Origin of the sequence: Mycolicibacterium agri (genome assembly GCF_002553505.1) — a bacterium.
GTDB lineage: Bacteria > Actinomycetota > Actinomycetes > Mycobacteriales > Mycobacteriaceae > Mycobacterium > Mycobacterium agri.
This window is the reverse complement of sequence record NZ_PDCP01000037.1, coordinates 1-57,671: the sequence shown is the minus strand read 5'-3', so window position 1 is coordinate 57,671 and position 57,671 is coordinate 1. Positions and strand designations below refer to the sequence as shown.

The 57,671-nt window shown below is 67.2% G+C and carries 51 protein-coding genes (1 of these 51 running past the window's edge); 17 read left to right on the top strand and 34 right to left on the bottom strand.

What is annotated here, in order from left to right; all coding sequences use genetic code 11:
* From CQY20_RS19910 to CQY20_RS19900, 3 genes are all read right to left on the bottom strand, one after another.
* Positions 1-840: the beginning of a winged helix-turn-helix domain-containing protein gene (locus tag CQY20_RS19910; protein WP_234816326.1), read on the bottom strand. It extends 1,308 nt beyond the left edge of the window; only the first 840 of its 2,148 coding nucleotides appear in the window; its start codon is at positions 838-840; its stop codon lies off the left edge, out of view.
* A gap of 762 nt (positions 841-1,602) precedes the next feature.
* Complete coding sequence (locus CQY20_RS19905) at positions 1,603-4,413, bottom strand: helix-turn-helix transcriptional regulator (protein WP_165789278.1); 2,811 nt, start codon at positions 4,411-4,413, stop codon at positions 1,603-1,605.
* Between the two features lie 18 nt (positions 4,414-4,431).
* Positions 4,432-7,269 (bottom strand): helix-turn-helix transcriptional regulator, encoded by a 2,838-nt coding sequence (locus tag CQY20_RS19900; protein ID WP_097941804.1) that lies wholly within the window; start codon positions 7,267-7,269, stop codon positions 4,432-4,434.
* A 450-nt stretch (positions 7,270-7,719) separates the two neighbouring features.
* Between CQY20_RS19900 and CQY20_RS19895 the strand changes: the two genes are divergently transcribed.
* From CQY20_RS19895 to CQY20_RS19885, 3 genes are all read left to right on the top strand, one after another.
* Positions 7,720-9,378 (top strand): sigma-54-dependent Fis family transcriptional regulator, encoded by a 1,659-nt coding sequence (locus tag CQY20_RS19895; protein WP_234816325.1) that lies wholly within the window; start codon positions 7,720-7,722, stop codon positions 9,376-9,378.
* Between the two features lie 131 nt (positions 9,379-9,509).
* A complete protein-coding gene (locus CQY20_RS19890) occupies positions 9,510-9,803 on the top strand; it encodes a DUF8691 family protein (protein WP_234816324.1) in 294 nt (97 codons plus the stop codon).
* Positions 9,804-9,924: 121 nt separating this feature from the next.
* On the top strand, positions 9,925-11,328 hold the full coding sequence (locus CQY20_RS19885; protein ID WP_097941818.1) for an NAD(P)/FAD-dependent oxidoreductase: 1,404 nt from the start codon (positions 9,925-9,927) through the stop codon (positions 11,326-11,328).
* Between the two features lie 23 nt (positions 11,329-11,351).
* On the opposite strand, the gene CQY20_RS19880 is transcribed toward CQY20_RS19885, so the two are convergent.
* Positions 11,352-11,954, bottom strand: a complete 603-nt coding sequence (locus CQY20_RS19880; protein ID WP_097941803.1) for a GNAT family N-acetyltransferase — start codon at positions 11,952-11,954, stop codon at positions 11,352-11,354.
* A gap of 233 nt (positions 11,955-12,187) precedes the next feature.
* On the opposite strand from CQY20_RS19880, the gene zwf reads away from it, so the two are divergent.
* The 3 genes from zwf to CQY20_RS19865 are packed head-to-tail and all read left to right on the top strand — an operon-like array spanning position 12,188 to position 16,468.
* The gene (gene zwf / locus CQY20_RS19875; protein WP_097941817.1) at positions 12,188-13,582 is read left to right on the top strand and encodes a glucose-6-phosphate dehydrogenase; all 1,395 of its coding nucleotides are present in this window, start codon (positions 12,188-12,190) and stop codon (positions 13,580-13,582) included.
* Positions 13,583-13,587: 5 nt separating this feature from the next.
* On the top strand, positions 13,588-15,606 hold the full coding sequence (locus CQY20_RS19870) for a glycoside hydrolase family 15 protein (RefSeq protein WP_097941802.1): 2,019 nt from the start codon (positions 13,588-13,590) through the stop codon (positions 15,604-15,606).
* Positions 15,607-15,640: 34 nt separating this feature from the next.
* A complete protein-coding gene (locus CQY20_RS19865; protein ID WP_097941801.1) occupies positions 15,641-16,468 on the top strand; it encodes a Cof-type HAD-IIB family hydrolase in 828 nt (275 codons plus the stop codon).
* Positions 16,469-16,477: 9 nt separating this feature from the next.
* Here CQY20_RS19865 and lpdA read toward each other — a convergent pair whose 3' ends face one another.
* The 7 genes from lpdA to CQY20_RS19825 form a co-directional block, all read right to left on the bottom strand.
* Positions 16,478-17,899 (bottom strand): dihydrolipoyl dehydrogenase, encoded by a 1,422-nt coding sequence (gene lpdA, locus CQY20_RS19860; RefSeq protein WP_097941800.1) that lies wholly within the window; start codon positions 17,897-17,899, stop codon positions 16,478-16,480.
* Positions 17,896-18,396, bottom strand: coding sequence for a YkgB family protein (locus CQY20_RS19855; RefSeq protein WP_097941816.1), 501 nt, complete (start codon positions 18,394-18,396; stop codon positions 17,896-17,898). Before CQY20_RS19855 ends, lpdA begins: the two co-directional genes overlap by 4 nt.
* Before the next feature lie 138 nt (positions 18,397-18,534).
* Positions 18,535-19,044 carry a hypothetical protein gene (locus tag CQY20_RS34890; RefSeq protein WP_163701527.1) on the bottom strand — a complete coding sequence of 170 codons (510 nt, stop codon included), beginning with the start codon at positions 19,042-19,044 and terminating at the stop codon, positions 18,535-18,537.
* A gap of 347 nt (positions 19,045-19,391) precedes the next feature.
* Positions 19,392-19,721 (bottom strand): YnfA family protein, encoded by a 330-nt coding sequence (locus CQY20_RS19840; protein ID WP_097941797.1) that lies wholly within the window; start codon positions 19,719-19,721, stop codon positions 19,392-19,394.
* Positions 19,718-21,703: a DUF7064 domain-containing protein gene (locus CQY20_RS19835; protein WP_097941796.1), complete on the bottom strand. Its 1,986-nt coding sequence runs from the start codon at positions 21,701-21,703 to the stop codon at positions 19,718-19,720. Before CQY20_RS19835 ends, CQY20_RS19840 begins: the two co-directional genes overlap by 4 nt.
* Entirely contained in the window at positions 21,690-23,642 is a 1,953-nt protein-coding gene (locus CQY20_RS19830; RefSeq protein ID WP_097941795.1) for a primary-amine oxidase, read from the bottom strand. The genes CQY20_RS19835 and CQY20_RS19830 overlap by 14 nt, the downstream gene beginning before the upstream one ends.
* A 44-nt stretch (positions 23,643-23,686) precedes the next feature.
* Positions 23,687-25,195 carry a carboxylesterase/lipase family protein gene (locus CQY20_RS19825; protein WP_097941794.1) on the bottom strand — a complete coding sequence of 503 codons (1,509 nt, stop codon included), beginning with the start codon at positions 25,193-25,195 and terminating at the stop codon, positions 23,687-23,689.
* 76 nt (positions 25,196-25,271) lie between these two features.
* Here CQY20_RS19825 and CQY20_RS19820 point away from each other — a divergent pair, with 76 nt between their 5' ends.
* Positions 25,272-25,964, top strand: coding sequence for a hypothetical protein (locus tag CQY20_RS19820; protein ID WP_097941815.1), 693 nt, complete (start codon positions 25,272-25,274; stop codon positions 25,962-25,964).
* Between the two features lie 5 nt (positions 25,965-25,969).
* On the opposite strand, the gene CQY20_RS19815 is transcribed toward CQY20_RS19820, so the two are convergent.
* The 7 genes from CQY20_RS19815 to CQY20_RS19785 all read right to left on the bottom strand — a co-directional run bounded on the left by CQY20_RS19815 (position 25,970) and on the right by CQY20_RS19785 (position 32,183).
* On the bottom strand, positions 25,970-27,079 hold the full coding sequence (locus CQY20_RS19815; RefSeq protein ID WP_097941793.1) for an LLM class flavin-dependent oxidoreductase: 1,110 nt from the start codon (positions 27,077-27,079) through the stop codon (positions 25,970-25,972).
* Positions 27,080-27,086: 7 nt separating this feature from the next.
* Positions 27,087-28,118 carry an ABC transporter substrate-binding protein gene (locus CQY20_RS19810; protein ID WP_097941792.1) on the bottom strand — a complete coding sequence of 344 codons (1,032 nt, stop codon included), beginning with the start codon at positions 28,116-28,118 and terminating at the stop codon, positions 27,087-27,089.
* A 41-nt stretch (positions 28,119-28,159) separates the two neighbouring features.
* The gene (locus CQY20_RS19805; protein WP_097941791.1) at positions 28,160-28,888 is read right to left on the bottom strand and encodes an ABC transporter ATP-binding protein; all 729 of its coding nucleotides are present in this window, start codon (positions 28,886-28,888) and stop codon (positions 28,160-28,162) included.
* Positions 28,885-29,682: an ABC transporter permease gene (locus CQY20_RS19800; RefSeq protein WP_097941790.1), complete on the bottom strand. Its 798-nt coding sequence runs from the start codon at positions 29,680-29,682 to the stop codon at positions 28,885-28,887. The genes CQY20_RS19805 and CQY20_RS19800 overlap by 4 nt, the downstream gene beginning before the upstream one ends.
* 140 nt (positions 29,683-29,822) lie before the next feature.
* Entirely contained in the window at positions 29,823-30,563 is a 741-nt protein-coding gene (locus CQY20_RS19795; protein ID WP_097941814.1) for a hypothetical protein, read from the bottom strand.
* 80 nt (positions 30,564-30,643) lie between these two features.
* Positions 30,644-31,840: an alpha/beta hydrolase gene (locus CQY20_RS19790; RefSeq protein ID WP_097941789.1), complete on the bottom strand. Its 1,197-nt coding sequence runs from the start codon at positions 31,838-31,840 to the stop codon at positions 30,644-30,646.
* A gap of 13 nt (positions 31,841-31,853) precedes the next feature.
* The gene (locus tag CQY20_RS19785; RefSeq protein ID WP_097941813.1) at positions 31,854-32,183 is read right to left on the bottom strand and encodes a hypothetical protein; all 330 of its coding nucleotides are present in this window, start codon (positions 32,181-32,183) and stop codon (positions 31,854-31,856) included.
* 133 nt (positions 32,184-32,316) lie between these two features.
* Here CQY20_RS19785 and CQY20_RS19780 point away from each other — a divergent pair, with 133 nt between their 5' ends.
* A complete protein-coding gene (locus CQY20_RS19780) occupies positions 32,317-32,661 on the top strand; it encodes an RNA polymerase-binding protein RbpA (protein WP_097941788.1) in 345 nt (114 codons plus the stop codon).
* A gap of 42 nt (positions 32,662-32,703) precedes the next feature.
* Here the strand turns inward: CQY20_RS19780 and CQY20_RS19775 are convergent, their stop codons facing one another.
* Genes CQY20_RS19775 through cobN form a run of 7 tightly spaced genes read right to left on the bottom strand, consistent with a single transcriptional unit; the run spans position 32,704 to position 41,735 of the window.
* Positions 32,704-33,471 carry a polyprenol monophosphomannose synthase gene (locus tag CQY20_RS19775; protein WP_097941787.1) on the bottom strand — a complete coding sequence of 256 codons (768 nt, stop codon included), beginning with the start codon at positions 33,469-33,471 and terminating at the stop codon, positions 32,704-32,706.
* Positions 33,468-35,264 carry an apolipoprotein N-acyltransferase gene (gene lnt, locus CQY20_RS19770; RefSeq protein WP_097941786.1) on the bottom strand — a complete coding sequence of 599 codons (1,797 nt, stop codon included), beginning with the start codon at positions 35,262-35,264 and terminating at the stop codon, positions 33,468-33,470. The genes CQY20_RS19775 and lnt overlap by 4 nt, the downstream gene beginning before the upstream one ends.
* On the bottom strand, positions 35,257-36,849 hold the full coding sequence (locus tag CQY20_RS19765) for an amidohydrolase (protein ID WP_097941785.1): 1,593 nt from the start codon (positions 36,847-36,849) through the stop codon (positions 35,257-35,259). The genes lnt and CQY20_RS19765 overlap by 8 nt, the downstream gene beginning before the upstream one ends.
* Before the next feature lies 1 nt (position 36,850).
* Positions 36,851-37,324: an FxsA family protein gene (locus CQY20_RS19760; RefSeq protein ID WP_174814780.1), complete on the bottom strand. Its 474-nt coding sequence runs from the start codon at positions 37,322-37,324 to the stop codon at positions 36,851-36,853.
* Between the two features lie 42 nt (positions 37,325-37,366).
* On the bottom strand, positions 37,367-37,753 hold the full coding sequence (locus CQY20_RS19755) for a PPOX class F420-dependent oxidoreductase (protein WP_097941784.1): 387 nt from the start codon (positions 37,751-37,753) through the stop codon (positions 37,367-37,369).
* A gap of 6 nt (positions 37,754-37,759) precedes the next feature.
* The gene (locus CQY20_RS19750; RefSeq protein WP_097941783.1) at positions 37,760-38,143 is read right to left on the bottom strand and encodes a PPOX class F420-dependent oxidoreductase; all 384 of its coding nucleotides are present in this window, start codon (positions 38,141-38,143) and stop codon (positions 37,760-37,762) included.
* 19 nt (positions 38,144-38,162) lie between these two features.
* Complete coding sequence (gene cobN / locus CQY20_RS19745; RefSeq protein WP_097941782.1) at positions 38,163-41,735, bottom strand: cobaltochelatase subunit CobN; 3,573 nt, start codon at positions 41,733-41,735, stop codon at positions 38,163-38,165.
* 69 nt (positions 41,736-41,804) lie between these two features.
* On the opposite strand from cobN, the gene CQY20_RS19740 reads away from it, so the two are divergent.
* Positions 41,805-42,230, top strand: a complete 426-nt coding sequence (locus CQY20_RS19740) for a hypothetical protein (protein WP_133119090.1) — start codon at positions 41,805-41,807, stop codon at positions 42,228-42,230.
* A gap of 328 nt (positions 42,231-42,558) precedes the next feature.
* Positions 42,559-43,467 carry a TauD/TfdA dioxygenase family protein gene (locus tag CQY20_RS19735; protein ID WP_272938822.1) on the top strand — a complete coding sequence of 303 codons (909 nt, stop codon included), beginning with the start codon at positions 42,559-42,561 and terminating at the stop codon, positions 43,465-43,467.
* 8 nt (positions 43,468-43,475) lie between these two features.
* On the opposite strand, the gene CQY20_RS19730 is transcribed toward CQY20_RS19735, so the two are convergent.
* Positions 43,476-43,799 carry a hypothetical protein gene (locus CQY20_RS19730; RefSeq protein WP_097941779.1) on the bottom strand — a complete coding sequence of 108 codons (324 nt, stop codon included), beginning with the start codon at positions 43,797-43,799 and terminating at the stop codon, positions 43,476-43,478.
* A gap of 152 nt (positions 43,800-43,951) precedes the next feature.
* Here CQY20_RS19730 and cobG point away from each other — a divergent pair, with 152 nt between their 5' ends.
* The 4 genes from cobG to CQY20_RS19710 are packed head-to-tail and all read left to right on the top strand — an operon-like array spanning position 43,952 to position 48,255.
* Positions 43,952-45,076 carry a precorrin-3B synthase gene (gene cobG, locus CQY20_RS19725; RefSeq protein WP_097941778.1) on the top strand — a complete coding sequence of 375 codons (1,125 nt, stop codon included), beginning with the start codon at positions 43,952-43,954 and terminating at the stop codon, positions 45,074-45,076.
* A gap of 9 nt (positions 45,077-45,085) precedes the next feature.
* Positions 45,086-45,712, top strand: coding sequence for a precorrin-8X methylmutase (locus tag CQY20_RS19720; RefSeq protein ID WP_097941777.1), 627 nt, complete (start codon positions 45,086-45,088; stop codon positions 45,710-45,712).
* Complete coding sequence (locus CQY20_RS19715) at positions 45,709-47,175, top strand: precorrin-2 C(20)-methyltransferase (protein ID WP_097941776.1); 1,467 nt, start codon at positions 45,709-45,711, stop codon at positions 47,173-47,175. The genes CQY20_RS19720 and CQY20_RS19715 overlap by 4 nt, the downstream gene beginning before the upstream one ends.
* Before the next feature lie 15 nt (positions 47,176-47,190).
* On the top strand, positions 47,191-48,255 hold the full coding sequence (locus tag CQY20_RS19710; RefSeq protein ID WP_097941775.1) for a phosphotransferase family protein: 1,065 nt from the start codon (positions 47,191-47,193) through the stop codon (positions 48,253-48,255).
* On the opposite strand, the gene CQY20_RS19705 is transcribed toward CQY20_RS19710, so the two are convergent.
* The 4 genes from CQY20_RS19705 to CQY20_RS19690 are packed head-to-tail and all read right to left on the bottom strand — an operon-like array spanning position 48,233 to position 51,672.
* The gene (locus CQY20_RS19705; protein WP_097941774.1) at positions 48,233-48,967 is read right to left on the bottom strand and encodes a cobalt-precorrin-6A reductase; all 735 of its coding nucleotides are present in this window, start codon (positions 48,965-48,967) and stop codon (positions 48,233-48,235) included. The two genes, CQY20_RS19710 and CQY20_RS19705, sit on opposite strands and share 23 nt — an antisense overlap.
* Positions 48,964-49,719: a precorrin-4 C(11)-methyltransferase gene (gene cobM / locus CQY20_RS19700; RefSeq protein WP_097941773.1), complete on the bottom strand. Its 756-nt coding sequence runs from the start codon at positions 49,717-49,719 to the stop codon at positions 48,964-48,966. Before cobM ends, CQY20_RS19705 begins: the two co-directional genes overlap by 4 nt.
* The gene (cbiE, locus tag CQY20_RS19695; RefSeq protein WP_174814781.1) at positions 49,716-50,894 is read right to left on the bottom strand and encodes a precorrin-6y C5,15-methyltransferase (decarboxylating) subunit CbiE; all 1,179 of its coding nucleotides are present in this window, start codon (positions 50,892-50,894) and stop codon (positions 49,716-49,718) included. The genes cobM and cbiE overlap by 4 nt, the downstream gene beginning before the upstream one ends.
* Before the next feature lie 28 nt (positions 50,895-50,922).
* Positions 50,923-51,672, bottom strand: a complete 750-nt coding sequence (locus tag CQY20_RS19690) for a decaprenylphospho-beta-D-erythro-pentofuranosid-2-ulose 2-reductase (protein WP_097941772.1) — start codon at positions 51,670-51,672, stop codon at positions 50,923-50,925.
* Positions 51,673-51,707: 35 nt separating this feature from the next.
* Between CQY20_RS19690 and CQY20_RS19685 the strand changes: the two genes are divergently transcribed.
* On the top strand, positions 51,708-52,118 hold the full coding sequence (locus CQY20_RS19685) for a F420-dependent biliverdin reductase (RefSeq protein ID WP_097941771.1): 411 nt from the start codon (positions 51,708-51,710) through the stop codon (positions 52,116-52,118).
* A gap of 336 nt (positions 52,119-52,454) precedes the next feature.
* Here the strand turns inward: CQY20_RS19685 and CQY20_RS19680 are convergent, their stop codons facing one another.
* The 3 genes from CQY20_RS19680 to CQY20_RS19670 are packed head-to-tail and all read right to left on the bottom strand — an operon-like array spanning position 52,455 to position 54,887.
* Positions 52,455-53,336, bottom strand: a complete 882-nt coding sequence (locus tag CQY20_RS19680; protein ID WP_097941770.1) for a DUF732 domain-containing protein — start codon at positions 53,334-53,336, stop codon at positions 52,455-52,457.
* A gap of 14 nt (positions 53,337-53,350) precedes the next feature.
* Positions 53,351-54,487 (bottom strand): M24 family metallopeptidase, encoded by a 1,137-nt coding sequence (locus CQY20_RS19675; protein ID WP_097941769.1) that lies wholly within the window; start codon positions 54,485-54,487, stop codon positions 53,351-53,353.
* Between the two features lie 10 nt (positions 54,488-54,497).
* Positions 54,498-54,887, bottom strand: a complete 390-nt coding sequence (locus CQY20_RS19670) for a VOC family protein (protein ID WP_097941768.1) — start codon at positions 54,885-54,887, stop codon at positions 54,498-54,500.
* Positions 54,888-54,916: 29 nt separating this feature from the next.
* On the opposite strand from CQY20_RS19670, the gene CQY20_RS19665 reads away from it, so the two are divergent.
* Both CQY20_RS19665 and CQY20_RS19660 read left to right on the top strand, forming a co-directional pair.
* Entirely contained in the window at positions 54,917-55,876 is a 960-nt protein-coding gene (locus tag CQY20_RS19665; RefSeq protein WP_097941810.1) for a 5'-3' exonuclease, read from the top strand.
* A 70-nt stretch (positions 55,877-55,946) separates the two neighbouring features.
* A complete protein-coding gene (locus tag CQY20_RS19660; RefSeq protein ID WP_133119089.1) occupies positions 55,947-56,846 on the top strand; it encodes a hypothetical protein in 900 nt (299 codons plus the stop codon).
* Between the two features lie 5 nt (positions 56,847-56,851).
* Here the strand turns inward: CQY20_RS19660 and CQY20_RS19655 are convergent, their stop codons facing one another.
* Positions 56,852-57,589 carry a DUF4333 domain-containing protein gene (locus CQY20_RS19655; protein ID WP_097941766.1) on the bottom strand — a complete coding sequence of 246 codons (738 nt, stop codon included), beginning with the start codon at positions 57,587-57,589 and terminating at the stop codon, positions 56,852-56,854.
* Positions 57,590-57,671 lie beyond the last annotated feature (82 nt).

Here is a 57,671-nt window from a genome sequence, read left to right as displayed (position 1 = left end):
TTCGCGCTCCATTTCCGCCAAGACCGATGCTGAATCGCAATCCTGCAGCACCGCATCGCACAATGCGCCACTGAATCGGGGCAAAACCGAAGTATGCAGCAGGAAGCGACGAATTTGCGGGGACTGACGGTCCAGCACCTCGGCCATCAGATAGTCGACGATATGCCGGTTATCACCTGCGAATGTCCGGATAAACGCTGCGACATCAGGGCGCCCGGTAAGCGAGAGGGCGGCTAGGTAGAGACCCGCAGCCCACCCTTCGGTGCGTTGGTGCAAAAGCGCCACGTCGGCTTCACTCAGCTCCAATCCGAACACATCGTTGAGCAGATGGCCCGCTTCAGAAACACCGAAACGTAAGTCTTCGCTGCGCATTTCGACAAGATCACCACTCGCGCGCAGCCGAGCGAGCGGCAAGATCGGGTCCGATCTGGTGGCGAACACCACGCGAAGATTCGGTGGTAGTCGGCCGATGACGAACGCCATCTGCTCGTGAACCGCTCGATTCACCACCACGTGGTAGTCATCGAGTATCAAGACGATCGGACGACCGATCGAGTCCAGATCGTTCAGCAGGGTTGGCAAAACAACCTGCACCGGGTCGGCCGCCATCCGGAGTAGCTCTACGGCGCGAGCGCCCACTCCGGGACTGACCGTCTGCAGCGCCGCGACAACGTACATCCAGAACCACACCGGATCGTTGTCGGAAGAGTCCAGGGACAGCCAGGCGAAGCGATGGTCTTCGTCCTCACCGGAAGCCCACTGCGCCAGTAACGTTGTCTTGCCCCATCCCACGGGTGCACTGAGCAGGGTCAGCTTGCCAAAGCGGCCCGCTGACAGCACATCCAGCAGCGCAGACCTCGTGACGAGTTCGCCGCCGATGGCCGGAATGTGCAGTTTCGTGGCGAGCAGGACGGCCCGCTCGTTGTCGCTGCGGTCGTCTGAGGCGATCATCTCCGAACTCCGCGAATCGGTCGAGTCAAGCGTCCAGGCGCGGACACCCGAGGTTGGCGCGTGCTGCGTGCCGGCGGGCTTCTCGGCTTCACCGATGTGCTCTGCCCACCCACGAGGTTTCGTTAGGCGCGGCGATCGCGGCGAGATCATTGAATCAGATGCGTTCTGGGCGATTGCTGCAAGAGCACTCTGGCGCTGTCCGGTTGGCATGCTCATGGCCGTCGAGTCACCAAGACGTACCCGCTGACCCCGATCAACACCGGGATCATCATCAACATTCCCAAAATCGTGCTCAACATGGTTTCAATCTCTCTGTGTCGCTGGCGCATTGGCCGCTACACCTATGACACCCCCGCGCGCTGGCAATGAACGTCTCAACATGAGTCGAATACGCGTCTCAAAGTGAGACTCATCTGGGCTTGGGAGCAGATGATCACACCAACACGCACCGTTTGATGCCGAAACATCGCGCGTCGCGTTGCCGACACTGTCATCGTCGTTTTCAATCCCCCTGTGTCGTTGCTGCTCGGTGCAGCGATCAGAGTTCAAGGACTAACGCTGGCACGGGGGGATTGCCATCACCATCGCCCACAGGGTGATCTTTAACGCAGTGCCGGGGTATACCTAGTTGTCTCGGCATTGACGAGCTGGTCAATCCGAGCGGCGCATCAGCTGTGACAGTTGAGCCCGAGAAGTGACGCCGAGCTTGGCGAAGGCGTTGTGCACATGGGTCTTGACCGTGTGCGGGGAAAGGTGCAATCGCTCCGCAACGCCACGGTTGGTCGCGCCCTGTGCAATCAGGTTGACCACCTTCAACTCGGAATCGGTGAGGCTGTCCCAGCCCGTCTTCGCTCGTGATTGGGGGACTATGCGCCGCTCCACGCCCAGTCGACGCAACGTGCGCCCAACCCGGCGTGCATCCGAGGTCGCCCCATACTCGATGTAGGTGTCGAACGCTGCATTGAGGTGGTCAAGCGCCTCAGCGCTGCGCTGTCCGCGACTCAGCTCGCCGGCCGCGTCCTCCGCAGCGTTGGCGTAAAGAAGCGGCCGCGAACCAGTGTGAAGCGACTCTGCAACAGCCACCAGCGCCTCGACATCGTGTTCGAGGATCCCCCGGGCATGCGCCGCCACCGCCGTCAACAGGGGCACCGCAGGCCTCTCACGCTCAAGCACTTCAGCGGCTTGAAGGACCCGCGCGCGCAAGCCGGCATCGCCCGCGGCCGAGGCCACCCGCGCACCCAAGACCAGCCGGACCAATGCATGGGGGAAGAGAGGCGTCCCCAGCAGGCTGATGTCGGCGAGCCAGCGCGCTGCTTCATGAACATCGCCGCGATACCACGCCGCCCGCGCCAGCACGTACGCGCACGCTCGACGTTGGCCAGGTGAACCGATGGGGTGGGCATCGCGTGCATCATTCGCCGTCTGCTGCAGCAAGCTCCGGTCATCGGTATGCGCCGCCACCTCGGCGAGGATCAGCATGCGATGTACGTCCTGCTCAGTAGCGCCCGTCGGCTGCGGAGGTGGCAGAGAATTGGCCGCGTCGAGTGCGGCCGACAGCCGGCCCGCGGCGAGGTGGACCCAGCCACTGTGGACGACCCAAGTAGCGAGGGCCATCGAGTTGCCTTCCCGGCCAGCTTGCTCAATGCCTTCGGAGATCCGGGCGGTCGCCTCGTCCAGTCGGCCGACCACCGCCAGCATGGTCGCGTGGAACATCCCGGCATAGGCGTGTGCCAACGCCGTTTCATTCGTGTACGCGATAGAGCGGACCTCATCGAGGCGGCCAAGTGCGCGGGCCGCGTACCCCTCACCAGAATCGAGCAAAGCGTGGGTCACCTCGGCGATGATGGCGGCCTCGAGATCACCGGTGGCCGCCGCAGCGGCCGCAGCTTCGTCGGCTGCGATCCGCCAGTCCCCGCTTTTGTCCTGCAATACAAGGTTGTAGGCCAACCACGCCAGGTGCCGTGCGCGGGTGACCTCACTGATCCCGCTCAACCGCAGCGCTCGGCGGTTCTCCTCCACCCGCTGCGGCGAGCTGTGCTTGGTATGCGTCCGAAGCCGGAGGCGGATCTCGGCCTCGACTTCCGGTGAGGACGCCTGCGCAAGCGCCACGACGCCCAATTCTTCCGCTTCCCCATAGCGGCCGGCCCGGTTGAGCCACTCCACCGTCTCGGCGACCAATGACCCGTGGTCACGGTGCTCGGCGGGCAGTAAATCCAATGTGCGCTTGCTCAGGTCCGCGGCAGCGTTGGCGTCGCTGCGACCCACCGATTGGGCGGCCCGGCGCAGCGCATCGACTGCTTCCATGTCTCCGGGCTCGGCGCTGCGTGCCAGCTGGGTGGCGACCTCGGCGGGCGCCGCGCCCATCGCCAGCATGACCGAGGCCGACTGGCGCTCCATTGCCCGCCGCAACGACCGCGGCAATGACTGCCGGGTGGCCTCACGCAGTAGATCGTGCCGAAACCTCAGCCGCTCACCGTCTTCGATGAACAGATCCGCGCGTACCGCCTCCTCGAGCGCCGACAGCAACGACGTCGGTGATCGTTCCAGCATTGCGGCCAGCAAGCCGGCCGAGAACCGGTCCGGCAACACCGCGGCCACCCGGACCACCTCGGCAGTACTCTCAGACAGCAGGTCAAGGCGTTGCTGCATGCTGGCGCCCAGCCGCCGCGGCAAACCGTTTCCGGTGGCCACCGCGCGCCCGTCGCTGACGTTCAGTCGGTGCTCTTCGCCGAGCCCGCCGACAAGCTCACTGACCAAGAACGGATTTCCGTGCGCTTTGGCGGCCAAATTCAGCAGGGATGCATCGGCTTTCGCTCGCACGGCGTCGCACACCATGTCGGCGACCGCATCGGCTGTGATGGCCCCCAACCGCAAGAATGTGGCATTCGCGCGTTGCAGTACCGACAACGTCTCTTGGGCCGCGGGTCCGCCCACCCCTGTGCGGGCAGTCAATATCCACAACACCGCCGCATCCGGCCGTGCGGTGGTCAGCGACCGCAGCGCCAACAGCGTGCCGTTGTCGGCCCAGTGAATGTCCTCCAACACGATCGCCAACGGGTTCTGCGCGGCCGCGGCATGTATCGCGTCGGCCAAATCGTGCACCACCCAGTAGCGCAGATCGGCCGACCCGCCCAGTTGGCGCAGCGCCTCGGCGTCTCCGACCGGTGGATCGGCGTTGAGAGTCGCCATGAACAGCGAGAAGAACGGCACCGTCTGCTGATACTCGAACGCCTCCCCGAACAGGGTGCGTACCCCGCACTTGTCAGCCAGCGCCAACACCTCGGTCAGCAGTCGACTCTTGCCGATGCCGGGCGGCCCTTCGATGACCAGCACGCCGCCGCGGCCCTGGCCCACAGCGGTCACTACTCCGCTGATCAGTTCCAACTCGTCGGCCCGCCCCCGAATTGGCGGCGTGACCAGGCCTTGGCCGCCGATGTCGAATAGGCCGGTTGATGACCCCACCGGGTGTCCCGTCTGTATTTACCGGACTGCCGCTGCAGTGCACGTCATTCTACGCATCGTAGGATCATCGGACCCAAGTTGCTGTCGCTCATCAGCGCGCCGCATGAGCTGCGTCAGTTGAGTCCGAGACGTGATGCCGAGCTTTGCGAAGGCATTGCGCAAGTGCGTTTTTACGGTGTGTGGGGATAGGTGCAGATGCTGCGCGACGCAGCGATTCGTCGCGCCTTCGGCGATCAACTCGACGACCGCGAGTTCGGAAACGGTAAGGCTGTCCCAGCCGGTCCTTGCGTGCGGGTGAGTGACGACACGCCGCGTCACGCCCAATCGACGCAGCGTACGGCCGACCCGACGGGCATCGGCGCTGGCCCCACACTCGCTGTAGGTGTCGAACGCCGCATTGAGCTGGTCAACCGCTTCAGCGTTGCGCCGTGCGCGACTCAACTCGACACCGGCGTCCTCGGCGGCGCCGGCGTACAGAAGCGGCCGCTCCGACGAGCGAAGCAACCCCGCGGCCGCCACCAAGACCTCGGCATCACGCTCGAGTATCCCGCGGGCACGTCGGGCCACTGCGCCAAATAGCGCAACGCCAGGCCGCTCACCTTCAAGCGCGTCAATAGCGTCCGCGAGACGGGCTCGCAGGCCTGCGTCACCAGTCGATGACGCCACCCGAGCGGTCAGGGTCAAATGGTCCAAGACCATCGGCAAGAACGGTGTCGTGAGTAGCGAGAAATCGCCGTCAAGCCAACGGACGGCTTCACCGACAGCGTTTCGCCGCCACGCCGCCAGTCCGAGCACGCGTGCCGCCCCCCGACGCACGGTCGGCGCGCCACTTGAGCATGCATCGCGTGCCTCGCTCAGCATCGCTGTCAACAAATTTCGGTCGTCGGTCCGCGCTGCCACCTCCGCCAGGGTGAACATCCGCATCGCACTCACCAAGGTCGTTCCTGTTGGCTCTGGCTTTGGCAGGTGCTCAGTGATGTTGCGCCCCACCGACAACCGGCCCGCAGCGACCTGCATCAACCCGGCCATCAAAGCCCAGATGTGGAGCGCCATACCATCGTGTTCCTTCTGGGATTTCGCTGTGCCGCTTGCGATCACCGCCGCGGCATCTTCCAACCGACCCACCACGGCGAGGAGGTTTGCCAGATGGCATGCCGCGAGGTTTTGAGTGGTCACCTCACACTCGCCCGTCAGGACCTGAAGTTCCTCAACACGGCGAAGGGCACGACCTGCGTAGCCGCCGGCGCAGTCGAGATAGGCCCGCGCTACGCCCGACAAAATGCTCGACTCAGGATCGCCGGTGTCTGCAGCGGCGGCCGCCGCCTCATCCGCGGCCGTGCTGTCGTGTCCGCGTTGACCGTACATCGTCAGGTTGTATGCCAGCCATGACCGATGCCGTGCCCGGGTGACGTCGCTGAGGTTGGGCAACCGGAGCGCGCGGCGGTTTTCTTCGATGTGCCGTGTTGCCGTGTCTGTGATTGCGGTCCTGAGGAGGAGGCGAATCTCGGCTTCCTCTTCAGGCGCCACCGAGCCGGGCACGGTGGTCTCGGCTAACCGCAGCGCCTCCTCGTAGCGCGTGGCCCGGTTGAGTAGCACGATCGTTTCTGCCACCAGCCGCCCACGCCCAGGGTCCTGCGAGGGCAGGAGTTCCAGCGCGCGGTTGCTCAAGTCCGCTGCAGAGCAGGGATCCTCATTGGCCACCGCCTGTGCCGCTTCGCGGAGCGCGACGATGGCGGCCCGGTCCCCCACCTCAGCGCTGCGGGCGAGCTGAGTCGCAACCGCCTCGGCTGGCGCCCCGATGTCGAGCATGGCTGTCGCCGATTGCCGCTCCATTGCTCGGCGCAGCGACTGCGGCAGCGATTGCCGCGTCGCTTCACGCAGCAGATCGTGGCGGAACCTCATCTGATCACCATCTTCGATGAAGAGGTCGGCGCGGACAGCCTCGTCTACCGCTGATACCAGGGCCGCCGGTCGGCGTTCCAGCATCGCAGCGAGCAGTCGGACCGTGAATCGGTCAGGCAGCACCGCGGCTACCCGCACGACTTGGGTCGCAGCAGTGGAGAGCTGGTCGAGCCGTTGCTGCATCGTGTGCGTGAGCCGTTGCGGCAACACGTCTCCGGTGACGACCGCACAGCCGCCGCTGACATCGAGTCGACCCTCCTCGTGCAGTCCTTGCAGGAGCTCCGTCAGCAAGAAGGGATTGCCGCGCGCCTTGTCCGCCAGGCTGAGCAGGGATACATCAGCGTTGGCTCGCACCACATCTCGCACAGTGTCGGATACCGCCGCCGGTGTCATGGGCGGCAACCGCAGAAACGTGGCGTCATTGCCTCGCAGCGCGGCCAGCGTCTCGCGGACGGCCAGTCCTCCAACATTGGTGCGCGTGGTGAGCACCCACAGCACCGGCGCATCCCGCCGTCTGGCAGCCAACGACCGAAGCGCCAGCAAGGTGGCGTTATCGGCCCAGTGGATGTCCTCGAGGAAGATCGCCAACGGTGTGCGAGACGCCGTCGCAAATATGGCGGCTTGCAAGTCGCGTACCACCCAATAGCCAAGATCGGTCGACGTGCCCAAACGGCGCAGTGCCTCCGCATCGCCAACAGGGGGATCCGCGCGGAGGGTTGCCATGAAGAGCGGGAAAAACGGCACCGTCTGCTGGTGTTCGAATGCCTCGCCGAACAGTGCCCGGACGCCCGCCTGCTCCGCAAGCGACGACGATTCGGTCAACAGGCGGCTCTTTCCGATACCCGGCGGACCTTCGATGACCAGCACGCCGCCGCGCCCGTGAGCGACCGCCGCAATCCGTGCGCCGATCACCTGCAGTTCGTCTGCGCGCCCACGAATCGGCGGCAGGCACATCTTTTCGGATCTTCTCGCGGTCCTCACGCGAACAGCCACATCCGGCTCCGCGGCCCCGGACTGCCGATAACTGGACAGACCTGCGCGAACAGCGCGATTGGGCGTGTTTCTCCGCGCCGGATGGCCGACATCGGATCGGCCCTGGCCGCCGTTGACTTCGACGCCCTTTGGCGTTGCCTGAGTCTCCGTCACTCTTCCCATCCGTCCTTGAGCTGACGTGACCCATGACATCTCCGCGGGCGTATACTGATCGTCTCAATCTGAGCAGAGTTGCCCGTCTCAATTTGAGACCCTGCGTTGGGCTGGCCGCACCGCTCAGTCGGGGAGCGAGGTCCATGCGTCAATGAGTTTGCGGGCCGACGTCCAGTCTGACGTTCGGCGGGTGAGGGAAAAGTTCCTGTGCGAGGGCGCCTTGGACGCACAGGCCTTGCCCCCAACCCTGCTGGACTCGTGGCGTCGATCGCAAGCCATGCGGGTCCACCCGGACCGGCTCGATTTGCCCTTCGTTCGGCAGCCGAACACAGAATCACGACTAGCTCACGCCGCGGACCCTGTGCTGCAATCCGCTACGCAGGACGTGATTTCGAGGCGATGTCGGCCATTCTCACCTCGGCCGACGGTGTGGTGATCGAGCGCTCCGCCTCAGCACGCTCCTTCGTGACGGCACTCGATTCGGTGAGCCTCGTTCCCGGCTACAGCTACGCTGAGGAATTCGCCGGCACCAACGGGATCGGCACCGCGCTCGAGACCGGCCGACCTGTGTTCATTCGCGGCGGCGAACACTTCGTCGGCCCGCTGGGCGAGCTGGCCTGTGCGGGAGCGCCGATCCGCGACCCGATAACCCAGCGTCTCGTCGGCGTCATCGATCTCACGTGCTGGGCCAGCCGCTCAAATCCGGTCATGTTGCCGTTGGTCAAAAGCCTGCGGAGCCAGATCGAGGACCGGATGCGAGAGTCGGCGCACGCGAGCGAGATCGCGCTTCTCGAGGCGTACCGCACGGAGGCGCGACGATTCCCATTCGGTGTGCTGGCGATCGGTGGTGACGTGTTGCTGATGAGCCGCTACCTTCGTCAGAGCCTCGACACCAATGACCAGATCGTCCTGATCGATCATGCCTCTGATCTTGTGGGCTCCGCATTGTCGGGTACGGCGTTGGCTGTACTGCCGAGCGGGCGAATCGCGAAAATCACCGCAGCAGATCGCTCGACGATGCGCGGCGGCCAGATCAATGTTGTGTTGCACGTTGAGCTTTCGGTAGAAACCAGGACACCCCGGACAGGCGGTCGCTCGGCGCACGCCGTCATCCCCGGCCTGGCAGGTCGCAACGGCGCCTGGCTGCGCTGCTGCGAGCAGGTCCGTCAATGTTGCCGCGACCGAGACTGGGTAGTGATCGAGGGAGAGAACGGCTCCGGCCGGTCACGCATGGCCCAGGCGGTTGGTCAATACGTCAAACCGGGCCGCTCCGTTCGAATCATGCGCGCCGAGGCGTTTGACAGCGCTGCGCGTTTCATCGCCGAGCTTGCAGCCGAGTCGGGCGATGATGACTTCGCGCTGGTTCTCGCCGATATAGACGACATCGACCCGAACACACTCGAACCGATTACATCGTTGCTGGCCGCGCGCGTCGGCCGCGGATGGATCGCCGCGACGACACGAGACGCAACGTGCGCAGCGCTCAAAGACGAGCAGTTGCTGCGCATGTTCACCCATACCGTCACGGTGCCCGCGCTGCGACACCGGGCCGACGACCTCGAAGAACTCGTTGCGCTGCTGTTGCGCGAGATCACCCATGGCGCCGATGTGCGGTTGGCGCCCGATGCCATGCGCCAACTCAGCAGGCTGCCGTGGCCAGGTAACGTGTCACAGCTTCGGCGGGTTCTGATCGAAACCGTTGCGCGCCAGCGGTCCGGTCTTATCGAGGCCGACAAGTTGCCTCCGGAGTGTCGCTCTCTGACGCGGCGCAAACTAAGCCGAATCGAGGCGTTGGAGCGCGACGCGATCGTCCGTAGTCTCGAGGACAATAACGGCAACAAGCTAGACGCTGCACGCGCGCTCGGAATGTCGCGGGCCACCATCTATCGCAAGATAAAGGACTACGGCATCGCGTAGCCGTTCTCTGAACAAGGCAACGCCGCAGAAAGCTACCTCGGACAATCACCCGGGTGAATCACCCATAGTTCCGATGACCACCACCCCTGCCTCCGTGGATGCTGGTGTGCAGACGGAAAGAGGAGCAACAGTTGGAGCCGACGACGTACCAGATCTGCGTCCGGGGCCGCCTGACCGAGCGGCTGGCAGCGGTACTCGAGGGAATGACCCTGAACGCCGGCACCGCTGACTCGGTCTTCAGCGGCGAAGTCAGAGACCAATCGCAGCTTTTCGGGCTTCTCGACCGGGTGCGCGATCTCGGCCTCGAGCTCATCAGCGTGCAACCGCAAATCGGGACCGGTCTGCCGCGACACAACGAACAGAGGGCGCGGCGACCCGTAAACCACATTGCGGATTTCGCTACCGATCACCCGGGTGATCCTTAGCTATGGGTGATGACCATTCACCCGGCGTGACGACATGCTCTTTCGACGAACCAGAGGGATGCCACGCAGTAGCGTCTCGTGCTACTGCGGCGTCCCGCACGTCTCGATCAAGGGAGTTCACATGCCGCCAGTCCGAATTGCCATCGTCGGCAGCGGATTCGCCGGCTTCGAATGCGCACGCCGACTCAGCAAGCTGCTCAGGCGACATGGCTCCAACGCCGTCGTGACCCTGATCTCGCCGGTCGACTATCTGCTGTATACACCACTGCTACCCGAGGTGGCCGGTGGCGCAACAGATCCACGCTTTGCCACCGTGCCCTTGAACGACAGGTTGCCGGGAGTCCAACTGATCCGGGCCTACGTGGATTCGGTGGACTTGTCGCAGCGTTCCCTGCGCTGTCGCGATCAGGAGAACATGACCCACGAGCTCTCATGGGATCGCCTCGTCTTGACTCCGGGCTCGATCAGCCGGCTGTTCGACATTCCCGGGTTGGCGGAGCACGGGCGGGGCCTGAAGTCGACGGCGCAGGCGCTTTTTCTGCGCGACCACATCATCGAGCAGTTCGAGCTGGCCCGCATCGACGAGAACCGCGAACGGGCAGCGGCGCGCAAGACCATCGTGGTCGTCGGCTCCTCCTATTCCGGTACGGAACTCATCGCCCAGCTGTGTGCGATGGCCTCAGTGGCAGTGCACGATTTCGGATTCGAACCGGGCGACGTACGACTGATACTGGTCGAACGCTCGGGACGACTGATGCCCGAACTCGGCCCCGAACTGGCCGCGCGAACCGAGCAGGTGCTCAAGCGGCGCGGCGTGCAGTTTCTCACCGGTGTCACCCTGTCACGGGTCGCTGCCGATCACGTCATCTTGACCGACGGGACTCGCATCGGCACCTATACCGTCGCATGGGTTGCCGGTGTCGTCGCGAGCCCGCTCATCGCCGCGACAGGACTGCCAACCGTGAAGGGCAGGCTCAAAGTCGGATCGGACTTACGGGTTCCCGGATTCGACGGTGTCTTCGCGGGTGGTGACGCCGCAGCCGTGCCTGATGTCACCAAGCCGAACGCGATAACGCCGCCGACCGCACAACACGCCACCCGGCAGGGCAAGGTTCTGGCCCGAAACGTCGCGGCAAGCCTCGGTTACGGCAGCGCGCGCGAGTACCGGCATCGCGACCTCGGAACCGTTGTCGACTTGGGTCCCGGGTTCGCCGTCGCCAATCCGCTCAACATCCAGTTGTCCGGGTTCGCCGCGAAGTTCGTGACCCGCCTTTACCACCTGTACGCCATACCCCGCAACGCGAACAGGTGGGCCGTTGCGCTGGGATACCTCACCAACATTCTGTTCGTCCGGCCACTGGTGTCGATCGGCTTCGCCCAGCCGTCTTGGGCGCGGTTCTCTGCCAGCGAAGAGTTCATGCCCGCGCCCTCGGCGATGCAGCCTCTTGACGAGCAGATGTACGCCGACGATCTCCGCTACCAGGAAGCGTCCGATCGGGCAGCGGCGCCATCGCAAAGCGACTGAGCGCGAAGAAAAACTTGTCGGTGCTAAGCCTCCGGCGCATCCGCGCAGGCCGGCTCCGGCAGATCCAGGTCGGCCTTCCACAGGCGATAGACCTGAAGGGTCAAACCGTAGTACTTGTCGGTCTCACCGACCCATTCCATACCCACCCGTCGTGCCGTGGCCACGGCACGATGGTTGCCCGGCCGGATCACCGCGAACACCTCACTGAGACCGGCATTTTCGAAGGCCTGATGCGCGACCGCATGGCCGGCCTCCGCACCGTACCCATGACCCCACATCGCAGGGGCCAGCTGCCAGCCGATCTCGAGGTCGCTGCGCTCGGGCGGCAGCGGAAGCAACGCCACTCCCCCGATCACCTGTCCGGATCGCTTTTCGGTTATCGCCCAGCGGCCCATGGGCAATTCGGCTGCGTCGCTCTCGGCGATCCACACGCCGAGCATGCCGCGCATCTCGGCGCGGTCGACGATGGCCGGCAACGCCGGGCACAACCAGCGAGCCACCTCAGGGGCGCCATAGATTGCGCAGGCCGCGGCATCGTCGTCGAGGCGCCATGGCCGCAAGACGAGGCGGCGGGTCTCGATGTGTCGTGTTTCGGGGTCGAGTTTGACGTGGCGGTGCTCAACCACGGCGAGCTCCCGTAATTACCTGTGCACGGCGACATCTACCTTTCGCTCCCCACATGATGAGCAAGCATGCACCGACGTCGAGAAGCGGTCATCACCCGGCGAACCAATTCACCCGGGTGAATCGCCGAACCGGACGATGACAGCTCACCCCGATCTTGGTGACGCTGTACCTGAGTGGCGAATTCGGCCGCCACGGTGATTGGCGACATCTGATCACTCGAACCAGGAGCGCGATGGATACACCGGAGAGCACGCGTGCAGACGTCTTGGTGATCTTTGGTATCACCGGGGATCTGGCGAAGAAGATGACGTTTCGCGCCCTGTACCGGATGGAGCGGCGCGGCCTGCTGGACTGCCCGATCGTCGGCGTAGCCCGCCGCGACTGGTCCTCTTCTACCCTGCGCGATCACGCGCGGCGCGCGATCGAGGACACCGGCGAAAGTATCGACGAAACGGTATTCGACCGTTTCGCGCAGCGGCTGACCATGGTTTCGGGTGATCTCGCCGATCAACAGACCTACGACCGGGTGGCGCAAGCGATCTGGGGGCGGCACAGCCCGATCTTCTATCTCGAGATCCCACCGTCGATGTTCAGCGTGGTGGTGGGAGGACTTGCCCATGCCCGTCTCACCGCCGGCGCGCGAGTGGTGTTGGAAAAGCCCTTCGGCCACGATCTGGCTTCGGCGCAGACGCTGAACGACCAGCTCCACGCGGTCCTTGACGAACGCCAGATCTTTCGCATCGACCACTTCCTTGGCAAGGAAGCCGCGATGGACATCGTGTTCCTGCGGTTCGGAAACTCGGTCTTCGAGCCGCTGTGGAACCGCGACCGGATCCAGGCCGTCCAGATCACTTTGGCCGAGGACTTCGGGGTCGACGGGCGGGGCAGCTTCTACGATTCCGTCGGCGCCCTGCGCGATGTGGTGCAGAACCACCTGCTCCAGCTGCTCGGATTGTTCGCCGCCGAGCCACCCAGCGTGGCTGGCGCAGACGGACTGCGAGACAAGCGCGTTGAGGTGTTCCGGGCCATTCCACCGGCCGACCCGAAGCACTACGTCCGTGGCCAGTACGACGGGTATCGGGCGATCGAGGGTGTCAAACCCGACTCGCGAACCGAGACGTTCGCTGCGCTGCGGCTGGAGATCGACAATTGGCGCTGGGCCGGTGTTCCGTTCTTCATCCGCGCCGGCAAGGCTCTGCCGGTGCGCGCCACCGAGATTCGGGCCATCTACAAGCGACCACCCAGGTTGGCCATCACTCATCACGCTCCGGACCCGAACGAGCTCATTCTGCGTATCGATCCCAATCCCGGTGCCAAGCTGGTCATTCAAGCCAAAGAGCCGGGCGCTGACAGCACTCGCACAGTCGATCTTTCGCTGAACTTCGCCGACCAACTCGGCGAAGCCCCCGAACCCTACGAACGGCTGCTCAACGACGCGATGAACGGGGACTCCAGCCAGTTCACCAGGCAAGATAACGTTGAACAAACCTGGCGCATCATGCAACCGCTGCTGGACGCACCACCTCCGGTACGGAGCTATCCGCCCGGGTCGTGGGGCCCGCATGGCGCCGACGCGTTGCTTTCCGGCCATCCGGGCTGGCGTGACCCCCGCCGAGAAGGCGCCTAACAACGATGACGCCACGGCCGACGACCGCGACCGACAACCCATCCGCACCTGCCGGCGCCGACCGACCGCGCCGCGGCCGAACGGGTGTCAAGGGGGCAGACCTCGCGCACGTGCTTGACACCAAACCGATTTCCGGCACCGCGAGCGGTTCGACCCGTAATCCTTTCCCGCCCATCGCCGACTACGCGTTTCTCTCGGACTGCGAGACGACATGTTTGATCTCGTCGGCGGGTTCGGTCGAGTGGATGTGCGTACCCCGCCCGGACTCACCCAGCGTGTTCGGCGCACTCCTCGACCGGTCGGCAGGCCGGTTTCGCCTCGGCCCGCTCGGGGTGTCGGTGCCTGCCGCGCGTCGCTATCTGCCGGGCAGCCTGATGGTGGAAACCACCTGGCAGACCGACACCGGTTGGCTCATCGTGCGGGACGCCCTGGTGATGGGGCCGTGGCATCACGTGGAGTCGCGGTCGCCCACGCATCGACGCACTCCGATGGACTGGGAAGCCGCCCACATCCTGCTCCGCACCGTGCGCTGCGTCAGCGGCACGGTCGAGCTGGTGATGGGCTGCGCCCCCGCGTTCGACTACCACCGTGACGGCGCCTGTTGGGAATACACGCGAGCCGACTACGGCGAAGCCGTTGCGCGGGCCCAGACCGATCCCGACACACACCCGAATCTCACGCTCACGACCAATCTGCGGCTGGGACTGGAGGGCACGGTCGCCGGCGCCCGCACCCGAATGGAAGAGGGCGACAACGTCTTTGTCGCGCTGTCCTGGTCTGAGCAGCCGCCACCGCAGACCTACGAGCAGGCCGCCCACAAGATGTGGCAGACCAGCGAGATGTGGCGGGAATGGATCAAGACGGGGCACTTTCCCGACCATCCGTGGCGGTCGTATCTGCAGCGCAGCGCGCTGACGCTGAAGGGTCTGACATACTCGCCCACCGGCGCATTGGTGGCGGCATGCACCACGTCGCTGCCAGAAACTCCCGGCGGCGAACGGAACTGGGATAACCGCTACGCGTGGGTGCGCGATTCGACGTTCGCGCTGATGGGTCTGTACACGCTAGGGCTGGAACGCGAGGCCGACGACTTCTTGTCGTTCATCGCGGAGGTGTCCTGCGCGAACACCGGTGAACACGTTCCGTTGCAGGTGATGTACGCCGTCGGCGGGGAGCGCAACCTGGCCGAGGTCGACCTGTCCCACCTCACGGGATACGACGGGGCGCGGCCGGTCCGGATCGGCAATGCCGCGTACCAGCAGGACCAGCATGACGTCTGGGGCACGATCCTGGAAACGGTGTATTTGCACGCCAATTCACGTCACGACATACCGGAGACGGTGTGGCTCATGGTCAAGCGGCAGGTGCAGGAGGCGATCAGGCACTGGCGCGACCCCGATCAAGGAATCTGGGAGATGCGAGGCGAACCGCAGCACTTCACGTCGTCGAAGATCATGTGTTGGGTCGCACTGGACCGCGGCGCGAAACTAGCCGCGTCGCAGGGTGAAACCTCCTGCGTGCAGGAGTGGCGCTCGATCGCCGACGAGATACGGGACGACGTCTTGGCCAACGGTGTCGATTCCCGCGGCGTGCTCGTTCAGCGGTACGGCGCCGATGCGCTGGACGCGTCCCTGTTGCTCGCCGTGCTGACGCGGTTTCTGCCGGCCAACGATCCGCGGATCCGCGCCACCGTGCTCGCGATCGCCGATGAGCTCACCGAAGACGGTCTTGTGCTGCGTTATCGCAGCGATGACACCGACGACGGTTCGGCAGGCGAACATGGAGCCTTCACCGTCTGCTCGTTCTGGTTGGTTTCGGCGCTGGTGGAGATCGGCGAACTGGCCCGCGCGAAGCAACTGTGTGAGCGGCTGTTGGCGCTCGCCGGCCCGCTGAACCTCTACGCCGGGGCTATCCAACCGCGCACGGGCCGGCATCTGGGCAATTACCCGCAGGCGTTCACCCATTTGGCCTTGATCAACGCCGTGATGCACATCATCCGGTGCGAACGACCCGGCCGTCGCTGACACCGGCGCGGAAGAGCAACGACTGAAAGGCATCATGGCAAGCCACCGCCCCCCTGCACCGGTTCGACTGCTGCTGGCCGACGTCGACGGCACACTGGTCACACAAGACAAGGTCCTGACCCAACGCGCCGTCGCCGCCGTCGCCAAGCTGCGCGAAGCCGGGATCCTGTTCGCGATCACCAGCGGTCGTCCGCCCCGTGGCATGTCGATGCTCATCGCGCCCCTCGAAATCACCACGCCGGTCGCGGCTTTCAACGGTGGGCTGTTCGCGCGGCCGGATCTGTCGGTTATCGAACAGCGCGTGATCCCCGACGAGCTGACACCGGCGGTGATCCGACTGCTCGACGCCGAAGGATTGAGCGTTTGGGTCTACCGCGGCGCCGATTGGCTGGTCCCCGATGTGCACGGGCCGCACGTGGCGCGCGAGGCGTGGACGGTCCGATTCGAACCGTCGCTGATCGAAGACAGCGAAGGATATGCCTCGGTGTCGAACGGTGTGGCCAAAGTGGTTGGTGTCAGCGATGACTACGACGCGGTCGAGAAGGCGACGGCCCGGGTGCGCGAGCACTTCGGCGACCACGTGTCTGCGGCCGCATCGCAGCCGTACTACGTCGATGTCACAAACCCCAACGCCAACAAGGGCGCCGTCGTCGACTACTTGTCAACGGCGTACGGAATCGCTGCTGAGGAGATCGCCACGATCGGCGACATGGCCAACGATGTGGAGATGTTCAATCGATCGGGGCTCAGCATCGCGATGGGGAACGCGGGCGATGAGGTCAAGCGGGCCGCCCGTTGTGTCACCACCTCGAACGAAGTTGACGGCTTCGCCGACGCCGTCGAGCGCTTCATCCTGCCGTAGCCATGGCTTCTAGAGGTTGATGGCCTCGCCGGTGAGAGCATGAAAGCATTCCTGAAGACCCTCACCGAGAGTCGGATGAGTGTGAACGTTTCGGGCCAATTCTCGCGCGGTGATGTCCCACAACTGCGCCAGCGTCAACTCGGGAAGGAGTTCACTGACTTCTGCGCCAAGCAAGTGCGCGCCCAATAGCTCACCATGCGTGTCGTCGGCAAGAATCTTGATGAAGCCGCCCCGCTCCCCCAAGCCATGGGCCTTGGCGCTGGCCCGCATGGGAAAGGTCGCAACCCGCACCCGGTATCCGGCGGCGCGGGCCTGCTCTTCGGTGTAGCCGAAGCTGGCGACCTGCGGCTGACAGAACGTCACTCTCGGCATCATCCGGTAGTCCAATGGCATCGTGTCGACCCCGGCCATGGTCTCCGCGGCAATGACACCTTGCGCGGAAGCGACATGGGCGAGTTGAACTTTGGCGGTGACGTCGCCGACCGCGTAGATGTGCGGTGCCGACGTGCGCATGTAGTCGTCGATATCGATAGCGCCACCGGCGGTGACCCGCACACCGACGGCGTCGAGGCCGATCTCCTCCACATTGGGACAGAAACCGATGCAGATGAAGGCCCGCGCGGCCTTCGTGGTTGAGGTTTGTCCGTCAGCGCCGGTGTGATCGACGGTGACGTAGTCGCCGTGGTCGGTCACGGTTTCGACGCGGGTCGACGTGTGGATGGTGATGCCGCGGCGCCGGTAGTGGCGCCGCAGTTCTCTGGACACGTCGGCGTCTTCGCTCGGAAGCACCCGGTCGGTGAATTCCAGGATCTCGACCCCCACACCGTAGCTGTGCAGGATGTAGGCGAATTCCATGCCGATGCTGCCGCCGCCGATGATCACGATCGAGTCGGGCAGATCGGCGGAAAGGATCTGCTGCTCGTAGCTGACCACGTTGTCACCGAGGGTGACTCCGGGCAGCATCCGCACCCGCGACCCGGTCGCGATCACCGCGTGGTCGAAACTCAGTGACCGCGTGCCGCCCTCACGCAGGTCAACAGCGAGGCTGTGCGGACTGGTGAATCGGCCGTGCCCGTCGATCTCGGTGATGTTGTTCTTGCGCATCAGGAAGTGCACGCCGCCGACACGGGCATCGGCGACTTCCCGGCTGCGCGACACGGCGCGGGAGTAGTCGAGGCTGACGTCACCGGAGAGGCCGAATGCGGCGGCCTGATGGGTGAGGATCGAGGCGATCTCGGCGTTGCGCAGCAGTGCTTTCGACGGTACACAGCCGGTGTTGAGGCACACCCCGCCCCAGTACCGTTCCTCGACCACTGCGACGGCCATGCCCAGCTGGGCGGCACGGATAGCCGCTACGTATCCGCCCGAGCCGGCGCCCAGCACGACGAGGTCGTAATGATCACCGGCCTCCCCGGTCGCCCGCGGTGTCATGAAGTTCGTTTGCGGGTGGCGTCGATGGCGTCGGCGAGCAGCCACAACGAAATACCCAGCAGAGCGATGTCTTTCATCAAGAACTGACCGTTGGCCGACAGGATCGGAAAGCCACCGGCGGATGCTTCGCTGACGTCGGGCGTGGTGATCATCGTGCTCAACGTGGTAACGAAGAACCCCGAAGCCAGCACCCCACCGACCACCGCCGCCTTGGGATACCAGGGCTTGAGCGCCAACAATGCCGCCGTGATCAGCTCGACCGGTCCGAGCAGGAAGCCAAACGTGCGGATCGAGATGACGTCATAGATCCAACTGAAGAACGGGCTGTTGGCGATAAGCGGTGAAATACCGTGCGACTCGTAGTAAGTGAACTTCATGATGCCGAACCAGGCGATCACGATGACCAGACAGTAACGAGCCACCAACCCCGCAACAGCGGTCAACCGTGGACTTTTCAGCGCATCGGCCACCACCGACGTGACCTGGTTGTCGGACATGCGATCTCTCCGTTCATAGCTCATGCGCCGCTACGGCAGGTCCGCGCGGCCTGGATCCCGATCACTATCTGCGCCTGGCGGGTGATTCGTCTTCACCCGTGTGCGCATCTCACCCGGGTGACGCACCCACACCACGCGTCAGCGCTTCCCGACTGTGAATTCAGCGACGGTTGACGCCCGATTCGCATCGCCGGATTCACACACCGGCGGCGCGGCAGCACACAGGATCACCCGGGTGAATCGGGTCGCCGGGTGATGACCGCCGTCTCGGCGTCGGCGATTCTGGCCTGAAGTACCGGTGAGCCGACGCTGAGACGCTGCCGCCACAATTGGAGAAATCAGATGAAGCGTCGTGAGATCGACCGACAGCATAATGAATACGGTTGCAGCGCCGGACGAACCGAAGGACTGCTTGATCGAGCCAAGGTTGCCGTCGTCCTCGTGTGGCGCTCGGTACGACGCAAGGACATCGTACCGGCCGTCGAGGATCAGCTTCTGAGGCTGCAGCCGATCTGCAGTGCCCAGCAGATGTCGTCGGGCATCACTTGTGGCGCGCCCGCGGTGGTGGTCGCCTGGATCCACGCCGTCGACGGATGCGACCAGATCGGGCTCAGTCCAGGCGGCGACGTCGTCGAGACGCTCTGCCAACTCTGCCTGTCTACTGTGCAATGGGCGATGAAGTCCTATGTCGACGGCAAACGGGAGATGGCCTCCCGATGCGGAACTGACCCGGTGTGCAGCACCTGCGGGCGTCCCACCGTCTACTTGCGTAGCATCTTCGCGGTGCGTTCGATCGAGCCCGACGGATCAGGACCGTGACACGTCGACACACACTTGCCCGTTTCGTCGCCGTGCTGGCCGGCGCCTACGCCGCCCTCATGTTGATCGTCGATCGACTGATCGAGTTCGGCGTCGCCGCAGGTATTTTTGCGGCATCCTCGGGCGCAGCGGCGCTGTTCGCGTACAACAGGCGGACCGACGATGAAAGGTTGACACTAACGCGGGGCATACATGATGACAGCGACGCCGATTAGGCAGATCAGCGCGCCCGCGACGTCCCAGCGGTCCGGCCGGAAACCGTCGGCCACCATGCCCCACAGCAATGAGCCGACGATGAACACGCCTCCGTAGGCGGCCAGCACGCGGCCGAAATGGTTCTCCGGCTGGAACGCGGCGACGAACCCGTACACCCCGAGCGACACCGCACCCACCCCGACCCACAGCCAGCCGCGATGCTCGCGCACACCCTGCCACACAAGCCAGGCGCCGCCGATCTCGAGCAGCGCGGCGAGTACGAACAGGGCAACCGATTTGCCGACAGTCATCGCAGGTTGCGGTTCCACTCCAGCCAGCCGACACCGGTGCGGCCGTCGGCAGTGCTCACCGTGGCCCAGGCGCGCGGGAAGTGGCTCACCCTGCCGTCGGCGGCGGTGAGCAACACCGGCGCGTGCCCCTTGATCTGCACGGTCGCCGCGACACCGCCCGGGTTCAGCTTCAGCTCGGTGGATACGGGTAACCCTTTGTCGCCGAACGTTTCCTGTGCCGATACGGTCTGCAGCTCGATCAAGGTGCCGTCCGGCGGCTGGATGTATCCGACGCCCAGGGGCGGTGAGCCGGGGATGCGGATGTCGACGCCGTGCAGGTGGGTTCCGTCCTGCAGGTGCAGCGCGCTCCACACCCAGTCCATGCCCCACCAGTCCCGCACTCCCCAGGAGTGGTCGCGCTGGCCCGGCACGGCGTTCAGTTCCACCGTTGAGCCGTCGAACGTGACGCTGCCCGACACCGTGCAGGGAATCTCGTAGCGCGGTGTCAGTCGGTACAGGTACGGGGTGCCGGCGGTCGTCCAGTGCAGATCCATGGCGACGTCGACCGGCCTGCCGGATTCGCCCCGCAACAAGGCCGCCGGGTCGTCGTAGGCCTGGCCGCGACCGCGCACGGTGACGCGGTAGCTTTGCAGCGGTTCCGTTGCGGAGTGGGTGAGTTCGACGTCGTCGGTGCGAACGGTGAACGGGTCGTCGGGCAGGGTCACCTCGAAGTCGTTGACGGCGATCGTGGGAAGGCCGGGCCCGCACAGCATCGCGTTGATCCACGCCGTCTGTTGGTTCGGCATCAGGCCCAGCCGGAACCAGCCGCCGATGTTTTGGCCATCGTCGACGAAGTCGGCGTACCAGCTCTCGCTCCACAGCGCCTCGGCACCCGATTGGTGGGCACCTTCGTCGGCGGCGTCCGGCTGCAGTGGTGCGGGCGCAACGGGTTCGGGCAGCGTCGCCAGCGCATCGGTGTCGAGCACGTGCTGGCAGTGCCGGCGCAGCATCGTCATGAACATCTCGTCGCCGCGCCCGGTGCGCTCCACGAGCATCGAGGACACGATCGCCATCATCACGCCGAAGAAGGCCTGTCTGCGAACGCCTTCGGTGACATCGGCGATGTCCACCGCGGCGTCGGGTCCCAGCGCGCGGTGGTAGGCATCCAGCAGCGCGGTGTAGTTGTCGCGGCGCACGTCGTCGGCCAGCGCGCAGCCGAGGAAGTAGGCGACGTCGGTCATCGCCGGCCCCCAGGTGACGGTCTGCCAGTCCACGACGGTCAGTGGGCGGTCGGCGCCGGGCTGGCCGAACAGCATGTTGTCGAGCCGGTAGTCCCCGTGCACCAGGCCGTGCATGCGCTCGTCGGCGGCCTCCTGGGCGAGGTAGTCGTCGAAGGCCGCGACCAGTCGCTCGCACACCTGGCGGTGCTCGGGTGCGATGGATTCGCCGTAGCGTTCGACGAAGCCCGCGTACAGCTGCGTGATCAGCGCCTGGTTCAGCGGCGCTTCGCGGTTCAGCCACGCCGCGTCGGCCAGCGCGGTGTCGCCGAGCAGCTGGCCGTGCAGCCGGCCCAGCTCGGCCATCGCCAGCATCGCCTGTTCGACTGTGGCGCCGCGGATTTCGTCACCGACGACGGCGGGACCCGCATCGCCAAGCAGCAAATGGAAGACGCCGGTCTCGCCGTCGAATGCCGCGTCGTAGCACGGCGCGACGGGGCCGCCGAGGCCGGGCGCGATGTCGGAGTAGAACCGCACCTCACGTTCGTAGAGGCCGAGCGCCAGTCCCGTCTGCCGGCTGACGGGATCGCTCGCGGCGACCTTGAGCACCACCGAAGTTGGCCCGGTCGGTCCGTCGGCGTAGCTCAGCGTGACCCGGTAGCACTCGCTCATCTGGCCGGTGCCGATGCGCTCGGTGGTGAAGCGTTCGACGGTGCCCGCACCGATCGCAGCGGTCAGCCACTCCGCGGTCAGGTCGTCGGGCCGCTGCAATCTAGTGTCCGGCACTTGTGCTCTCCGTATGGCAGGTGTCAGGTGGTGTGCCGACGACGTCGAGCGCCGGGTTGCGGTCGAAGAAACCGAAGGGCTTGAGCCAGAACGACACCACGTCGACCGGCATCACCGGCCAGTCCTCGGGCCGGGTGATGTGATGGATACCGAACACGTACCACAGCACGACGTCGGTGTTCTCGATACGGCGATCGGCCTTCGTCCATTCGCCCAGCCCGGCGTCCCTGGCCGACTGATTGACGAACTCCCCTGCGGGCCAACGCTCGTCGGGGTGGTTCGGGGTCACCCACAGGGTGTGGCCGATGACGTTGGCGCGCTGGAACACCGGTGAGGCGGTGTCGAGCATCATCGGGATGGCACCGCCGGGCACCAGCTTGTAGGCCGGATGCGTGCCGAGACCGTTGACGACGTTGGTGTTCACCACTTTCCACGACCGTTGCGTTGCGAAGTTGACGTCCTGCTTGCCTTCGCTTTCGGTCCGTAACGGTACGTCATGCAGCACCAGCGACAGACCGTAGGGGTTGTCCGCGCCGATCGGCTCGGCGTATGACTCCGACATGACGACGGTGTTGTCGGTGCCGTCGACATCCATGTCGAGCCGGGCCACCAGGAAGTGTTGGTGGAACGGCGCATACGTGTGTCCGTCGACCAGCGTTCCGTTCGGGTGCGGCCGCCCCTCCGCGACCGGCGTGGTGACCATGAGGCCGGTGGCGCGGGTCTCGCACTCGATGTTGCCGTCCTGGTAGAGCCGCCAGTAGACGAGGTATTCGTAGTTGGCGACGGTGACGTGGAAGGAGATCGTCAGCCTGCGCATGCGCCGCACCTCGGCACCGGCGTCATGGTCGACGTGCTTCCACAGCACGGCGTTGTCCTCCTCGTGGATGCAGATGGCGTTGCTGATGGTGTAGGGCTCGCCCTTGCTGTTGTGCAGCACCGCATCCAGGTAGCGGATCTCGCCGAGGCAGTCGCAGCCCAGCTCGAGCGACGTCGTCATGAAGCCAAGGCCCCACTCCCCGATGTCGAATGCCGTGCGCCGGTAGTGGTCCTCGGACGGGTCGCGGTAGGGCACGATCATCTCGGCCAGCGAAATGCGGTGCGCCACCGAACGGTTGCGCTCACCGTCGCGGTAGGAAATGGTGTGCAGGGTCATGCCCTCGCGATGGTTGAAGCCGATCCGCAGCGACCAGTTCTGCCACTCCAGTAGGTTGCCGTCGAGCCGGAACGACACCCCTTCCGGCTGGGTGAGGTGCAGCGGCTTGAGCGGCTCGCGCCGCGACGCCGCACGGATGCGCTCCGGGATGTGTCGTGGCACGTACTCGCCCATGACGTCGGGCTCGTCGACGCCGCCGTTGTCCTCGACCCGCAGCACCTCCATCGCGTTGACGTCGATGACGCAGTGCAGCCCGCTGACGAAGTGGGCGTACGGATTCTGGCCGGGGCCGCCCTTGCGCCAGGTGTCCGTCCAGCCGAGCCGACGGTCGCGGTACTCCGGCGGGGCCACCGCATCGCCGTAGGTCCAGGTGTCGACGAACACCAGGTCCATATCGGTGATGCCGCGTTTGGCCAGGGCCGCGATGAAGTCGGGATGTTTGCGCACCAGTTCGTCGCACTCGAGGAACTCGTCGACGGTGAAGTTGGCCTGCACGCCGGGAATGTGGTCGAAGGACTCGACGCGGTCGTCGGACAGCGACACCACACCCTTGTAGGTGGTGTTGGTGGCGCGCTGCAGGCAGATCACCTCGGCGCGCCGCGCAGGCGTCGGCCCACCCGCGTCGAACTCGGCCAACTCGGTCTTCGTCGGTTCGAGCAGCGCCACCGAGGCGATCCGCCAGCCGAGGTCGTCGCCGTCGGCGGGGCGCACCCCGCGCTCGCGTCCCAGAATGGCCGTTACCGCCGTGAACTCGTCGGCCGACAGCGGGTCCAATGGGTGATGCACGGGCTAACGCAATCACATCGCCGCATGCCGTGCAGGCGGTTCTGCTAGCGCGCCGCCAGCGAGAAACTCTGCCACGCCTGTCGACGCTCGGAATGCGGGTCGTGCTCGATGCGCGGCTTGCGGTCGAAGATCATCACGGCGCGGTCGGCGTGGTTGTAAGCGGGCCAGTCGCCGCCGGGCACGCCGGTGCGGCTGAACTCGCGCCACCGCGTCTGGACGTCATCGCTGACGCGGCGCGCGCTTCGGCCGTCGGCGGCCGCGGTGAGCAGAGAACCGAACCGTGTGCGGTAGACGTCGAAGACGGCGAACAGTTCGGTGGCATGGGTGGCGCCAAGGCCCGACCAGTGCAGCGTGCGCGGTGCGTAGTCGTAGCGGTACCGGTAGGTGGGCGCGTGCAGGCTATGCGCCTCGGCGATCTCCCACGCCGCCGTCCCGAACGCGAAGTCGCCGCCCAGGCGCACGCACGCGTCGGCGTCCGGGTAGCCCGGATAGGCGGCGGTGATCCGCTCCCGGTGCTCGGGTTCGAGGTGGCCGAGCAGGCGTTCGATCATCGATGGGTGGGTCGGCAGCAGCTTCAGCCAGCGCGTGAACAGCCTGCCCTCGTGGGCGTTGGAGCCGATGATCAGGGGCAGGCGATGCGCTCTGCCTGCCCGCATGGCCTCGACGGGGCCTAGCGGTAGGTATTCGGTGCCGCTGGTGGGGCCCACCGCGAACGCGCCCAGCATGTTGTTCTGGGACCGTTTGATCAGCTCGTCGAGCGCGTTGACGAGGTCGGCGGGTCGCGCTGTCAGCAACGCCTGCGCGGCCTCGTTCCTGGCCACTCCGAGCTGCGCGGCGAACTGTTCGGCGTATTCGGCGCGCAGCTCGGGCGGGCCCACCATTCCGCTGGCCGGGCTCTCCGAGATGGCATGCGCGAACAGACCTTTCGCCGCGGGCACCGCGAGCAGGGTCGCGACGGCCTGGGCGCCGGCGCTCTCACCGAAGATGGTCACGCGGTCCGGGTCGCCGCCGAACACCGCGATGTTGTCGCGCACCCACCGCAGCGCCATGACAAGGTCGCGCAGGAACAGGTTGTCCTCGATCGTGACCTCGCGGGTGGACAGCGACGAGAGGTCGAGGCAGCCCAGCGCTCCGAGCCGGTAGTTCACCGACACGTACACACAGCCCTTGCGCGCCAATGCGGCGCCGTCATAGATGGGCGTCGCCGAGCTGCCCAGGATGTAGCCGCCGCCGTGGATGAACACCATGACCGGCATGGGCTCATCGGGGCGGTGCTCGGGCGTGGTGACGTTGAGCGTCAGGCAGTCCTCGCCCATCGACTGGTACTTACCCAAGCCCAGCGCGGTGTACATGCGCTGCTGCGGCGCGCAGTTGGCGAACGAGTGGCAGTAGCGAACTCCCGGCCACGGCTGCACGGGCTGCGGCGCACGGAACCGCAGCGGGCCCACGGGCGGCTGCGCGAACGGAATCGAGCGCCATCGGTGCACGCCATCGCGGGTGAAGCCCTCGACCGTACCGGAATCGATCGTCGCGCGGACGACGCGTTCGTGCATGAATCGACGGTATCGAATGGCGGCGCCCGGCCGCGCCTCGACAGTGGCCGCCGCACGGGCCGCTAACCTGGCCGATATGCGAATTGCGCTGCTGATCGCGGCTTCTGTGCTGGTCGGAGGCTGTTCTGCGGGAAAAACCGGGCAGTCCGAGCAGTCCGACTCCGCGCTGCCGGCCCCGCAGGGCACGACGACGTCGGCGACGTCGCGCCCGACCTCGCCGACGACCACGGCCGCGCTTCGGCCGCCCGAACCCGGCGCCGAGATCGCCGACGTCATCGCCTTCATCGAGGCAGGCCAGGCCGCCGACGTCACGCGGTATCACACCGCCACCCGCGACGGCGCCACCACAGACCTGGGCGACGACGTCGCGTTCACCACGCCGTCCGGCAAGGCCAACTGCATGACGGATTCGCAGCACTTCGGCGGGGCGCTGGCCTGCCTGGTCGATCTGGCGATCCCCCCGCTACAGCCGCCCGACATCTACGGGCAGTGGAAAGGCAACTGGGTGGATTTCCCAGGACCCAGCATCGAAGTCGGGTCCGTGCACGGCGATCCCGGCCGGTTCATCAACGGCACCGGCCCCGAACTGCCGCACGGCGCCGCGCTGTCGTTCGGCGACTACCGCTGCCGGTCCGATCCGGCCGGCTTGTACTGCGTCAACTACGCCCACCAGAGCGCCGCGCGGTTCAGCGAGGCGGGTGTCGTGCCGTTCGGATGCCTGCAGAAGGTGACACCGCCCGCCGATATCGGCGAAAAGTACAGCTGCTGAACGGATTACGCGGCGTCCGGCAAGCCCGCGATACCTTTGTCGCGCAGGATCGGCAGCACGCCCTCGGCGAACCAGTAGGCCTCCTCGAGATGCGGGTATCCGGACAGGATGAACTCGTCGAACCCCAGCGAGTGGTACTCGTGGATCAGATTGGCGACCTCCTCGTGGCTGCCGACCAGCGCGGTACCGGCCCCGCCGCGGATCAACCCGACGCCGGCCCACAGGTTGGGGTAGATCTCGAGTTTGTCGGTGCGTCCGCCGTGCAGCGCGGTCATCCGGCGTTGCCCCTCGGACTCCGACTTGGCATGCAGCGCAGTGGCTTCGGCGATCTGCTCCTCGCTCAACTCGGCGACCATGTCGTCGGCGACCGCCCATGCGGCCGCTGAGGTGTCGCGGCTGATGGTGTGCAGCCGGATCCCGAACCGCACGGTGCGCCCGCGCGCGGCCGCCAGCGCCCGCACCTTCTCGATCTTGGCGGCGGCCGCCTGGGGCGGTTCGCCCCAGGTCAGGTAGACGTCGACATGCTCGGCGGCGACCGGAAGCGCAGCCGCCGAGGAACCGCCGAAGTAGATCTGCGGCAACGGGTTTGGCGGTTCGGAGACCCGGGCGTCCTTGACGTTGTAGTGCTCGCCCTCGAAGTCGACGGACTCCTGCGTCCACGTCGACTTGACGATGTGCAGGAACTCCGCGGTGCGGGCGTACCGCTCGTCGTGGCTCAACCAGTCCCCGAACCGGCGCTGTTCGACGTCGTCGCCGCCGGTGACGATGTTCAGCAGCACCCGGCCCTCCGAGAACCGTTGCAGTGTGGCGGTCTGCTGCGCGGCCAGCGTCGGCGGCACAAGGCCGGGACGGAACGCGACGAGGAACTTCAGTCGTTCGGTCTCGGCCAGCAGGGCCGATGCGGTGAGCCACGCGTCCTCGCACCAGGTGCCGGTCGGCGTCAGCACGCCTTCGTAGCCGAGCCGGTCAGCGGCGCGGGCCACCTCGGCGAGGTACCGCCGAGTGGGCGCGCGATAATTCGCAGGCACGGTGTGATGCGCCGACGCGTGCGAGGCGCCGACGATCGAGCGGCTGTCGCCGCTGGTGGGCAGGAACCAGAAGAATCGCGCGGACATGTTGCTCCTAGCGGTCGATCAGCAGCGGGTTGAGCGTGTCGCTGAAGCGACGGTCGACCCACTTGTCGAATTGGGGGGCTGCGGCGATCTGGCCGGATTCGGCGAACAGGTCGGCGAGTTCTTGTTCGGAGCCGATCAGTTGGTCGGACAACGCGGTCGGCAGGCGCAGGCTTCTGCCCTGTGCCGCCGCGCCCACCTTCGGATCGAGGCCGACCTCGGTGGCGTATTTGGCCGCCCAATCGTCGGGATGGTCCTTCGCCCAGCGCACCGCCTTGGCGTAGCGGACAAGCAGATCCGACAACGCGGTGTTGCGCTTCGGGTCGGCCAGCGCCTCGTCGGATGCGATGCCGAAGCCGGCGCCGTTCGTCACGCCCGTCGCCTCCGCGATGGTGCGCACAGCGATGTCGGCTTCGGCTTGGGCGGTGTACGGGTCCCAGATCGCCCAGGCGTCGGCCCGCCGCTGCGTGAACGCCGACAGCGCGTCGGCGGGCTGCAGGAACACCAGCTGGACATCGGACGGTGAGAGCCCGACGCGGTGCAGCTGCGCCAACAGGTTGCCGTGCGCGGAGCTGCCCTTGGCGACGGCGACGCGCTTGCCGCGCAGATCGGCCACCTCGCGGATCGGCGAATCGGCGTGGACGAGGATCCGGTCGCCGCGACCACTTCCGTCGTAAGCCGAAACGACCTTCACCTTCGCGTTGGAGGCGGCGCCGAAGATCGGCGGGGTGTTGCCCGTGATCGCGAAGTCGATCTTGCCTGCCGTTGCGGCCTCGATCTGCGGGGGTCCGGAGGTGAAGGTGGAAAACGCGATCTTGTAGGGCAGGTTGTCGAGCGCGCCCGCGGAACGCAGCAGCGCCTCGGTGCCACCCTTCTGGTCACCAACTTGCAGTGTCAGCCCGGCCAATTCGGACAGCGGGACGGTCGCGGGTGCCTCCTTCGCCCCAGCGCTGTCCTCACGCGAGACACAGCCGGCCAGCAGCCCGACAACCACAGCGAGAATGACGACGTGAAACACCAACGGCCACCGGGTAACCGACATTTAGGCAGTCCTTTCCAAGGTGAGTTTTCGGGGCGTCGTCGTCAGATGCGGACACCGAGTTTGTCGAGCAGGTCGGCGCGGCGCCGCTCCGTTCGCGCGGACGCCTCAACTCTGGGCTCGTCGATGGTCAGGGTGTAGGCCACGCGGCCTTCGTCGAGCACGAGAACGCGATCGGCGAGCGCGATGGCCTCGTCGACATCGTGTGTCACAAGCAGCACACCGAACCCGTGTTCGCGCCACAGGTCCAGCAACAGGCTGCGCATCGAAAGCCGGGTCAGTGCGTCGAGCGCTCCGAACGGCTCGTCCAGCAGCAGCAGCTCGGGTTCGGCGACCAGGGCCCGCGCGAGCGAAACCCGTTGCGCCTGACCGCCCGACAACGTCACAGGCCAAGCCGTGGCCCGGTCGACCAGCCCCACGTCGGCCAGTGCCCGTTCGGCACGCGCGATGGCCTCGCCTTGGCTGCGCTTACTGCGGTTGAGGCCGTAGACGACGTTGGTGCGCACGTCGCGCCACGGAAACAGCCGCGGCTCCTGGAATGCCAGTGCGGGCGGACCGACGACAGTGCGCTCGCCGGTGTGGTCGTCGGACAGTCCGGCGAACACCCGCAAGATGGTGGACTTGCCGGAGCCGCTCCTGCCGATGAGCGCGACGATTTCGCCGCGATCGACGCGCAGCGAGACATCGGTGAGCACGTGACGGGACCCGTACCACTTGTTGACGCCGCGCAGCTCGCCGGCGAGGGTGGTCTCGCGATCGGACAGCATGGTCATGTGCGATACCTCAATGCCCGTCGTTCGAGTGCGCGGACGATGGCATCGGTGCCGATTCCGAGCAGCGCGTACACGATCAGGCCGAAGATGATGATGTCGATGCGCAGAAAGTCGCGCGCGTTGTTGATCAGGAAGCCGATTCCCTTGTCCGCGTTGATCTGTTCGGCGACGATCAACGTCAGCCACGCGATGGCCAGCGATTGCCGCAAGCCGACCAGTACCTGTGGCGCGGAGCTGGGCACGATGATGGTGCGGAACCGTTGCCAGAACGAAAAACCAAGCACCGCAGCGGTTTCGAACAGTTTCGGGTCGACCTGGCGGATCGCCGAGAACGTGTTGAGGTACAGCGGAAAACTCACGCCCAACGCGACGAGAAGCACCTTCGGCAGTTCACCGATGCCGAACCACAAGATGAACAGCGGTATCAGGCCGAGGTGCGGTAACGCGCGCACCATCTGCATCGGCGGGTCGACGGTGGCCTCAAGCCACCTTGACAGACCGACAGCGGTTCCGAGTGCGACGCCGACGATGCCGCCGAGCAGCAGTCCCTCGATGACCCGGAGGCCGGAGACGCCAAGCGCGTCGGCGAGCTGCCCGTTTCCGATGAGTTCGATGCCTGCCTCGATGATCAGCGAAGGCGCCGGCAGCGCATCCTGCGGGATGAGTCGCAGTGCGCTACCCAGCTGCCAGACGGCAAGTAGCACCAGCGGCGAGGCCCATCGGATCAGGGCCCATTTGCGATCGCTGCGCCGCGCGGGAAGGGCTGGGGCGGCGGCCAGCTCGGTCGGTGTCATCACGGTGGCTCGACGTTACGCAGCGGCGCAACACCGGTGAAGGTTTGAATTCTCGATGAGTGCAAAGGAACAGCCCCGCCGCAATGAGTCCGAAACACTCACTGCCGCAGGGCTGTTGCGGCGCCGTTATGTAACGGCGGTCACAACCGGAAGTTGCCGTTGACGAGGATCGGCGTCACTTCGTGGCCGTTGATGGTCGACCGTGCCGAGCGGTTGGCCAGCAGTTCGATCTGCTGTGCCTGCTGCAGAATGCGCTTGTTGCGCACGCTGTTGCGGAACTGCTGGTCGTTCAACTGCTGCAGCTCGGCCTGCTCGAAGTCACGGCCGCTGACACCGCCGTTGAACTGCACGCCGGTCGCGCTGCCGTCGGGACGGACCACCCAGGACGCCCGAACGCCTTCCAATTCGGCGGTGTACATGCCGGCCGGGGCAGGCACCGACGGAGCGGAGAACTTGTACGTGATGCCGTTCATGACGACGTCGCCGACGACGTCGGTCCCGTTGAACTCGGCCGTGAGGGTGTCCCGGAACCGCGACTTGATGTCGATCTTGCCGTCGTTCTGCGTGCCGAAGAACCAGGCCTCATCGTCGACGCCGTTACAGGCGTAGGCAGCGACATCGGCGCCGTCCACAGCGATGCCGATGACCATCGGTTGCCCTTCGGCCGATTTCGTGTCCGCGATGTACTTGGCCGACTGCGGGAACGGTGCGGCGGTCGCCTCGGCGGGAGCGGCCGACGTCTCGGTCGTCGTGGGCGACGCCTGAGGAGACTCGGTGGTCTCCGTGGACTCGGTGGAGGTGCCGCTCGAGCACGCCGACAGGGCGCCGAAGGCGAGCAGAGCGACAACGCTCAGTAGCAGGATGCGGATCAACTTTTTCATGTGATCAGGATGGATGTCCGCTGCCAGCCGCACATGAAGAATCTGTGGAGATTCTGTGGAGATCGGGCGACGGCTGCGGGTCAGTCCGCCAGGAACGCCTCCAGCTCTTCGCAGAAGACAGGCCATGCCGGTTCGGTCGCGGTCAGCAGATGGTTATTACTGCTAAGGGCCACCAGCCGCGAATTCGGAATCAGCGAGGCGAGTTCCTCGCCGAAACGCAGCGGCTGACGGTGGTCGTCGCGGGAATGCATGATCAGCGTGGGGCAGGTGAGGTGACTGGCCTCCTCCCGCACGTCGATGCGGGCGAACTCCTCCAGGAAGCGCACCGCGTTCTCCGGCGACGTGGTGCGGCGCTGTAGTTGATCGAAGGCATCCCAGTCGGCCCTGGTGCCGTCGGGCAGAAACTGCGCGGCGAACACCTGCCGGAACGCCGGATCGTCGCGGCCCCACCCGACCCGCGCCAGGTCGAGATCGAGTGCGGCCGCGCGCCTTTCCTCGTCGCTGACCGCCCTGGCCCCTCGGCCGCGGGCGTACGCGCTGCACAGCACGAGCTTGGTGACGCGTTCGGGGTGGCGGGCCGCGTACGCGACCGCGACGGCGCCGCCCTGCGACACGCCGAGCAACGGGAAGCGCTCGAGGCCTAACGCCTCGACGACGGACTCCAGATCACTCACCCAATCATCGAAGCTGAAATCGCTTGCATTCCAATCGGATAGCCCGCAACCGCGCTCGTCGTAGCGGATGAAGGTGTGCCGCTGCGAAAGGTCACGCACCCAGTGCCGCCACACCGGGCTTTCGATGTCGTAGCCCAGATGGGTCATCCAGTTGGCGGCCCGCACCAGCGGTGGGCCCTCCCCGACCACGGCGTAGGCCAGCCGCACCCCGTCGGCGGCGCGGCAGAAGGCGATGTGCTGCCGCGGCGGTGGCGGCTCGACCGGAGCTTCCTCCACGGGCAGCGCGATGGTGGGCGCGTCGCCGACGACGGGCCCGACGAACTGGTAGCCGCGTCCGCGAACCGTCCTGATGTAGCGCTGGGATTCGCCGTCGTCGCCGAGTGCGCGCCTGGCCGCCTTGATGCGACTCGTCAGCGCCGCCTCGCCGACGAACCGCCCGCCCCACACCGAGTCGAACAGTTCTCCCTTGGTGACGCAGCGTTCGTGGTTTTTGACAAGTTGGATCAGAACGTCGAATACCTGCGGTTCGACGCGAACCACCTTGTCCCCGTCACGCAGTTCGTAGCGTTGGGGGTCCAGCACGAACTGGTCGAAGCGCCACACCTCGACATGCCCCCTACCTCCAGCCGTCGGCCGCCTTGGCCGCGCGCATTAGAGCGTCGCACAAATCGCGCAGTTCGGCGGGGTCTGCGCCTTCGTCGATGGCAGTGGCGACGTCTTCGGCCGCGCATCTGACCTGATACACCCGGTCGGCGAGTTCGGCGGCCTCGTCGGCGCTGAGCACCACCGCGTCGGGCGCCAGCGAGGTGCCCTTCACCTGGGCGCGCTGCTCGTAGGCCCGCTGCCGACACGACTGCCTGCAGTATTGGCGGCGCCTGCCCAAGCCCGTGTCGGCGACTTCGCGGCCGCACCAACGGCAGGATTGAGGACGTCGACGTGTTCGTATCGCGGACTCCACGGGAACCGACTGTAAACCGCCGAAGCCGCAGATCCCGGTATCATCAACGGCTGAGTCGGGAACTACGTGGATCAGTGCTGCGTTGTTTATCCGGACCAAATGATTTGAGGAGTGTTGACGAATGGCTGATCGGGTGTTGAGAGGCAGTCGCCTCGGAGCCGTGAGCTACGAGACCGACCGCAACCACGACCTGGCGCCGCGTCAGGTCGCCCGCTACCGCACTGAGAACGGCGAGGTGTTCGAAGTCCCGTTCGCCGACGACGCCGAGATCCCCGGCACCTGGTTGTGCCGCAACGGCATGGAAGGCACCCTCATCGAGGGCGATGTGCCCGAGCCCAAGAAGACGAAGCCGCCGCGGACGCACTGGGACATGCTTCTCGAGCGGCGTTCGATCGAGGAACTCGAGGAGCTGCTCAAGGAGCGGCTGGAGATCATCAAGGCGAAGCGTCGCGGCAGCGGCAGCTGACTATCTGTTCATCCGAGCGCGTTTGAACGAGCGCTCGATTGACTAGCGGACGATACCGCGGGCGCGATCCAGGCGCCCGCGGATACCCCACTCTGCGACCTTGAACATCGCTTCGCGGATGTTGGACCCGCTCATCTTCGAAACCCCCAGCTCACGCTCGGTGAAGGTGATCGGGACCTCGACGACCACGAAGCCGTTGTTGATGGCGCGCCACGTCAGATCGATCTGGAAGCAGTACCCCTTGGAGTCGACGGCGGCCAGATCGAGTTTCTCCAGCACTTCGCGCCGGTAGGCCCGGTAACCAGCGGTGATGTCGTGCACGTTCACCCCGAGCAGCACGCGGGCATACGTGTTGGCCGTCTTGGACAGCGCGAACCGGCGCCGCGGCCAGTTGCGGATCGCCCCGCCGGGGACATATCGCGAGCCGATCGCCACGTCGGCGCCGCCGTCGATGGCGTCCAGCAGGCGGTACAGCTCCTCGGGTGCGTGGCTGCCGTCGGCGTCCATTTCCACCAGAACGGAGTACTCGCGGCCCAGCCCCCAGGCGAAACCCGCCAGGTAGGCCGCGCCCAAGCCGTCCTTGCTGGTGCGGTGCATGACGTGCACCCGGTCCGGGTCGGCCAGCGCCAGCTCATCGGCGAGCTGCCCGGTGCCGTCCGGGCTGCCGTCGTCGACAATCAGAACGTGCACGTCGGGACGGGCGGCATGCACCCTGGCGACGATCAGCGGCAAATTCTCCCGCTCGTTGTAGGTAGGGATGATCACCAGAGTCCGCTGACTCGGGCGTTCGTCAGACCCAGGGCCGCTCATGTGGTTCCTCTTTCGGTGCCGCCCTCGGCGGGTGGCGTGTCTTGACCGGCGGCGTTGGTCACCGGGCGGCGACTACGCACGAACCTCCCATTCTGCAATACCGCCCCGACCACGGCGGCAATCCCGATCGCCACCAGCACGCCCTGCACGATCGGCTCCCACCGCGTGGCGGCCGTGAGCTGCGTCTTCAGCCGGATCGGCATGTCCAGGTAGGCCGGTTCGAAGAAGTCGGTGCGGCCCAGCACCCTGCCGTCGGGCGCGATGACCGCGCTGATCCCGGTGGTACCGGCAACGATCACGAAGCGGTTGTGCTCGACGGCGCGCAGCCGTCCGAACGCCAGCTGCTGAACGCTCATCGACTCGTTGAACGTGGCGTTGTTGCTCGGCACGGTCAGCAGCTGGGCGCCGTTGAGGACGGACTCGCGCGGCGCCCGGTCGAAGATCACCTCCCAGCAGGTCGCCACGCCGATGGGCACGCCCGCCGCCGTCACCACGCCGGTGCCGGTACCGGGCACGAAGTATCCGGCACGATCGGCGTACGGCGAGAGGTGCTTGAAGAAGCTGCGCCACGGCAGGTATTCGCCGAACGGCTGGACGATCTGTTTGTCGTGCCGGTCGCCGGGGCCGGTTTTGGGATCCCACACGATGACCGAGTTCGTCGACACCGGGTTGTCGGGGGTGTACTCCGGCGCCGTGAGCACGCCGCCCACCAGGATCGGCGCCTTGATCGCCTGCGCGGCGACCGAGATCTGGTCGGCGGCGTCCTGGTTGTCCAGCGGGCTGATATCCGACGAGTTCTCCGGCCAGATCACGAACAGCGGCTGCGGCGCCCGCCCGGCGCGCACGTCCTCGGCCAGCCTGATCGTCTCGCGCACGTGGTTGTCGAGCACCGCGCGGCGCTGCGCGTTGAAGTCCAGGCCCAGCTTCGGCACGTTGCCCTGCACGGCGGCGACGTTGACCGACGGTTCGTCGTCGGCGCCCGCACCGGAATGCCGCACGCCGGGCGAGATGGCGGCGGTGCCGATCAGCACCACGCAAATGGCTGCGCCGGGCAGCACGACGCCGGGCGGTCGCCTGTCGTCGCCGCGGCGCCACCAATCGACGACTTCGAAGACCATCGCGGCGAAGCTGAACCCGAGCAGGGTCACCGCGAACGACACCAGCGGTGCGCCACCCACTTGGGCCAGCGCCAGCAGCGGACCGTCGGTTTGGCCGAAACCGACCACACCCCAAGGGAATCCGCCGAACGGCACAGTGGACTTGGCCCATTCCGACAACGCCCAGAGGCCCGCGAACCAGACCGGCCAGCCGGGCAGAGTCCGCACCACGACAGCGAGCAGGCCGAACGCGGCGGGAAACAGCGCCTGCACCAGCGCGAGCGCCAGCCACGGCAGCACCCCGACCATGACGCCGGTCCACGGCAGCAGCGGAATGTAGAACGCCGCACCGAACAGGAAGCCGTAGCCGAAGCCGCCGACGCGTGTGGTGGTGTCGCGGGTCAGCGCCCAGGCCAGCAGGGCGAACGCCAGGATCGCCGTGTACCACCAAGAAAACGGCGGGAAGCTCAGACACAGCAGCAGTCCGCCGGTGATCGCGGCGCCCATCCGCGGCAGCCGGGCAACGACGGCCTCGCCGAACCGCCTGAGCCATGCGGGCACCTCCCGCTTGGCTGCCGGCTCGTCGACGGCCTCGTCGTCGGTGTCCCACTCGTCGACCGGTTCGGTGAACGCCGCGAACGTGTCGGTGTCATCGTTCGCGCGGCCCCAATCGCGGTGCGCGACGCGTTTAGCCATGGATGACGACACCTCGGTGCACGGTCTGGCGGCAGCGCGGCAGCCGGTCGTCGGCCTCCAGCCGCGGCAGGGCCGGCACCCGCGAACGCGGGTCGGTCGACCAGCGTTGCACCGCGTTGTCGGGGGCGCTGACCACCAGTTCGTCGGTCTCCCAGATCGCGTAGGAGGCGGGCGCGCCGGGGACCAGGGTTCCGGTGACGCCGTCCCGCACGCCGCTCGCGCGCCAGGCGCCCTTGGTGGCCGCGGTGAAGGCGGCCCGCACGGACACCGCAGATTCCTGGGTGTGGTGCCGGGCGGCCGCCCGCACGCTTTCCCATGGGTTCATGCTGGTGACCGGGGAATCGGAGCCGAAGGCGAGAGGCACGCCTTGGGATGCTAACAGCGCGAACGGGTTGAGCCCGCCGGCTCGGTCCGGGCCCAGACGCTGGGCATACATGCCGTCCTTGCCGCCCCACAGCGCGTCGAAGTTGGGTTGCATGCTGGCGATGACGCCCCAGGCGCCGAGCCGGGCGGCCTGCTCGGGCGTCACCATCTCGAGGTGTTCGAGGCGGTGCCCGCAGCGCGCGACGGCGGGGGTGCCGAGCCGGTCGACAACCCGTTGCAGCGCGTCGACGACGGTTGTGACCGCGGCGTCGCCGATGACGTGGAAGCCGGCCGGAATGCCCGCCTCGGTGCAGGCCTGCAGATGCGCGGTGATGGCGTCGGCGTCGAGATAGCAGTTGCCGCAGCATTCGGGCGCGTCGGCGTAGGGCCGGCGCAGCCAGGCGGTGCGTGACCCGATGGCGCCGTCGACGAACAGGTCCCCCGCCAGGCCGCGAGCGCCGGTTCCGGCGATCAGTGCTTCGGCTTGGTTGCGGTCGGCGACGGCTTCGCCCCAGTAGCCGATGACCTCGACTCCGTGGCGGGTGGCCCGCAGTTCGCGCCAGTCGTCGAGGCCGCCGATCTGCGGGCCCGCGCATTCGTGGACGGCGACGATGCCGTTGGCGGCGGCCTCGTCGAGGGCGGCCGTACGCGCCTGGGCGCGTTGATCCCGGGTGAGCCGGTCGCGGGCTGCGGCGCGGACCAGATGGTGCGCGTCGGCGGTCAGCGGGTGGTGCGGGTGAAAGCCGTTGGCATTGGCGAGATCCGGAGCGAGCCGGCGCAGTGCGGTGGACGCCGCGGCCGAGTGCACGTCGACGCGGGCGAGGTAGGCGGGCCGGTCGCCGACGACCCGGTCGAGGTCGTCGGTGCTCGGCGCCGTCGCTTCTGGCCAACCGGACTCGTCCCAGCCGTGGCCCCAGATCGGACCTTCGGGATGGGTGCGGGCGTATTCGGCGACGAGTTGCAGGCAGTGGCGCAGCGAGGTGGCCGCCCGCAAGTCCAGGCCGGCGAGCATCAGTCCGGTCGCGGTCACGTGCACATGGCTGTCGACGAACGCGGGCGCGACGAACGCGCCGTCGAGGTCGACGGTCTCGGCGTCGGGGAATTGCGCGCGGCCGACGTCGTCGCTGCCGAGCCAGACGACGGTGCCGTCGCGGACGGCCATCGCGGTGGCGTCCGGCATCGCCGGACTATGGATCCGGCCGCGGTGAAGCAGCGTGGTCAAGTCAGTCCGGATGGCGGGGCAACTCGCGAGGCGTGACGTCGACGACGTCGACCACTTCACCGTCGATGTAGTCCCCGCGGTCGCGGGTGCGGGCGGCGCGGCCTGCGGCGGCGGTCGCGACGGTGATCACCGGCATGCGGCGCACGGCCATGGCGGTCAGCACCGGGCGGGCGGCAGCGCGGGTCGGCGGAAGGAGCAGCAGCAGCCCGGCTGCCGTGGTCACCAGGCCGGGAACGAACACCAGCACGGTGCCAAGCGCCACAAGCGCACTGTCGGTGATCGCGCCCTGCGGCGTGGCAAGCCCGGTCTGCAGACGGCGAAGATGACGTTTGATCTGCGAACCGGCCAATACGAAGCCCAGCACTGAGGTGGCCAGCAGGACAAGCACCGTCCAGCCGAACCCGATCGTGGAGATCAGCGCCACGACCGCCGCCAGCTCGACGACCAGGTAGATCAGGAACAGCCGCATCGCCATAGTCTGCCAACGTGTGGGCCTGCCGTGGGGTTCCGGCGTCGGCTAGCCTGCGGCGGTGACTTCGATCGCGGCGTGCACCTTGTTGACGCCGCCGCGCAGGAGGGCCTGCGGGATGAAGTACCACGCGTGATGCCAGTAGCGCCTGACGATCTTGTCGAACACCCGCCGCGTCTCGCGGTCCGGCAACATCCGCGCGGTCGCCTCGACCGGCTCACCCTTCGGCTTGCCGAGCGCGCCGGCTTTCTGGATGGTCACCCGCGGCGTGTTGTTGATCCGCTTGGTCTTCCATGATCCGTCGTCGGTGATGATCAGCAGCTTGTCGCCCTCGGGCACACCCCACACCGTCGTCGGCTTGGGCTTGCCGTCCTTGGTGAACGTGGTGAGCAGCAGGTACTTCTCCCGGTAGACGTCGGTGAAGGTCGGTGCCATACCCCTTCAGTTCACCGGTTTCAGGTGAAACGAAACGTTGTTCTTCATGCCGCCGCGCAGCTTCGAGAAGACGTTGAAGGTTTTGCCCAGCAACCCGTAGCGCTTGCCGATGGCGTCGTAGGTGGCGCCGTTCGCGGATTTGTCGAGGATCGTGGCGACGGCTTCGACGGCCTCGCTTTTCGGGTTTCCCCTGCGGTCGCACACCGCGATGGTCACGCGAGGGGTGTTGCGGATGCGCTTGACCTTCCACGACTTCTCCTGCGTGATCGCCACCAGGCCGTCGCCGTCGGGCGCGGCCCAGATCGCGGTGGGCTTCGGCCGCCCGTCCTTGGTGAAGGTGGTCAGCAGAATGTATTCGCTCTTGGCGACGTCGGCGAAGGTGACAGGCACGGCTTCAAGGTAGCGTGCGTCAGCCTTCCAGGTGGCCCTCGGTTTCCAGCAGCACCTGGCGCAGCCCGTCGAGGGTTTCCGCCTCCGGTTGGGCCCACATTCCCCGGTCGGCCGCCTCGAGCAGCCGTTCGGCCATGCCGTGCAGCGCCCACGGGTTGGACTCGGCCATGAACTTGCGGTTCTCGTCGTCGAGCACGTAGGCCTGCGTCAGCTGCTCGTACATCCAGTCGGCCATCACACCCGCGGTGGCGTCGTAACCGAACAGGTAGTCGACGGTGGCGGCCATCTCGAAGGCGCCCTTGTAGCCGTGCCGCCGCATCGCGGTCATCCAGCGCGGGTTGACGACCCGCGCCCGGAACACCCGCGTGGTCTCCTCCGACAGCGTGCGGGTGCGCACGGCGTCGGGTCGGGTGTTGTCGCCGATGTAGGCCGCGGGCTCCTGCCCGGTCAACGCGCGCACGGTGGCGACCATGCCGCCGTGGTACTGGAAGTAGTCGTCGGAGTCGGCGATGTCGTGTTCGCGGGTATCGGTGTTCTTGGCCGCCACGGCGATTCGCCGGTACTGGCGGCTCATGTCGTCGGCGGCGGGCGCACCGTCCAGTCCGCGGCCGTAGGCGAAGCCGCCCCATGCGGTGTACACCTCGGCGAGGTCGGCGTCGTCGCGCCAGTTGCGGCTGTCGATCAACTGCAGAAGTCCGGCGCCGTACGTGCCGGGCTTGGAACCGAAAACCCTTGTGGTGGCGCGGCGTCGGTCGCCGTGTTCGGCAAGGTCGGCGTCGGCGTGGGCCCGCACATAGTTCTGGTCGGCGGGCTCGTCGAGGTCGGCGACCAGTTGCACCGCGTCGTCGAGCATGGTGACCACGTGCGGGAAGGCGTCGCGGAAGAACCCCGAGATCCGCACGGTGACGTCGATGCGGGGTCTTTTAAGTTCGGCGAGCGAGATCGGTTCTAGGTCGACGACGCGACGGGAAGCTTCATCCCATATCGGCCGAACACCAAGCAGGGCAAGCACTTCGGCGATGTCGTCGCCGGCCGTGCGCATGGCCGAGGTGCCCCACACCGAAAGGCCGACCGATTGCGGCCAGCGGCCGTAGTCCTTGCGGTAGCGCTCCAGCAGCGAGTCGGCCATCGCGCTGCCGGTCTCCCACGCCAGCCGCGAAGGCACCGCCTTGGGGTCGACGGAGTAGAAGTTGCGTCCGGTGGGCAGCACGTTGACCAGTCCGCGCAGCGGTGAACCCGACGGGCCCGCCGCGATGAACCGGCCGTCAAGAGCACGCAGGATCTGCTCGACCTCTCCCCCGGTCTTCCTCAGCCGGGGCACCACCTCGGTGGTGGCGAACCGCAGGATGGCCGCGACGTCGCGGTTGTCGGTCAGACCATCGACCGCGGCCGGGTCCCAGTCCGACTTCTGCAGCTCGGAAAGCAGTGCGCGGGCACGGGTTTCGGCCTCGTCGACGGCGGCGCGGTCGTCGGTGCCGTCCTCGGTCAGCCCGAGCGCCTGCCGTAGGCCCGGCACCGTCTGATCGCCGCCGAACAGCTGCCGGGCGCGCAGAATCGCGAGCACCAGGTCGAGTTCGGCCTCGCCGGCCGGGGCTTGCCCCAGGATGTGCAGGCCGTCGCGGATCTGGACGTCCTTGATCTCGCACAGCCAGCCGTCGACGTGCAGCAGCATGTCATCGAACGAGTCATCGTCGGGGCGCTCCTCGAGGCCCAGGTCGCGGTCCATCTCGGCGGCGCGTATCAGCGTCCAGATCCGCTGGCGGATCGCGGGCAGCTTGCCGGGGTCGAGCGCGGCGATGTTGGCGTGCTCGTCGAGCAGTTGCTCCAAACGCGCGATGTCGCCGTAGGTTTCGGCGCGGGCCATCGGCGGGATGAGGTGATCGACAAGCGTGGCGTGCGCCCGTCGCTTGGCCTGCGTGCCCTCCCCAGGGTCGTTGACGAGGAACGGATAGATCAGCGGCAGGTTGCCCAGCGCGGCGTCGGACGCGCACGCCGCCGACATGCCCAGCGTCTTGCCGGGCAGCCACTCCAGGTTGCCGTGCTTGCCGAGGTGCACGACGGCGTCGGCGCCGAACCACTTGTCGATCCAGTGGTAGGCCGCAAGATAGTGATGGCTCGGCGGCAGGTCGGGGTCGTGGTAGATGGCGACCGGGTTCTCCCCGAACCCGCGCGGCGGCTGCACCATCAGCACGACATTGCCGGACTGCAGTGCGGCGATGACGATCTCGCCTTCGGGGTCGTTCGTCCGGTCGACGAACAGGTTTCCCGGAGCGGGTCCCCAGTGCTTTTCCACCGCCTCGGTGAGCTCGGCGGGCAGCGTGGCGAACCACGCGCGATAGTCGTTGGCGGACACCCGGATTGGATTGCCGCTCAGTTGGCCTTCGGTGAGCCAGTCGGGGTCCTGGCCGCCGCGTTCGATCAGGGCGTGAATCAGCGCGTCGCCGTCCTGCGCGTCGACTCCCGGTATGTCGCCGATGTCATAGCCGGCGTCACGCATGGCCCTCAGCAGCACCACAGCGCTTGCAGGGGTGTCCAATCCGACGGCGTTGCCGATGCGGGCGTGTTTGGTCGGGTACGCCGAGAACACCACCGCGATTCGTTTGTCCTGCGGGGCGACGGCGCGAAGCCGGGCGTGTCGCACCGCCAGGCCTGCGACGCGCGCGCAACGCTCCGGGTCGGCGACGTAGGAGATCAGTCCTTCGTCGTCAATCTCCTTGAACGAGAACGGAACCGTGATGATGCGCCCGTCGAACTCCGGCACGGCGACCTGCGTGGCCACATCAAGCGGGCTGAGCCCGTCGTCGTAGTCGTACCATTGCGACCGCGAGCTGGTCAGGCATAGCCCCTGCAGGATCGGAATGTCCAGTGCGGCAAGGTGTGCCACGTTCCAGGTGTCGTCGTCCCCACCCGCGGAGACGGTGGCGGGAACGGCTCCGCCCGCGGCCAGCACGGTGGTCACCATCGCGTCGGCCGTCTTCAGCAGCTCCAGCATGTCCGGTTCGGCGGCGCGCAGCGACGCGCAGTACACCGGCAGCGCCCGGCCGCCGGCGTCTTCGATTGCGTGACACAGCGCCTCGACGTAGTCGGTGTTGCCCGCCAGCTGTTGAGCCCGGTAGTAGAGCACCGCGACCGTCGGCCCGTCGGTGTCTTTGGCGTCCCGCTCCAGCACGCCCCAGCTGGGGATGTGCACCGGGGGCGCGAACCCGAACCCGGTCATCAGCACGGTGTCGCACAGGAACGCGTGCAGCTGCCGCAGGTTCTCCACACCGCCCTGCGCGAGATAGATGTGGGCCTGCAGGGCCACGCCCGCCGCGACGGTCGAGTGAGCCATCAGATCTGCGTCGGGGGTCTGCTCACCGCTGACGACGACGGTCGGCACACCGCTGCCCACGACGGTGTCGATGCCGTCCTGCCAGGACCGGTAGCCGCCCAGGATGCGCACGACGACGAGGTCGGCACCGGTCAGCTGTTCGGCCAGCTCCCCCTCGACCAGCCGCGACGGGTTGGCCCACCGATACTGCGCACCGCAGGAACGCGCGGTGATCAGGTCCGTGTCGGACGTCGACAACAGAAGGATGGTGGGCGCTGGCACCCCCCATTCCTATCGCATGCTCGGAATTCGCCGGGCCCCCGGTGCGTTTGTCACTACGCGATGAATTGTGTGACGTGCGGGGAGGCGATTCTTCCCGAGCGAGCCGAGATGGGCTTCACCTACTGCACCAAGCGAGAATGTGTGCGGGCGAACGCGCGTGGCTTGCGCGTGATCGAGATCGGCCAGACCAAGACCAACCCGGAGTACGTGGTGCTGGAGGGCGCGGCGGGCGAGCGCGCGCTGAAGGACATGCGCGAGGGCAAGTACCGCCGCGACCCGGTGGTCGTCAAGCGGGAACGACCCGCACAGAACTTCGAGGTGCCCAAGGTCCGGTTCCGGAAGCCGACCGTGCGACGGCCGCAGCCGAATCGGGTGAAGTTCGTTCAGGCGCTTCAGGCGCAAGGCTACGGCGTCGACGAGATCGTGCGCCGCGGCGCCTACATGAACCTCACCCGCAGCGAGGTCATTCGCTACATGACTGCGCGCCGACGCTAGCCGGCCCTAGTTGTTGCCCCAGCGCTGCTTCCACGTCTGCGGATACGCCGGACCGGTGATCGCGGTGAGGGCCACTATGACTGCTGCAAAGGCGAGGAGTTCAAACATCGTCGTCCCTTCCGTGGCTGTTGTTAGACACGCGTGCAGTAGGTAGAACCTACGACAGCGAGGCGAGAATTTGACCGCTTCGTGTGGCACGGAACACACCGGCGGCTGTTGTGATGCCGGTCACACCGGATTCGGCAGATCGAGTGGCTTCCTGGGTCAATTCCGTTCTGCGCGAGCGAAATACTGGTCGGTCCGCCCGCCCGACGCTTTGCTTGCGGCTGTGCAAGTCATCAAGCTCGGCGCCCACATCGGCGCGCGTATCGACGGTGTGCGGCTAGGTCCTGACGTCGATCCCGCAACCGCGGGCAAGATCAACGCGGCCCTGCTCGAACACAAGGTGATCTTCTTTTCCGGCCAGCACCATCTCGACGAGGAGGGGCAGCTGGGGTTCGCGCGCACACTGGGCGTGCCCACCACCGCCCATCCAACGGTGACCTCGCGCGGCACACGCCTGCTGCCCATCGACTCGCGCTACGACAAGGCCAACAGCTGGCACACCGACGTCACCTTCGTCGACCGGATTCCCAAGGCGTCGATCCTGCGCGCGGTGACGCTGCCCGCCTACGGCGGAACGACCACATGGGCCTCGACCGAGGCCGCCTACCAGCAGTTGCCCGCTCCGCTGCGCGCGCTGGCGGACAACCTGTGGGCGCTGCACACCAACCAGTACGACTATGCGGCGCAGACGGCCGCCGACCTCGAACTGACCGCCGAGCAACGCCAATACCGTCAGGAGTTCGTCTCCGACTACTACGAGACCGAACATCCGGTGGTGCGGGTGCATCCCGAGACCGGGCGGCGAGTGCTGCTACTCGGCCACTTCGTGAAGAGGTTCATCGGTTTCGGCTCGGCAGAATCGGCGACGATCTTCAACGTGTTGCAGGCGCGAATCACCAGGCTGGAGAACACAATTCGATGGAACTGGGAGCCCGGCGACGTGGCCATCTGGGACAACCGCGCAACCCAGCACTACGCCGTCGCCGACTATGACGACCAGTACCGCTACCTCAGCCGGGTGACGTTGGCGGGCGACATCCCGGTGGATATCCACGGCACCCCGAGCCGCGCCGTCGTCGGCGACGCCTCGCAGTACTCGGAGGTGGTGGCGCCGGTGCCGCTGGCCAGCTGAAGCGGCGGCTACAGGCGGTCCATCTCCCGCGACATCGCGGAGTACTCCAGGTAGGCCAGCCGCTGTGGGTAATGCTTTGGCGGATGCCTGCGTTCGGGCCTGACGAACATCGCATGCACCGCGCTGGCCATCCGGTGTGCGACGTTGGGGCGGCGCGCCGGCGTCAGCGCGGGTGCCGAGCCGAACATCACCTGTTGCTCGGTAATCAGCGGGACGTTCTTCGTCGACGGTTCGACCTGCGGAGCCTGCGTGGCCTCGGTTGGCGTTGGGTCGGCCTCGGCGGGCTTGGCGGCCTGGGCGGCCTTGGCGGCCTTGTCGTCCAACTTGCTCATTTCACCATCTCCAACCCTCGAGGAGCCTTTGCCGGGACCGCGAGCTCCTTATGTTTGGAAAACTAAGAATCCGCACGCGCCGATGCACGCGTAGTGCACTACTCCAATCGCGCGTCAGCCCCGCTGCGGCGCTACGCGTAACGTGAAGCCCGATGGCCCGAACCCGTGACCAGGACGCCTGCCCCGGCGCGCTACAGGTGCACCGGGCCGCCGACGGCGCTCTTGCCCGGGTCAGGCTGCCGGGAGGCATGATCGAACCGTCCCAGCTCGAGGCGCTGGCGCACGCCGCCACCCGGTTCGGCTCGCCGGACATGGAGCTGACGTCGCGGGGCAACGTGCAGATCCGCGGCATCCAATCCGACGCCGCCGCCACCGATCTGGCCGAGGCGATCGCTGCGGCGGGGTTGCTGCCGTCGCCGACCCACGAGCGGGTCCGCAACATCGTCGCCTCACCGCTGTCGGGGCGGCTGGGCGGTTGCGCCGACGTCCGCGAGTGGGTGCTCGAGTTGGACGACGCGATCCGCGCCGAGCCTGCGCTGGCCGGTTTGCCCGGCCGGTTCTGGTTCGCCGTCGACGACGGCCGCGGCGACGTCTCTGGCCTCGGCGCCGATGTCGGCGTGCACGTCTGCGGGGATTCCGTCGCGGTGCTGCTCGCCGGCAGCGACACCGGCGTCCGCATCGCATCGACCGACGTCGTGCCCACGCTGATCGCGATCGCGCACCGCTTCGCGGCCACCCGCGGAACCGCTTGGCGCGTCGCCGAACTCACCGACACCTCGGCGCTGATCGACGGCCTGCCCTCCTCGGTCGAGCCGGGCGACAGGTGGGAGCCGGTCACCCGCCCGCCCGTCGGTTGGATCGTTCAGGACGACGGTCGCGTCGCGTTGGGCGCGGCCGTGCCGCTGGGCGTGCTGCAGGCCCGGGTCGCCGAGTACCTCGCGGCGATCGACGCGCCGCTGGTCATCACGCCGTGGCGTTCGGTGCTGGTCTGCGACCTCGACGACGGGGTGGCCGACGCCGCCGTGCGGGTGCTCGCGCCGATGGGGCTGGTGTTCGACGAGAACTCCCCGTGGCTGGACCTCACCGCCTGCACCGGAAGCCCCGGCTGCGCGCATTCCGTCGCCGACGTCCGCGCCGACGCCGCCCACGCGGTGGGCGAGCCGAGCACGACGCACCGGCACTTCGTCGGCTGCGAACGCGCCTGCGGCAGCCCGCCCTTCGGCGAGGTGCTGATCGCGACCGGACACGGATACCGGCTGCGCACAGCGTCCCCGTAGGGTGAGCGGGTGCTCGACTACATCCGCGATGCCGCTGAGATCTACCGGCAGTCGTTCGCGACGATCCGCGCGGAGGCCGACCTGTCCCGGTATCCCGACGACGTCGCCCGCGTGGTGGTCCGCCTGATCCACACCTCCGGACAGGTCGACGTCGCCGAGCATGTCGCCTACAGCGACGACGTGGTCGCCAAGACGCACGCCGCGCTGGCGGCTGGCGCGCCGGTGCTGTGCGATTCGTCGATGGTCGCGGCGGGGATCACGAGGTCGCGCCTGCCCGCCGACAACGAGGTCGTTTCCCTGGTGGCAGACCCGAGGGCGCCCGACATGGCCGCCCGCCTCGGCACCACACGGTCGGCTGCTGCGGTGGATCTGTGGGCCGACCGGATGGGCGGCGCGGTGCTGGCCATCGGCAACGCGCCGACCGCCCTGTTCCGGCTGCTCGAACTGGTCGACGACGGCGCGCCGACGCCGGCGGCCGTGCTCGGGGGTCCCGTGGGCTTCGTCGGATCGGCTCAATCCAAACAGGAACTGATCGACCGGCCGCGCGGCATGGCCTACCTCGTCGTGACCGGTCGGCGCGGCGGCAGCGCGATGGCCGCCGCCGCCGTCAACGCGATCGCCAGCAACGCCGAATGACGGACCGCCGCGGCACACTCTGGGGCGTCGGGCTCGGGCCCGGCGACCCGGAACTGGTCACGGTCAAGGCCGCGCGCGTGATCGGCGAGGCCGACGTGGTCGCCTACCACAGCGCAAGGCACGGACGCAGCATCGCCCGCGGTATCGCCGAGCCGTACCTGCGGCCGGGCCAGCTCGAGGAACACCTGGTCTATCCGGTCACCACCGAAACCACCGACCATCCAGGCGGATACGCCGGCGCGATGGAGGACTTCTATCACGAAGCCGCCGAACGCATCGCCGCCCATCTGAACGCGGGCCGTGACGTCGCGCTGCTCGCCGAGGGCGACCCGCTGTTCTACAGCTCCTACATGCACATGCACAACCGGTTGACCGAACGGTTCAACGCGGTGATCGTGCCGGGGGTGACGTCGGTGAGCGCCGCGTCGGCGGCGACCGGCACTCCCCTCGTTCAGGGCGACGAGGTGTTGACCATCGTGCCGGGCACACTGCCGCCCGACGAGCTTCGTCGCAGGCTCGGCGACACCGACGCCGCCGTCGTCCTCAAGTTGGGCCGCTCGTATCCCGCTGTGCGCGAGGCGCTTTCGTCTGTGGGTCGGCTGGACGCGACGTACTACGTGGAGCGGGCGAGCACACCAGGCCAGCGAGTGCTGCCCGCAGGAGACGTCGATGACGGCACGGTGCCGTACTTCTCGCTGGCCATGCTTCCCGGCGGCACCCAACGCCAGGCGACCGTGGGCAGTGTCGCCGTCGTCGGCCTCGGCCCCGGCGACACGGAGTGGATGACCCCGCAGAGCCGCCGCGAACTCGCCGCGGCCACCGACCTCATCGGCTACGGCCCGTATCTCGACCGGGTGCGCCCCCGCCCCGGCCAGCGCCTGCATCCCAGCGACAACACCGACGAACCCGCCCGCGCCCGGCTGGCGTGCAGCCTCGCCGAAGAGGGCCGCGCCGTCGCGGTGGTGTCATCCGGCGACCCGGGCGTGTTCGCGATGGCGACGGCGGTGCTCGAGGAGGCCAAACAGTGGCCGGGCGTCGCGGTGCGGGTGGTCCCGGCGATGACTGCCGCCCAGGCGGTGGCCAGCCGCGTCGGCGCGCCGCTGGGCCACGACTACGCGGTCATCTCGCTGTCGGATCGGCTCAAGCCGTGGGAGGTGATCGTCTCGCGGTTGACGGCTGCGGCCAAGGCCGACCTGGTGTTGGCGATCTACAACCCCGCCTCGAAGACCCGCACCTGGCAGGTCGGCGCGATGCGGGACCTGCTGCTCGAACACCGCGACCCCGGCACACCCGTGGTGATCGGCCGCGACGTGTCGGGCCCGCGCGAAGAGGTGAAGATCGTCCGGCTCGCCGACCTCGACCCCGCCGAGGTGGACATGCGGTGCCTGCTGATCGTCGGATCGTCACAGACACAGTGGTATGACGATCGGGTGTTCACGCCCCGCCGCTACCCCATGCTCTGATACTGTCCGGCAGCCATGAGCATTCCACGTGGACCCCGAGATGTAACGCCAGCGTGGCTGGGCTCGGCGGTCGGCGCCGACGTGGCAGCGGTCGAGGTGACGCCGATCGGCACCGGTCAGACGGGGGCCACCTACCGGGTGCGCGCGAGGTATCGCGGCGCCACCGAGCTGCCGGAGACGTTCGCGGTCAAGCTGTCCGCCCAGGACGACGCCGTCAGGGAACGCGTGGCGCTCGGCTACCGCTCGGAGGTCGAGTACTACGCGCGGGTCGCCGACCGGATGAGCATCCCGGTGCCCTCCTGCTTCTACTCCGAGATCTCCGATGACGGGGCCGATTTCGTGCTCGTGCTCGCCGACATGGCGCCGGCGGTGCAAGGCGACCAGATCGCCGGGTGCAGCGCTGCGGAGGCGGCGTTGGCGGTCGAGGCGCTTGCCGGTCTGCACGGCCCGAGCTGGTGTGACCCGCAGTGGATGGCGTTGTCGGGCATCGTAATGCCCAAACCGGGAGACGACGCCGCAGCGGCGGGCCTCGGCGAGATCTCGCAGATGGCAGCCAACATCCTGATCGACAAGCTGGGCGACGACATCAGCGCCGAAGATCGCGAAACACTCATCACCGCAATGGGATTGGTGACGCCGTGGCTGATGGCCGAACCAGGCCGCTACGCGCTCATGCACGGCGACTACCGGCTGGACAACATGCTGTTCGACCCGGACCACACACGCGTCACGGTGGTGGACTGGCAGACGGTCGGCATCGGGCTGCCGGGCCGCGACCTCGCCTACTTCACCGCGACCAGCCTCGATCCGGATGTGCGGGCGCAAGTCGAGCGCGATTTGGTGTCGCGCTACCACCGTGCGCTACTCGGCTACGGGGTAACCGATTACGACTTCGAGACCTGCTGGCGCGACTACCGCCTCGGGGTCGTGCAGGCGCCGCTACTCACCGGCTTGGGTTTCGCGTTCGCGGCCTCCACCGAGCGCGGCGACGAGATGATGCTGACCATGCTGCGGCGCGGCTGCCGGGCGATCCGCGAACTCGACACGCTGGATCTGATCAAGTCCTACCAAGCGATCTGACCCACTCCTCTGCGTCGGCGACGGTGGTCACCGCCGTGACGTCCGGCGGCAGCGCGGGCCGATCCACCATCACGACCGGGACGCCGAGCGCCGCCGCGGCGTCGAGTTTCGGTCGAGTCATGGCGCCGCCGCTGTTCTTGGTCACCAGGCAGTCGATGCGGTATCCGGTGAGCACGGAGTGTTCGTGGTCGTAGTCGTACGGGCCGCGCGACAGCAGGACTTCGTGGCGACGCGGCAGGGTGTCGGCGTCGGGCGCGGTGACGGCGCGGATCAGAAACCACGCGTCGACGTCGCGGAACGCCCTTGTGCCGGATCGGCCCGTGGTCAAGAAGATTCTTGAAAAGTTCTTCTCTGCAACCGTTTCGGCGGCCTCTGTGTCGGACTTCACCACGATGGCGTTGCCCGGATCCCATGCGGGTCTTGCCAGCACGACGTGCGGCAGTCCCATGGCCGCGCACACCTCGGCGGCGTGCGCGGTGATGGTGGCGGCGTATGGGTGTGTGGCGTCGACGACCGCGTCGATGCCCACGTCAGCCAGATAGCGCCGCATCCCGTCGACGCCGCCGAACCCGCCGATGCGCACCTCGCCGATCGGCAGCGCCGGATCGGGTACGCGGCCGGCCAGTGAACTGATCACCTCGATGTGCGGATGCAACCTTTTCGCCAGTGCCCGCGCTTCACCGGTGCCGCCGAGCAATAGCACACGCGTCAATGTCGGGCTCCCCGAGTGCGATTCGCCGAATACAAGTAACTGTCGGTGAAACCCTCGGCGGCCAGTACATCGCCCACCACGATCACTGCCGTCTTGGTGATGCCTGCCGCATGCATCTCCTGCGCCACGCCCGCCAGCGTGGTTCGCAGCACGGCCTCTTTCGGCCAACTTGCGAACGCGACTACGGCGCAGGGTGTTTCCGCCCTATATCCGCCCGCAAGGAGCTGCGGGACGATGGCGTCGATCTGTGCGGCGGCAAGGTGCAGCACCAGCGTCGCTCCCGGCGCAGACAGCGTTAGCAGGTCCTCACCCGGCGGCATCGCCGTCGACAAGGTCGCGACGCGTGTCAGCGTCACGGTCTGCGCGACGCCGGGCACGGTCAGTTCACGTCCTAGCGCGGCCGCGGCGGCCGCGAAAGCCGGTACCCCCGGCACGATTTCGTAGTCGACGCCGAGCGCGTCGAGGCGGCGGCACTGCTCGGCAAGCGCACTGTAGAGCGACGGGTCGCCGGAGTGCAGCCGCGCGACGTCGAGGCCCGCCGCGTGCACGTCGGCGAGCTCGGCGATGATCTGGTCGAGCGTCAGCGGCCCGGTGTCGACCACTTTGGCGTCGGGCGGGCACAGCGCCAGCAGGTCGTCGGGCATGATCGAACCCGCGTACAGGCAGACGGGGCAACTGCTCAACAGCCGCTGGCCGCGCACGGTGATCAGGTCGGCGGCGCCGGGACCCGCGCCGATGAAGTAGACGGTCATACCTTGGTGACTCCCCACTGCGTCACGGGCATCGCGGGACGCCAACCGGTGAACTTGCCCAGCGGCTCACCGTGATAGTGCTGGAAGCGGCTCAGTTCGCCGCCGACACGCGAATGCCATTGCGCCAGCACGCCTTCGGATTCGGCTGTGACAGCGTTGGCGACAAGCCGGCCTCCCACCGGGAGGCGTTCGTAGCAGGCGTCGAGCAGACCGGGCTGCGTGAGGCCACCGCCGATGAAGATCACCGAAGGCGGCGGCGCGGAGGCGAACGCCTCGGGCGCGCCCGGACGCACGTCGACGCTGACGCCGAACGCGACCGCGTTGTCGGCGATCCGTTTGCGGCGCTGCTCGTCGCGTTCGAAAGCCACTGCCCGGCAACCGAATCCGCTGCGGCACCATTCGATCGCGATGCTACCCGAACCCGCACCGACATCCCACAAGAGTTCACCCGGCCGTGGTGCGAGTGCGGCCATCGTCACCGCCCGCATCGGCTGCTTGGTGATCTGGCCGTCGTGGGCGAATGAGTCGTCGGGCAACGCCGAGAACTGCCGGTCGTCGGGCAGGTAGCGCACGGCGATGACGTTGAGGTTGTCGACGTCGCCCGGTGGGCGGGCGGCCCACTCGCGGGCCGTGGCGGAGCGCCGACGCTCGGCCGATCCGCCGAGTTGTTCGAGCACGGTGATCTCTGAATCGCCGCGGCCGGTGGCGGTGAGCAGCCGCGCCAGTTCGGCAGGGCTCGTGGCATCGCGTGACATCACCACGGCCTGCCCGCCGCGGCGCACCGCGGTATGCGGTTCGGCGGTGACCAGGCTGATGATCTCGGTGTCCTGCACCGCCCAGCCGACCCGCGAGCATGCCAGGGTCACCGACGACACGTGCGGCAGCACCGCCACCTTGTCCTGCCCGTACAGCCGGATCAAGCTGCCGCCGACGCCGTGCAGCAGCGGATCGCCGCTGGCCACCACGTGCACGTCGGCGTCGACGCCGTCGAGAAGGGTGCGCAACGCGGGCATCATCGGTGACGGCCATGGCCGCCGGACCGCCGAGACGGTGTCATCGAGCAGATCCAGCTGGCGCTGGGAGCCGAAAATGACTGTGGCTCGGCGCAATTCGTCACGTGAAGCCGGTGCCAGCCCGGCCATCCCGTCGGCGCCGATACCGACGACGATGATCATCGGCGCCCTCGGCTCATTGCGCAATCGCTCACCGCGGCATCCTCCGCCACATGAATTGCGGAAGCAACTTCATCACCGCGAACAGCGGTTGCAGCATCCACGGGACCCACACCGTGCGACGGCCCTTGGCCAGCGCCTGCGCGGTGGCGGCGGCGACCTGCTGGGGCGTGCTCGAGAACGGCGCGGGCTTCATGCCTTCGGTCATCCGGCCGATCACGAACCCGGGCCGCACGACGAGCAGACGCACGCCGGTGCCGTGCAGCGCGTCGGCCAGGCCGCTGCAGAAACCGTCCAGCCCCGCCTTGGCCGACCCGTAGACGTAGTTGGCGCGGCGCACCCGCACGCCGGCAACCGAGGAGAACACCACGATGGCGCCCTGCCCCGCCGTCCTCATGGTGTCGGCCAACACAGTCAGCAGGCTGGCCTGGGCGACGAAATCGGTGTGCAGCACCGCGGCCGCATGAGCGGGATCCCTCTCGGCGCGGGCCTGGTCGCCGAGCACGCCGAACGCCAGCACCGCGGTTTTGATGCGGCCGTGGTCGGCCACGATCGACGACACCAGCGCCTGGTGTGAGCCGAGGTCGTCAGCGTCGAACTCGCGGACGTCGACCTTGGCGGCGCCGGCCTGGTCCATGGCGGCGACCTGATCGGGGAGGCGGTCGGCGCCGCGGGCGGCCAGCACGACGGTCGCGCCGGGAGCGAGCAGGCGCGCGAGTTCGATGCCGATCTCGCTGCGCCCGCCGAAGATCACCACGGCTCCCTTACTCGTGTCGTCCACGGCTGCGATTATTGCCTGCGCTAGTTTGGGAGCCGATGGCGAATGCGACGACCCGGCTGACCAACGACGCGTTGGCGTTCCTGACCGAACGCCATCTCGCGATGTTGACGACGCTGCGGGCGGACAATTCGCCGCACGTCGTTGCCGTCGGTTTCACATTCGACCCGAAGACGCACATCGCCCGGGTGATCACCAGCGGCGGCTCGCAGAAGGCCGTCAACGCCGAGAAGCGCGGCATCGCCGTCCTCAGCCAGGTCGACGGCGCCCGGTGGCTGTCGTTGGAGGGCCGGGCGACGGTCAACACCGACCCCGAGGCCATCCGCGGCGCCGAGCTTCGCTACGCGCAGCGCTATCGCACCCCGCGGGTCAACCCGCGGCGGGTCGTGATCGAGGTCCGGGTCGAGCGGGTGCTCGGCTCGTCGGAGCTGCTGGACCGCGGCAACTAGGTTCGCCCGCGTCTGCACGCCGGGGTCCGCTCCCCTCGCCCTCCCTCGCGCGGCCTGTCCCGCTTCCCCCGCTCTCGGTCGCCGAACGTGAAGATTTCGCGAGAATTCGCGCCGAAATTGGCAGAGGCTTCACGTTCGGCGCTTTCTTTCGGCGTCGCGCGCCCGTCGCGCCCTCCTCGCCTGCCGCGCCCTCCCGGCCCGTCGCGTCCCTCGCCGAACGTGAAGATCTTGCGAGATTCCGCGCCGAAACCCGCAGAAACTTCACGTTGGGGCGGCGACTAGCGCCCGCCTCACATGCCACCGCCCAACGCCACCCTGACAGGGGGCGCCGCGTGGTTACTCGCCGAGGTGAATTTCGATGCCGCCGCGCCGCAATTGCTCGAAGTTGTAACTGAATTCGCCCCTACGGCCGATCGAGACGACGTAGCGGTCCTGTCCCTCGGTGATCGGGAAGCTGAACGAGAACCGGCAATTCACCTCGTCGCCATGCCCTTCGCCGAGCGTCGTGGTAGCGAGGATCTCCCCCTTGCCGTTCTTGACCATGACTTGGGTGCCGCTGCCGACGTCGGAGTATCCGCGCACGCCGTGGCACTTCCCGTCGCTCGCCTCGATCGAGCTGAAGAACGGCTTCGATGTCTCGATCAGCACGAATGAGCCTGTCGCGGTGGCGGTTTCGAGCACGCGAAAGCCGTCGGAGAACTCCGGGCAGAAGGCGTCGACAGCGAGTTTGTCGGCGGGCAGCCCCTGTTGTGGCCCGCCGTCGCCAAGCTCCCTGCACACCTTCTTGGCGTGGGCCAGTGCGTTGGCGTCGGAGTTGAAGCCCTCGAAGAAGCCGGCGTCCTTCAGCGCCGCGAGGAAGTCGTGCTCGGTCGACACCGGTTTGTCGCGCGGCAGCAGCAGACCCCAGACGACGGCTGCCGCCATCACCAGGACCATCGTCGCGATTCCGGTGGCCAGCCAGGTCGACCGGATACTCGACTTGCTGGGCGGCGGAACGTCGAGGTACGCCGGAAGCAGCCTGCCGCCGTCGGGGTCGGTCGTCTCCTTTTTCCCGTCGCGGACACGGCTTGTCGGCCGCCCCGCGACGAAATACCGGCCCTCATGACGCGCGGTGGGATCGGGCCGCCATCCCGATTTGGGGACGCCCTCCTTCAGCGCACCGCAGTTCGGGCAGACGTCGGTCTTGCCGACTACCGATCCGCAGAACGGGCACGACATCGTCGGCTTGCTGTCTAGTGCCGCACCACGATCAGTTCGTGCGGCCGTTGGTTCACCGGTTCGGCACCGTCGGCGGTGACGATGACGATGTCCTCGATCCGCGCGCCCCACTGGCCCGGGAAGTAGATGCCCGGTTCGACGGAGAACGCCATGCCTTCCTCGAGCCGAAGATCGTTGCCCGCGACGATGTACGGCTCCTCATGCACCGACAACCCGATGCCGTGGCCCGTGCGGTGCACGAACGCCTCGGCAAGACCCGCCTCGGCGAGCACGTTACGCGCCGTCGCGTCCACCTCCTCGGCGCTGACGCCCGGCCGCACGGCCTGCACCGCCGCCTGCTGCGCGCGCTGCAAAACCGCATAGCGTTGTGCCACTTCAGGATCCGGCTCGCCGATGCTGTAGGTCCGCGTCGAGTCCGAGTTGTAGCCGGGTTCGTACGGCCCGCCGATGTCGACGACGACGATGTCGCCTTCCTGCAATTGCCGGTCCGAGCATTCGTGGTGCGGGTCGGCGCCGTGCGGGCCCGATCCGACGATGATGAACGCCACCTCCGAATGGCCCTCTGCGACAATGGCTTCGGCGATATCAGCGGCCACGTCGGCCTCGGTCCGGCCGGGCACCAAGAACTCGGGCACCCGCGCGTGCACCCGATCGATCGCAGCGCCCGCCTTACGCAACGCATCGATCTCCGCTGCGTCCTTGATCATTCGCAGCCGTCGCAACACATCGGTGGCCAGCACCGGCACCCTGCCGAGCACATCGGCCAACGGCAGCAGATGCAGCGCCGGCATCGAGTCCGTGACGGCCGTCGCGCGCGGCTCACCGTCACCCGATGCGCCCAACGCATCGGCCACCAACCGGTACGGGTCCTCGCCGTCGACCCAGTCCCGCACCGCGATTCCCAGTTCGGTTGCCGCCGACTCCTTCAGCGACGCCAACTCCAACCGCGGCACCACGATCGTCGGATCACCCGCGGCGGGCAGCACCAACGCGGTCAACCGCTCGAACGTCTGCGCCCGCGACCCGATCAGATAGCGCAGGTCGTATCCCGGGGTGATGACCAACCCGGCCAGGCCGGCATCGGCGGCGGCCGCCGATGCGGCTCGAAGTCGCTGGGCGTACACGTCGGTGCTGAATCGGGCCGCAGTCATGAAAATAAGGCTAGTCCGAATAGCTGGCGACCTCGATCAGGTTGCCGTCCGGATCACGGCAGTAGTGCGACGTCATCGCGCCGAGCGCGCCGATCTTCTGCACGGGGCCCTCGGTGACCGTCACACCGCACGTCCGCAGGTGCTCCCCCACCTCATCGGGGGCGATCTCGGTGATGAAGCACAGGTCCAGCGAACCGGGCGCGTCGACCTCGCCCGTCGGCCAATTCGGCGCCCCCGTCGGCCGCACATTGATCTTCTGCTCGCCGAACCTCAGCGCCAGCCGGCCGTCGCCGAACTCTTCCCGGCGCATGCCCAGCACCCGGACGTACCAATCGACGGTCGCATCGACGTCACGGCAATTCAGCACTACGTGGTCGATTCGATTCACGGAGAAGGCCATGACTCACGCTACTGTCAGTGACCGTGTCCGTGTCTGCTCCCCTCGTTCTGCTCGACGGCGCCAGCATGTGGTTCCGCTCCTACTTCGGGGTGCCGTCATCGATCACCGCACCCGACGGCAGACCCGTCAACGCCGTCCGAGGCTTCCTCGACGCCGTTGCGACGGTGATCACCCGCGAGCGCCCGAACCGGCTGGTCGTCTGCCGCGACGACGACTGGCGCCCGCAGTGGCGCGTCGATCGCATCCCGTCCTACAAGGCGCACCGCGTCGCCGAGGAGGAGCCCGAGGGCGAGCCCGACATCGAGGTGGTCCCCGACGACCTCGTCCCGCAGATCGACATGATCATGGAGATCCTCGACGCCTTCGGCATCCCGACCGCGGGCGCAGCCGAATACGAGGCCGACGACGTGTTGGGCACGCTGGCCGCGCGCGAACGCACCGACCCGGTTGTCGTCGTCAGCGGCGACCGTGACCTGCTTCAGTTGGTCCGCGACGAACCCGTGCCGGTGCGGGTGCTCTACCTCGGGAGCGGCCTGGCGAAGGCGACCAAATGGGGACCTGTCGAGGTGGCCGACAAATACGGCGTCCCGATCGACCGCGCAGGGCCTGCATACGCCGAACTGGCGTTGATGCGCGGCGACCCGTCCGACGGACTGCCCGGTGTGCCGGGCATCGGCGAGAAGACCGCCGCGACGCTGCTGGCGCAGTACGGCTCGCTGGACGCCATCCTCGCCGCCGCCCATGATCCGAAGTCAAAGATGTCCAAGACATATCGCAAGAAACTGCTCGCGGCCACCGACTACATCGAGGCCGCGGGCCCGGTGGTGAAGGTGGCCACCGACATCGACATCGACTTCTCCACGCGATCCGACCAATTGCCGCTGTCGGCCGAGCATCCGCGCAAGGTCGTCAAGCTCGCCGAGCAGTACGGCGTGACGTCGTCGATCGGTCGGCTGCAGAAAGCTCTTGACGAGCTCCCGGATCCCTAGGTCTGCTTGAGGCATGCGTCGGGGGGCATCGGCATTCGCAGCGGCAGTGATCGTTTCGAGCGCGGTAATGATGCCTTCGCAGGCAGAAGCCGCCGAATGCCCGCCGCCGGACGCCAATCAGGGTCTGTTGAAAGCGTCCGACTTCATCGTCAACGCCATCGACCCAGCAGAGGCAGGCCCGGGATCCGATGCCGCCGCAGCCCTCTGTTCGGTCGCGGCCGCCGCGTTCCAGCCGGCAAGTGGCACGATGGGCGGTGACCACTACACCGTGCTCAAGGTGCTCGTCGGCACCGCGACCTCCGGCGACGGCGACGCGTCCGTCGACGCGTTCCTCACCCGGCTCGGACCGCAAACGCGCAACGGCACCGTCGACCTCGGCGGCCGCGTCGTCGACGCGTTCGTTACAGCGGCCGGTGACGGCTACGCCTACGCGGCCGGACCGACGGTCGTCATCGGATACATCACGCCAGCACGGTCATACGGCACGAGCGGCGCGACGACGCAGGAACCCGCGAAGATCGCCTACTGCAGGGTCATCGCGGCGGACGGCGGTGCACCGCTGCCCGACGATGTGCGGCCGCGCTACGGCCCGGAGTCCTATCCGCTGGGCACCGGCAACTACACGTCGCCGGGCGATCCCGGCTGGATCTTCTTCAGAAGCGACGCCTACAAATCCGGGGCCGCGCCAATGCACTGCGGGATCGCGCCAAGCGGCACCACCGCCGGATGTGACGTCGTGCCCTCCGAACTCGCGCCACCGGACACCAACCAAACCGTCGTCGACGAAAACGGTGCGCGTTATATTCGTTCCGACACAACGACTTTCACACGCAACGTCGACGCGCTCGTCGAAGGTCACCGACTACAGAACGGCCCTGCGGTGTGCTGGATGGGCTACCAGGGGTCAGTGCATTGCGAGATCGGCGAGCACGGGTTCACCCTCGATCACCGTTACGCGACACTGCAATAGCTGGCCTACTTCGGCCTGCCGACCTCGTAGGTGCCCTCGTCGTCCTGGAACGTCACGGTCACCTGACGCTTCGTGCCGTCGATGCTGACCTCACAGTTGAACGTCTCGCCCTTCCTGACGGTCGGGCTCTCGCCGTTGTTGCACTTGACGTCCTTGACGTTCTTGGCGCCGTAGCCGTTGGACTCGTCGGTGAGGATCTGCTGCACGCCCTGCTGCGCGGCGTCGACGTCCAGCTTGGTCGTGACGAAGAAGCCGGGCTTCCAGAAGCCGAGCACCAGCACCACCGCGACGATCACCGCCGCGAGCAGGCCGATGATCCCGCCGATGAGGGCCAGCGAGCGCTTGGAGCCCTCCGCGCCCTCGGGCGCACCGAACTGGCCGTACTGCCCGAACTGCCCAGGCGGCTGGCCTGGGGGCTGGCCGTACTGGCCGGGCGGCTGGCCGTACTGGCCGGGGGGTTGCTGACCGTACTGCGGGTAAGCCTGCTGGGTGTAGTCCTGCGTGGGCGGCTGACCGTACTGCTGCTCGGTCGGCGGGTACTGCTGCGGCGGCGCGTACGGCTGCCCTGGTTGCTGATACGGGTACTGCTGCGGCGTGTAGGCGGGCGGCTGCTGCTGCCACGCGGGCTGCTCCTGGCCGGGTGCCGGCTGCTGCCACGCAGGCTGTTGGGTGGACGGGTCGCTCGACGGCTGGTCCTGACCCGGCCATGGCTGCGTCTGGTCAGGTCCCTGCGGTCCGCTCATCGAATCCTTACCTTTCTTGAAGGGTGTTTGGGGTCGTCGGCCTTAGGCTTCGAATCACCCAGGGATGTCGGGTATGGCTTTC

What these genes read in the sequence shown, in the direction of transcription:
- CQY20_RS19670 (WP_097941768.1), bottom strand. Translation starts at nt 54,887, where the DNA reads ATGGCCTTCTCCGTGAATCGAATCGACCACGTAGTGCTGAATTGCCGT.
- CQY20_RS19885 (WP_097941818.1), top strand. Translation starts at nt 9,925, where the DNA reads ATGCCGCCAGTCCGAATTGCCATCGTCGGCAGCGGATTCGCCGGCTTC.
- CQY20_RS19775 (WP_097941787.1), bottom strand. Translation starts at nt 33,471, where the DNA reads ATGAGCGGCCCTGGGTCTGACGAACGCCCGAGTCAGCGGACTCTGGTG.
- CQY20_RS19755 (WP_097941784.1), bottom strand. Translation starts at nt 37,753, where the DNA reads ATGGCACCGACCTTCACCGACGTCTACCGGGAGAAGTACCTGCTGCTC.
- zwf (WP_097941817.1), top strand. Translation starts at nt 12,188, where the DNA reads ATGGATACACCGGAGAGCACGCGTGCAGACGTCTTGGTGATCTTTGGT.
- CQY20_RS19780 (WP_097941788.1), top strand. Translation starts at nt 32,317, where the DNA reads ATGGCTGATCGGGTGTTGAGAGGCAGTCGCCTCGGAGCCGTGAGCTAC.
- CQY20_RS19870 (WP_097941802.1), top strand. Translation starts at nt 13,588, where the DNA reads ATGACGCCACGGCCGACGACCGCGACCGACAACCCATCCGCACCTGCC.
- CQY20_RS19810 (WP_097941792.1), bottom strand. Translation starts at nt 28,118, where the DNA reads ATGTCGGTTACCCGGTGGCCGTTGGTGTTTCACGTCGTCATTCTCGCT.
- CQY20_RS19715 (WP_097941776.1), top strand. Translation starts at nt 45,709, where the DNA reads ATGACGGACCGCCGCGGCACACTCTGGGGCGTCGGGCTCGGGCCCGGC.
- CQY20_RS19825 (WP_097941794.1), bottom strand. Translation starts at nt 25,195, where the DNA reads ATGCACGAACGCGTCGTCCGCGCGACGATCGATTCCGGTACGGTCGAG.
- CQY20_RS19815 (WP_097941793.1), bottom strand. Translation starts at nt 27,079, where the DNA reads ATGTCCGCGCGATTCTTCTGGTTCCTGCCCACCAGCGGCGACAGCCGC.
- lnt (WP_097941786.1), bottom strand. Translation starts at nt 35,264, where the DNA reads ATGGCTAAACGCGTCGCGCACCGCGATTGGGGCCGCGCGAACGATGAC.
- CQY20_RS19675 (WP_097941769.1), bottom strand. Translation starts at nt 54,487, where the DNA reads ATGACTGCGGCCCGATTCAGCACCGACGTGTACGCCCAGCGACTTCGA.
- CQY20_RS19760 (WP_174814780.1), bottom strand. Translation starts at nt 37,324, where the DNA reads ATGGCGATGCGGCTGTTCCTGATCTACCTGGTCGTCGAGCTGGCGGCG.
- cbiE (WP_174814781.1), bottom strand. Translation starts at nt 50,894, where the DNA reads ATGATCATCGTCGTCGGTATCGGCGCCGACGGGATGGCCGGGCTGGCA.
- CQY20_RS19900 (WP_097941804.1), bottom strand. Translation starts at nt 7,269, where the DNA reads ATGTGCCTGCCGCCGATTCGTGGGCGCGCAGACGAACTGCAGGTGATC.
- cobM (WP_097941773.1), bottom strand. Translation starts at nt 49,719, where the DNA reads ATGACCGTCTACTTCATCGGCGCGGGTCCCGGCGCCGCCGACCTGATC.
- CQY20_RS19865 (WP_097941801.1), top strand. Translation starts at nt 15,641, where the DNA reads ATGGCAAGCCACCGCCCCCCTGCACCGGTTCGACTGCTGCTGGCCGAC.
- CQY20_RS19655 (WP_097941766.1), bottom strand. Translation starts at nt 57,589, where the DNA reads ATGAGCGGACCGCAGGGACCTGACCAGACGCAGCCATGGCCGGGTCAG.
- CQY20_RS19805 (WP_097941791.1), bottom strand. Translation starts at nt 28,888, where the DNA reads ATGACCATGCTGTCCGATCGCGAGACCACCCTCGCCGGCGAGCTGCGC.
- lpdA (WP_097941800.1), bottom strand. Translation starts at nt 17,899, where the DNA reads ATGACACCGCGGGCGACCGGGGAGGCCGGTGATCATTACGACCTCGTC.
- CQY20_RS19820 (WP_097941815.1), top strand. Translation starts at nt 25,272, where the DNA reads ATGCGAATTGCGCTGCTGATCGCGGCTTCTGTGCTGGTCGGAGGCTGT.
- CQY20_RS19685 (WP_097941771.1), top strand. Translation starts at nt 51,708, where the DNA reads ATGGCGAATGCGACGACCCGGCTGACCAACGACGCGTTGGCGTTCCTG.
- CQY20_RS19680 (WP_097941770.1), bottom strand. Translation starts at nt 53,336, where the DNA reads ATGTCGTGCCCGTTCTGCGGATCGGTAGTCGGCAAGACCGACGTCTGC.
- CQY20_RS19710 (WP_097941775.1), top strand. Translation starts at nt 47,191, where the DNA reads ATGAGCATTCCACGTGGACCCCGAGATGTAACGCCAGCGTGGCTGGGC.
- CQY20_RS19660 (WP_133119089.1), top strand. Translation starts at nt 55,947, where the DNA reads ATGCCTTCGCAGGCAGAAGCCGCCGAATGCCCGCCGCCGGACGCCAAT.
- CQY20_RS19730 (WP_097941779.1), bottom strand. Translation starts at nt 43,799, where the DNA reads ATGAGCAAGTTGGACGACAAGGCCGCCAAGGCCGCCCAGGCCGCCAAG.
- CQY20_RS19855 (WP_097941816.1), bottom strand. Translation starts at nt 18,396, where the DNA reads ATGTCCGACAACCAGGTCACGTCGGTGGTGGCCGATGCGCTGAAAAGT.
- cobG (WP_097941778.1), top strand. Translation starts at nt 43,952, where the DNA reads ATGGCCCGAACCCGTGACCAGGACGCCTGCCCCGGCGCGCTACAGGTG.
- CQY20_RS19840 (WP_097941797.1), bottom strand. Translation starts at nt 19,721, where the DNA reads ATGACTGTCGGCAAATCGGTTGCCCTGTTCGTACTCGCCGCGCTGCTC.
- CQY20_RS19800 (WP_097941790.1), bottom strand. Translation starts at nt 29,682, where the DNA reads ATGACACCGACCGAGCTGGCCGCCGCCCCAGCCCTTCCCGCGCGGCGC.
- CQY20_RS19795 (WP_097941814.1), bottom strand. Translation starts at nt 30,563, where the DNA reads ATGAAAAAGTTGATCCGCATCCTGCTACTGAGCGTTGTCGCTCTGCTC.